This window comes from Streptomyces sp. 4N124, assembly GCF_052245395.1.
In the GTDB taxonomy this organism is placed as follows: domain Bacteria; phylum Actinomycetota; class Actinomycetes; order Streptomycetales; family Streptomycetaceae; genus Streptomyces.
Genome location: NZ_JBQQBS010000002.1, coordinates 55,246 through 110,921 on the forward strand (window position 1 = coordinate 55,246; position 55,676 = coordinate 110,921).

At 70.3% G+C, this 55,676-nt stretch carries 53 protein-coding genes, 1 tRNA gene, 1 pseudogene and 1 riboswitch (2 of these 56 only partly in view); of the genes and pseudogenes, 30 read left to right on the forward strand and 25 right to left on the reverse strand.

Annotated features, from left to right (window positions below):
- On the reverse strand, nt 1-445 hold the 5' end (the start) of the coding sequence (gene istB / locus ACTWQO_RS02205; RefSeq protein ID WP_443235474.1) for an IS21-like element helper ATPase IstB. The gene continues 785 nt to the left of window position 1, outside the view; only the first 445 of its 1,230 coding nucleotides appear in the window; the start codon lies at nt 443-445; the stop codon falls past the left edge of the window.
- 164 nt (nt 446-609) lie between these two features.
- Between istB and ACTWQO_RS02210 the strand changes: the two genes are divergently transcribed.
- On the forward strand, nt 610-2,253 hold the full coding sequence (locus ACTWQO_RS02210; RefSeq protein ID WP_443235475.1) for a DNA repair helicase XPB: 1,644 nt from the start codon (nt 610-612) through the stop codon (nt 2,251-2,253).
- 16 nt (nt 2,254-2,269) lie between these two features.
- Here ACTWQO_RS02210 and ACTWQO_RS02215 read toward each other — a convergent pair whose 3' ends face one another.
- Nucleotides 2,270-2,452 carry a hypothetical protein gene (locus tag ACTWQO_RS02215; RefSeq protein WP_443235476.1) on the reverse strand — a complete coding sequence of 61 codons (183 nt, stop codon included), beginning with the start codon at nt 2,450-2,452 and terminating at the stop codon, nt 2,270-2,272.
- A gap of 261 nt (nt 2,453-2,713) precedes the next feature.
- Here ACTWQO_RS02215 and ACTWQO_RS02220 point away from each other — a divergent pair, with 261 nt between their 5' ends.
- Complete coding sequence (locus tag ACTWQO_RS02220) at nt 2,714-4,753, forward strand: HelD family protein (protein ID WP_443235477.1); 2,040 nt, start codon at nt 2,714-2,716, stop codon at nt 4,751-4,753.
- Between the two features lie 79 nt (nt 4,754-4,832).
- Here the strand turns inward: ACTWQO_RS02220 and ACTWQO_RS02225 are convergent, their stop codons facing one another.
- Both ACTWQO_RS02225 and ACTWQO_RS02230 read right to left on the reverse strand, forming a co-directional pair.
- Nucleotides 4,833-5,525, reverse strand: a complete 693-nt coding sequence (locus ACTWQO_RS02225) for a copper homeostasis protein CutC (protein ID WP_443235478.1) — start codon at nt 5,523-5,525, stop codon at nt 4,833-4,835.
- Between the two features lie 91 nt (nt 5,526-5,616).
- Nucleotides 5,617-6,282 (reverse strand): maleylpyruvate isomerase family mycothiol-dependent enzyme, encoded by a 666-nt coding sequence (locus ACTWQO_RS02230; RefSeq protein WP_443235479.1) that lies wholly within the window; start codon nt 6,280-6,282, stop codon nt 5,617-5,619.
- Nucleotides 6,283-6,330: 48 nt separating this feature from the next.
- On the opposite strand from ACTWQO_RS02230, the gene ACTWQO_RS02235 reads away from it, so the two are divergent.
- Nucleotides 6,331-6,993, forward strand: coding sequence for an HD domain-containing protein (locus tag ACTWQO_RS02235; RefSeq protein WP_443235480.1), 663 nt, complete (start codon nt 6,331-6,333; stop codon nt 6,991-6,993).
- 10 nt (nt 6,994-7,003) lie between these two features.
- Nucleotides 7,004-8,071, forward strand: coding sequence for a GNAT family N-acetyltransferase (locus ACTWQO_RS02240; protein ID WP_443235481.1), 1,068 nt, complete (start codon nt 7,004-7,006; stop codon nt 8,069-8,071).
- On the opposite strand, the gene ACTWQO_RS02245 is transcribed toward ACTWQO_RS02240, so the two are convergent.
- Nucleotides 8,053-8,331 (reverse strand): DUF4031 domain-containing protein, encoded by a 279-nt coding sequence (locus ACTWQO_RS02245; RefSeq protein ID WP_443235743.1) that lies wholly within the window; start codon nt 8,329-8,331, stop codon nt 8,053-8,055. The genes ACTWQO_RS02240 and ACTWQO_RS02245 overlap by 19 nt on opposite strands.
- A complete protein-coding gene (locus ACTWQO_RS02250; protein WP_443235482.1) occupies nt 8,328-8,732 on the reverse strand; it encodes a hypothetical protein in 405 nt (134 codons plus the stop codon). Before ACTWQO_RS02250 ends, ACTWQO_RS02245 begins: the two co-directional genes overlap by 4 nt.
- Nucleotides 8,733-8,787: 55 nt before the next feature.
- Here ACTWQO_RS02250 and ACTWQO_RS02255 point away from each other — a divergent pair, with 55 nt between their 5' ends.
- Genes ACTWQO_RS02255 through ACTWQO_RS02270 form a run of 4 tightly spaced genes read left to right on the forward strand, consistent with a single transcriptional unit; the run spans nt 8,788 to nt 12,961 of the window.
- Complete coding sequence (locus tag ACTWQO_RS02255) at nt 8,788-9,720, forward strand: MurR/RpiR family transcriptional regulator (RefSeq protein WP_443235483.1); 933 nt, start codon at nt 8,788-8,790, stop codon at nt 9,718-9,720.
- A 54-nt stretch (nt 9,721-9,774) separates the two neighbouring features.
- A complete protein-coding gene (murQ, locus tag ACTWQO_RS02260) occupies nt 9,775-10,710 on the forward strand; it encodes an N-acetylmuramic acid 6-phosphate etherase (protein WP_443235484.1) in 936 nt (311 codons plus the stop codon).
- A 16-nt stretch (nt 10,711-10,726) separates the two neighbouring features.
- A complete protein-coding gene (locus ACTWQO_RS02265; protein WP_443235485.1) occupies nt 10,727-12,112 on the forward strand; it encodes a PTS transporter subunit EIIC in 1,386 nt (461 codons plus the stop codon).
- Nucleotides 12,113-12,121: 9 nt separating this feature from the next.
- Nucleotides 12,122-12,961 (forward strand): aldo/keto reductase, encoded by an 840-nt coding sequence (locus ACTWQO_RS02270; protein WP_443235486.1) that lies wholly within the window; start codon nt 12,122-12,124, stop codon nt 12,959-12,961.
- Between the two features lie 7 nt (nt 12,962-12,968).
- Here the strand turns inward: ACTWQO_RS02270 and ACTWQO_RS02275 are convergent, their stop codons facing one another.
- Both ACTWQO_RS02275 and ACTWQO_RS02280 read right to left on the reverse strand, forming a co-directional pair.
- On the reverse strand, nt 12,969-14,486 hold the full coding sequence (locus ACTWQO_RS02275; protein ID WP_443235487.1) for an FAD-dependent monooxygenase: 1,518 nt from the start codon (nt 14,484-14,486) through the stop codon (nt 12,969-12,971).
- A 50-nt stretch (nt 14,487-14,536) separates the two neighbouring features.
- Nucleotides 14,537-15,751, reverse strand: a complete 1,215-nt coding sequence (locus ACTWQO_RS02280; protein ID WP_443235488.1) for an SGNH/GDSL hydrolase family protein — start codon at nt 15,749-15,751, stop codon at nt 14,537-14,539.
- Between the two features lie 246 nt (nt 15,752-15,997).
- On the opposite strand from ACTWQO_RS02280, the gene ACTWQO_RS02285 reads away from it, so the two are divergent.
- From ACTWQO_RS02285 to ACTWQO_RS02300, 4 genes are all read left to right on the forward strand, one after another.
- Nucleotides 15,998-19,258 (forward strand): BTAD domain-containing putative transcriptional regulator, encoded by a 3,261-nt coding sequence (locus tag ACTWQO_RS02285; protein ID WP_443235489.1) that lies wholly within the window; start codon nt 15,998-16,000, stop codon nt 19,256-19,258.
- Nucleotides 19,259-19,441: 183 nt separating this feature from the next.
- The gene (locus tag ACTWQO_RS02290) at nt 19,442-19,717 is read left to right on the forward strand and encodes a type II toxin-antitoxin system Phd/YefM family antitoxin (RefSeq protein WP_328362377.1); all 276 of its coding nucleotides are present in this window, start codon (nt 19,442-19,444) and stop codon (nt 19,715-19,717) included.
- Nucleotides 19,714-19,965 carry a type II toxin-antitoxin system RelE family toxin gene (locus tag ACTWQO_RS02295; RefSeq protein WP_328362374.1) on the forward strand — a complete coding sequence of 84 codons (252 nt, stop codon included), beginning with the start codon at nt 19,714-19,716 and terminating at the stop codon, nt 19,963-19,965. Before ACTWQO_RS02290 ends, ACTWQO_RS02295 begins: the two co-directional genes overlap by 4 nt.
- Nucleotides 19,966-20,000: 35 nt before the next feature.
- Nucleotides 20,001-20,573, forward strand: coding sequence for a hypothetical protein (locus ACTWQO_RS02300; RefSeq protein ID WP_443235490.1), 573 nt, complete (start codon nt 20,001-20,003; stop codon nt 20,571-20,573).
- Nucleotides 20,574-20,585: 12 nt separating this feature from the next.
- Here ACTWQO_RS02300 and ACTWQO_RS02305 read toward each other — a convergent pair whose 3' ends face one another.
- From ACTWQO_RS02305 to thrC, 5 genes are all read right to left on the reverse strand, one after another.
- Nucleotides 20,586-22,067: an MFS transporter gene (locus ACTWQO_RS02305; protein ID WP_443235491.1), complete on the reverse strand. Its 1,482-nt coding sequence runs from the start codon at nt 22,065-22,067 to the stop codon at nt 20,586-20,588.
- A gap of 168 nt (nt 22,068-22,235) precedes the next feature.
- Entirely contained in the window at nt 22,236-23,864 is a 1,629-nt protein-coding gene (gene groL / locus ACTWQO_RS02310) for a chaperonin GroEL (RefSeq protein ID WP_443235492.1), read from the reverse strand.
- 320 nt (nt 23,865-24,184) lie between these two features.
- Complete coding sequence (locus ACTWQO_RS02315; RefSeq protein ID WP_019057200.1) at nt 24,185-24,391, reverse strand: cold-shock protein; 207 nt, start codon at nt 24,389-24,391, stop codon at nt 24,185-24,187.
- A gap of 408 nt (nt 24,392-24,799) precedes the next feature.
- Nucleotides 24,800-25,075 (reverse strand): MoaD/ThiS family protein, encoded by a 276-nt coding sequence (locus ACTWQO_RS02320; RefSeq protein WP_210577855.1) that lies wholly within the window; start codon nt 25,073-25,075, stop codon nt 24,800-24,802.
- 99 nt (nt 25,076-25,174) lie between these two features.
- Nucleotides 25,175-26,458, reverse strand: coding sequence for a threonine synthase (gene thrC, locus ACTWQO_RS02325; RefSeq protein WP_443235493.1), 1,284 nt, complete (start codon nt 26,456-26,458; stop codon nt 25,175-25,177).
- An 18-nt stretch (nt 26,459-26,476) separates the two neighbouring features.
- Nucleotides 26,477-26,634: riboswitch (SAM riboswitch) on the reverse strand.
- A gap of 169 nt (nt 26,635-26,803) precedes the next feature.
- Here thrC and ACTWQO_RS02330 point away from each other — a divergent pair.
- Together ACTWQO_RS02330 and ACTWQO_RS02335 are read left to right on the forward strand one after the other, a co-directional pair.
- A complete protein-coding gene (locus tag ACTWQO_RS02330; RefSeq protein WP_443235494.1) occupies nt 26,804-27,748 on the forward strand; it encodes a glucosyl-3-phosphoglycerate synthase in 945 nt (314 codons plus the stop codon).
- A gap of 87 nt (nt 27,749-27,835) precedes the next feature.
- Nucleotides 27,836-29,245 (forward strand): alpha,alpha-trehalose-phosphate synthase (UDP-forming), encoded by a 1,410-nt coding sequence (locus ACTWQO_RS02335; RefSeq protein ID WP_443235495.1) that lies wholly within the window; start codon nt 27,836-27,838, stop codon nt 29,243-29,245.
- Here ACTWQO_RS02335 and otsB read toward each other — a convergent pair.
- The 3 genes from otsB to ACTWQO_RS02350 form a co-directional block, all read right to left on the reverse strand.
- Nucleotides 29,213-30,061, reverse strand: a complete 849-nt coding sequence (gene otsB, locus ACTWQO_RS02340; RefSeq protein WP_443235496.1) for a trehalose-phosphatase — start codon at nt 30,059-30,061, stop codon at nt 29,213-29,215. The two genes, ACTWQO_RS02335 and otsB, sit on opposite strands and share 33 nt — an antisense overlap.
- 95 nt (nt 30,062-30,156) lie before the next feature.
- On the reverse strand, nt 30,157-30,384 hold the full coding sequence (locus ACTWQO_RS02345) for a DUF3263 domain-containing protein (RefSeq protein ID WP_362940499.1): 228 nt from the start codon (nt 30,382-30,384) through the stop codon (nt 30,157-30,159).
- A 41-nt stretch (nt 30,385-30,425) separates the two neighbouring features.
- A complete protein-coding gene (locus ACTWQO_RS02350) occupies nt 30,426-31,643 on the reverse strand; it encodes an extracellular solute-binding protein (RefSeq protein ID WP_443235497.1) in 1,218 nt (405 codons plus the stop codon).
- 175 nt (nt 31,644-31,818) lie between these two features.
- On the opposite strand from ACTWQO_RS02350, the gene ACTWQO_RS02355 reads away from it, so the two are divergent.
- The 3 genes from ACTWQO_RS02355 to ACTWQO_RS02365 all read left to right on the forward strand — a co-directional run bounded on the left by ACTWQO_RS02355 (nt 31,819) and on the right by ACTWQO_RS02365 (nt 35,035).
- Nucleotides 31,819-32,763, forward strand: a complete 945-nt coding sequence (locus tag ACTWQO_RS02355; protein WP_443235498.1) for an ROK family protein — start codon at nt 31,819-31,821, stop codon at nt 32,761-32,763.
- Nucleotides 32,763-33,974, forward strand: coding sequence for an N-acetylglucosamine-6-phosphate deacetylase (gene nagA / locus ACTWQO_RS02360; protein ID WP_443235499.1), 1,212 nt, complete (start codon nt 32,763-32,765; stop codon nt 33,972-33,974). The genes ACTWQO_RS02355 and nagA overlap by 1 nt, the downstream gene beginning before the upstream one ends.
- Nucleotides 33,975-34,105: 131 nt before the next feature.
- Nucleotides 34,106-35,035: a 1-phosphofructokinase family hexose kinase gene (locus tag ACTWQO_RS02365; RefSeq protein WP_443235500.1), complete on the forward strand. Its 930-nt coding sequence runs from the start codon at nt 34,106-34,108 to the stop codon at nt 35,033-35,035.
- On the opposite strand, the gene ACTWQO_RS02370 is transcribed toward ACTWQO_RS02365, so the two are convergent.
- Nucleotides 35,032-35,988, reverse strand: coding sequence for a carbohydrate-binding protein (locus ACTWQO_RS02370; RefSeq protein WP_443235501.1), 957 nt, complete (start codon nt 35,986-35,988; stop codon nt 35,032-35,034). The genes ACTWQO_RS02365 and ACTWQO_RS02370 overlap by 4 nt on opposite strands.
- A 120-nt stretch (nt 35,989-36,108) precedes the next feature.
- A complete protein-coding gene (gene cdgB / locus ACTWQO_RS02375) occupies nt 36,109-37,767 on the reverse strand; it encodes a diguanylate cyclase CdgB (protein WP_443235502.1) in 1,659 nt (552 codons plus the stop codon).
- A 313-nt stretch (nt 37,768-38,080) separates the two neighbouring features.
- Here cdgB and ACTWQO_RS02380 point away from each other — a divergent pair, with 313 nt between their 5' ends.
- Entirely contained in the window at nt 38,081-38,665 is a 585-nt protein-coding gene (locus ACTWQO_RS02380; protein WP_443235503.1) for a flavin reductase family protein, read from the forward strand.
- A 2-nt stretch (nt 38,666-38,667) separates the two neighbouring features.
- Here ACTWQO_RS02380 and ACTWQO_RS02385 read toward each other — a convergent pair whose 3' ends face one another.
- Nucleotides 38,668-39,543: a sigma-70 family RNA polymerase sigma factor gene (locus ACTWQO_RS02385; protein WP_443235504.1), complete on the reverse strand. Its 876-nt coding sequence runs from the start codon at nt 39,541-39,543 to the stop codon at nt 38,668-38,670.
- A gap of 127 nt (nt 39,544-39,670) precedes the next feature.
- A complete protein-coding gene (arfB, locus tag ACTWQO_RS02390; protein WP_301981966.1) occupies nt 39,671-40,099 on the reverse strand; it encodes an alternative ribosome rescue aminoacyl-tRNA hydrolase ArfB in 429 nt (142 codons plus the stop codon).
- 162 nt (nt 40,100-40,261) lie between these two features.
- Here arfB and ACTWQO_RS02395 point away from each other — a divergent pair, with 162 nt between their 5' ends.
- Nucleotides 40,262-40,837 (forward strand): TerD family protein, encoded by a 576-nt coding sequence (locus tag ACTWQO_RS02395; protein WP_443235505.1) that lies wholly within the window; start codon nt 40,262-40,264, stop codon nt 40,835-40,837.
- Between the two features lie 107 nt (nt 40,838-40,944).
- Here the strand turns inward: ACTWQO_RS02395 and ACTWQO_RS02400 are convergent, their stop codons facing one another.
- Nucleotides 40,945-41,817 (reverse strand): alpha/beta fold hydrolase, encoded by an 873-nt coding sequence (locus ACTWQO_RS02400; protein ID WP_443235506.1) that lies wholly within the window; start codon nt 41,815-41,817, stop codon nt 40,945-40,947.
- Between the two features lie 70 nt (nt 41,818-41,887).
- On the opposite strand from ACTWQO_RS02400, the gene ACTWQO_RS02405 reads away from it, so the two are divergent.
- Complete coding sequence (locus tag ACTWQO_RS02405; protein ID WP_443235507.1) at nt 41,888-42,454, forward strand: GNAT family N-acetyltransferase; 567 nt, start codon at nt 41,888-41,890, stop codon at nt 42,452-42,454.
- Between the two features lie 29 nt (nt 42,455-42,483).
- Here ACTWQO_RS02405 and ACTWQO_RS02410 read toward each other — a convergent pair whose 3' ends face one another.
- Complete coding sequence (locus ACTWQO_RS02410) at nt 42,484-42,984, reverse strand: hypothetical protein (protein ID WP_443235508.1); 501 nt, start codon at nt 42,982-42,984, stop codon at nt 42,484-42,486.
- 38 nt (nt 42,985-43,022) lie between these two features.
- Between ACTWQO_RS02410 and ACTWQO_RS02415 the strand changes: the two genes are divergently transcribed.
- Both ACTWQO_RS02415 and ku read left to right on the forward strand, forming a co-directional pair.
- A complete protein-coding gene (locus tag ACTWQO_RS02415) occupies nt 43,023-44,432 on the forward strand; it encodes a M1 family metallopeptidase (RefSeq protein ID WP_443235509.1) in 1,410 nt (469 codons plus the stop codon).
- Nucleotides 44,433-44,491: 59 nt separating this feature from the next.
- Entirely contained in the window at nt 44,492-45,511 is a 1,020-nt protein-coding gene (gene ku / locus ACTWQO_RS02420) for a non-homologous end joining protein Ku (protein WP_443235510.1), read from the forward strand.
- 67 nt (nt 45,512-45,578) lie between these two features.
- Here ku and ACTWQO_RS02425 read toward each other — a convergent pair whose 3' ends face one another.
- The gene (locus ACTWQO_RS02425) at nt 45,579-46,226 is read right to left on the reverse strand and encodes a pentapeptide repeat-containing protein (protein WP_443235744.1); all 648 of its coding nucleotides are present in this window, start codon (nt 46,224-46,226) and stop codon (nt 45,579-45,581) included.
- A 256-nt stretch (nt 46,227-46,482) separates the two neighbouring features.
- Here ACTWQO_RS02425 and ACTWQO_RS02430 point away from each other — a divergent pair, with 256 nt between their 5' ends.
- From ACTWQO_RS02430 to ACTWQO_RS02440, 3 genes are all read left to right on the forward strand, one after another.
- A complete protein-coding gene (locus ACTWQO_RS02430) occupies nt 46,483-47,646 on the forward strand; it encodes an NAD(P)-binding protein (protein WP_443235511.1) in 1,164 nt (387 codons plus the stop codon).
- A gap of 68 nt (nt 47,647-47,714) precedes the next feature.
- Nucleotides 47,715-48,695, forward strand: a complete 981-nt coding sequence (locus ACTWQO_RS02435) for a zinc-binding dehydrogenase (RefSeq protein WP_443235512.1) — start codon at nt 47,715-47,717, stop codon at nt 48,693-48,695.
- A gap of 77 nt (nt 48,696-48,772) precedes the next feature.
- The gene (locus tag ACTWQO_RS02440) at nt 48,773-50,269 is read left to right on the forward strand and encodes an MFS transporter (RefSeq protein WP_443235513.1); all 1,497 of its coding nucleotides are present in this window, start codon (nt 48,773-48,775) and stop codon (nt 50,267-50,269) included.
- 198 nt (nt 50,270-50,467) lie between these two features.
- Here the strand turns inward: ACTWQO_RS02440 and ACTWQO_RS02445 are convergent, their stop codons facing one another.
- Complete coding sequence (locus tag ACTWQO_RS02445; protein WP_443235514.1) at nt 50,468-51,871, reverse strand: NAD(P)/FAD-dependent oxidoreductase; 1,404 nt, start codon at nt 51,869-51,871, stop codon at nt 50,468-50,470.
- Between the two features lie 93 nt (nt 51,872-51,964).
- On the opposite strand from ACTWQO_RS02445, the gene ACTWQO_RS02450 reads away from it, so the two are divergent.
- The 4 genes and pseudogenes from ACTWQO_RS02450 (at nt 51,965) to ACTWQO_RS02465 (ending at nt 53,812) form a co-directional block, all read left to right on the forward strand.
- Nucleotides 51,965-52,813 carry an aminoglycoside phosphotransferase family protein gene (locus tag ACTWQO_RS02450; protein WP_443235745.1) on the forward strand — a complete coding sequence of 283 codons (849 nt, stop codon included), beginning with the start codon at nt 51,965-51,967 and terminating at the stop codon, nt 52,811-52,813.
- Nucleotides 52,814-52,822: 9 nt separating this feature from the next.
- Nucleotides 52,823-53,299: a GNAT family N-acetyltransferase gene (locus tag ACTWQO_RS02455; RefSeq protein WP_443235515.1), complete on the forward strand. Its 477-nt coding sequence runs from the start codon at nt 52,823-52,825 to the stop codon at nt 53,297-53,299.
- A 209-nt stretch (nt 53,300-53,508) separates the two neighbouring features.
- Nucleotides 53,509-53,622: pseudogene (locus tag ACTWQO_RS02460) on the forward strand (AhpC/TSA family protein); the annotation flags it as partial.
- A gap of 116 nt (nt 53,623-53,738) precedes the next feature.
- Nucleotides 53,739-53,812 (forward strand) — tRNA-Thr (locus ACTWQO_RS02465).
- A 249-nt stretch (nt 53,813-54,061) separates the two neighbouring features.
- On the opposite strand, the gene ACTWQO_RS02470 is transcribed toward ACTWQO_RS02465, so the two are convergent.
- Nucleotides 54,062-54,970, reverse strand: coding sequence for a LysR family transcriptional regulator (locus ACTWQO_RS02470; RefSeq protein ID WP_443235516.1), 909 nt, complete (start codon nt 54,968-54,970; stop codon nt 54,062-54,064).
- Between the two features lie 182 nt (nt 54,971-55,152).
- Here ACTWQO_RS02470 and ACTWQO_RS02475 point away from each other — a divergent pair, with 182 nt between their 5' ends.
- On the forward strand, nt 55,153-55,676 hold the 5' portion of the coding sequence (locus ACTWQO_RS02475; RefSeq protein WP_443235517.1) for an SDR family NAD(P)-dependent oxidoreductase. Its footprint extends 223 nt past the window's final position; the window shows 524 of its 747 coding nt (coding positions 1-524); the start codon lies at nt 55,153-55,155; the stop codon falls past the right edge of the window.

The window sequence follows — 55,676 nt, forward strand, 5'->3', positions numbered from 1 at the left end:
GCAGCGAGTGCCGTGCGGTGTGGTGCACATCCACGAACATCTGCAGCAGATGGACGGAGGAGATGCCGACGATGGCGGTCGCCAGCTTGACCTTCAGCACGTTGGAGTTGACGTGCGAGAGCCATTCCGGCTGGTCGCGGTGGCCCTGGAGGCCGATGCGCGAGACGAAGGTCTCGTAGCCGCCGACGATCACCATGATCAGCAGGTTGGCGATCATGACGACGTCGACCAGCTTGAGCACGGCGAGCATGACGTACGTCTCGTTGGCCTGGCCGGTGACGCACCGGAGGATTAAGGTCCACAACTCGTTGAAGAACTTGTAGACATAGACGCCCTGGGCGGCCACAAGGCCGAAGTAGAGCGGTGCCTGAAGCCAGCGCGTGGCGAACAGGGCGTAGCCCAGGGTGGTGGGCGGCGCGGACGGATCACGAGTGATGAGCTGCACGGTCGGCCATTCTTCGCATCCGCCGCCGTACAGGTGAAACCACACCACTCACAGGAATGAATAGACATCCTGTACGACGGGACACCCGCCCCGGCCCCGACCGGGAAACGATCAGGCACACTGGACGTTTGGCCGACCTCTGGCCTTAGGGAAGGAAGCCGCGCGTGAACGGTCCCCTCATCGTCCAGTCCGACAAGACGCTGCTCCTGGAAGTCGACCACGAGCTGGCCGACGAGTGCCGTCGGGCCATCGCGCCGTTCGCCGAGCTGGAGCGGGCGCCGGAGCACATCCACACCTACCGGGTGACCCCGCTCGGGCTGTGGAACGCGCGGGCGGCCGGGCATGACGCCGAGCAGGTCGTGGACGCGCTGGTGCAGTACAGCCGCTACCCCGTGCCGCACGCGCTGCTGGTCGACGTCGCCGAGACGATGGACCGCTACGGGCGGCTGACCCTGTCCAAGCACCCGGCGCACGGGCTGGTCCTCACGACCACCGACCGTCCGGTGCTGGAGGAGATCCTGCGCTCCAAGCGGGTCGCTCCGCTCGTCGGCAACCGGATCGACCCGGACACCGTGGCCGTGCATCCCTCCGAGCGCGGGCAGATCAAGCAGACGCTGCTGAAGCTGGGCTGGCCGGCCGAGGATCTCGCCGGGTACGTCGACGGTGAGGCCCACGCGATCGAGCTGGTCGAGGACGGGTGGGCGCTGCGCCCGTACCAGAAGCAGGCCGTGGAGAACTTCTGGCACGGCGGGTCCGGGGTCGTCGTACTCCCCTGTGGTGCCGGGAAGACGCTGGTCGGCGCCGGGTCCATGGCCCAGGCGAAGTCCACGACGCTGATCCTCGTCACGAACACGGTCTCGGCCCGGCAGTGGAAGCACGAGCTGGTGAAGCGGACCTCGCTGACCGAGGACGAGATCGGCGAGTACAGCGGTACGAAGAAGGAGATCCGGCCGGTCACCATCGCGACGTACCAGGTGCTGACGACCAGGCGGAAGGGCGTCTACCCGCATCTGGAGCTGTTCGACTCCCGCGACTGGGGGCTGATCCTCTATGACGAGGTGCATCTGCTGCCCGCGCCGGTCTTCAAGTTCACGGCGGATCTGCAGGCGCGGCGGCGGCTCGGGCTGACGGCGACGCTGGTGCGGGAGGACGGCCGTGAGTCGGACGTGTTCTCGCTGATCGGACCCAAGCGGTTCGACGCGCCCTGGAAGGAGATCGAGGCGCAGGGCTATATCGCGCCCGCCGACTGCGTCGAGGTCCGGGTCAATCTCACCGACGCCGAGCGGCTGGCGTACGCGACCGCCGAGCAGGAGGAGAAGTACCGCTACTGCGCGACGACCGACACCAAGCGGAAGGTGACGGAGGCGCTGGTACGGCGGTTCGCCGGGCAGCAGATCCTGGTCATCGGCCAGTACATCGACCAGCTCGACGAACTGGGCGAGCACCTGAACGCCCCTGTCATCAAGGGCGAGACCTCCAACGCCCAGCGCGAGAAGCTCTTCGGCGCCTTCCGGGAGGGCGAGATCAGCGTGCTGGTCGTGTCGAAGGTCGCGAACTTCTCGATCGACCTGCCGGAGGCGACGGTCGCCATCCAGGTGTCGGGGACCTTCGGGTCGCGGCAGGAGGAGGCGCAGCGGCTGGGGCGGGTGCTGCGGCCGAAGGCTGACGGGCACCAGGCCCACTTCTACTCGGTGGTGGCGCGGGACACGATCGACCAGGACTTCGCCGCGCATCGGCAGCGGTTCCTGGCCGAGCAGGGGTACGCGTACCGGATCGTGGACGCGGACGAGTTGCTCGCGGGGAGCTGAGCCGGGCGGGGCAGGGTCACTTGCGGCGGACGCCGGCTTCCTCGCCGTACTCGCCGAGGACGATCACGTCGAAGGCGGCGCCCGCGTACACCTTGAGGGCACGCAGGGCCTCGCCGAGGCGGTGACGGTGATGGGTCTGGGTGATGGCGGTCGCGCCTGAGGCGCGGCCAGGGGCTGGGGTGAAGGTTGCTGCGCTCATGTATCCATGGTGGCTCTCCGGCCATGGGGAGGGCATCGGTCTGCGGGGCGAACCCGTGTCGTCCGTTGGTACGCCTGTGGGGCTAGCCATGCCCCTTAGGACGGAGAGGGCCGTCCCCTAGGGGATGACGCAAGGCACGGGAAACGCGACCGACGCAACGCACGGGAACCCGACGGCTCGTGGCCCGGAAAAACCGTTGGCATCCATCTCCCACGGCGACCTAGAATCTCCGCTCTTGTCTGGATCCAACGGAGGCACCCCTTGTCCACGCCGTCGTCCGCCGATCCCCTCTCCCGAGAGCGCTCCCATCTCGCCTCCTCCCGTGCCGCCCTGCGCGCCATGCGCGAGGACGTCGAGTCCCTCGACATCAGCGACGTCACCGCGAACTGGGTCAACGCCGAAGTCCTCGCCCACCAGATCGACGAGCGGATCAAGGCCCTCGCCGACCTCAGCGACACCCCGCTGTTCTTCGGCCGGCTCGACTACCTGCACGCACCGGGCGCGGACCAGGCCGAAGGGGCGGAAGGCGAGCGCTTCTACATCGGGCGGCGGCATGTGCACGACCACGACGGCGACCCGATGGTGATCGACTGGCGTGCGCCGGTGTCCCAGCCCTTCTACCGGGCCTCGAAGAAGGCCCCGATGGACGTCGCGCTGCGCCGCCGCTTCGGGTACACGGGCGGCGACCTGACCGCGTACGAGGACGAGCACCTCTCCGACCCGTCGGAGGCCGCGCGGACGAGCAAGCTGCTCCAGCAGGAGATCGAGCGCCCGCGCGTCGGGCCGATGCGGGACATCGTGGCGACGATCCAGCCGGAGCAGGACGAGATCGTGCGCAGCGGGCTGGGCGGGACCGTGTGTGTGCAGGGAGGTCCCGGGACCGGGAAGACGGCCGTGGGCCTGCACCGGGTCGCGTATCTGCTGTACGCCCACCGTGAGCGACTCGCCCGCACCGGCACGCTCGTCATCGGGCCGAACAAGTCCTTCCTGCACTACATCGAGCAAGTACTCCCCGCGCTGGGCGAGTTGACGGTCCGGCAGGCGACGGTCGACGACCTCGTGGCGCACGTGGAGGTGCGGGGCACGGACGACGCGGCAGCAGCGGTGATCAAGGGGGACGCGAGGATGGCGGAGGTGCTGCGGCGCGCCGTCCGCTCCCATGTGACCATGCCCACCGAGCCGGTCGTCGTCGTGCGCGGCTCGCGTCGCTGGCGGGTCCCGGCGTACGAACTCGAAGGCATCGTCCAGGAGTTGCTCGACCGCGACATCCGGTACGGCGCCGCCCGCGAGGCCCTGCCGCAGCGGATCGCGCACGCGGTGCTGGTGCAGATGGAACGCTCCGGAGAGGCGCCGGACGACCGGGTGCAGGACGCCGTCGCCCGCAACGCCGCGGTGAAGGCGGCGGTGAAGGCGATCTGGCCGCCGGTCGACCCGGCGAAGCTCGTGCTGCGGCTGCTGACGGACGCGGACTTTCTCGCTGTGCACGCGGGAGGGGTCCTCAGCGAGGACGAGCAGAAGAGGATCCTGTGGGCGAAGCCGGTGCGGTCGGTGAAGGCCGCCAAGTGGGCTGCCGCGGACGCCGTGTTGATCGACGAGGCGACGGATCTGGTGCAGCGTACGCATTCGCTGGGGCATGTGGTTCTCGACGAGGCGCAGGATCTCTCGCCCATGCAGTACCGCGCGGTCGGGCGGCGGTGCACCACCGGTTCGGCGACGGTCCTCGGGGATCTGGCGCAGGGTACGACGCCCTGGGCTACGCGGAGTTGGGACGAGGCGCTGGCCCACCTGGGGAAGACGGACGCGGTTGTCGAGGAGCTGACGGCCGGTTTCCGTGTGCCGACGGATGTGATCACGTACGCGTCCCGGCTGCTGCCGCATATTGCGCCAGGGCTGACGCCGGTGGCATCGGTGCGGGAGAATCCGGGGTTCTTCGAGGTCCGTGCGGTGGCCGAGGCGGGGGAAGTGGTGGCCGCGTGTGAGGAGTTGCTGCGGAATGAGGGGTCTACGGGGCTGATCACCGCCGATGCGCGGATCGCTGCGCTGGCGGAGGCGTTGGTGGCGGCGGGGATCGGTTTTCTGGCCCCCGGTGAGGAGACGACGCAGGAGACCCGGCTTACCCTCGTTCCTGCCTCGCTCGCGAAGGGGCTTGAGTACGACTACGTGGTCCTCGACGAGCCGCAGGCGGTGGTTGATGGGGAGCCGGATGAGCGGACGGGGTTGCGGCGGCTGTACGTGGCCCTCACTCGGGCCGTCTCGGGGTTGATCGTGACGCATGCGGCGGGGTTGCCGGCGCAACTGTGATTGCCACATGAGGTTGTGTGGCGAGTGCGGGTGAGTGGGGGCTGGTCGCGCAGTTCCCCGCGCCCCTAGGGAGTTCGAGTCAGCCTTGGTCCAAGACCCGACGCCACTCCAGTACCGCGTCCGCCGACACTGGGGACGTCCAGCCCTCCGGCCTCGCTGCCCCTCCGATGTGGAAGGCATCGATACCTGCGGCTCGCAACCGCGGTACGTGATCCAGCCGTAGGCCCCCGCCCACCAGGATCTGCTGCTCGTACCCCGGCTCCCCTCGCCGCCCCGCCTCCGCGAGCAGCGTCGAGAGGCCGTCGTCCACGCCGTCCGCTGATCCGGCTGTCAGGTAGGTGTCGAGTCCGGGCAGGTCGGCGGCCTGTTTGCGGAGGGCGTCGCGGTCGGCCGCGTGGTCGATGGCGCGGTGGAAGGTCCATCGGCAGCCGTTCAGTTCGGCCACCACTCGCTCCACCGCGTCCAGGTCGACGCCTCCGTGGGTGTCCAGGAATCCGAGCACGAACTGGTCGGCCCCCGCGCCGCGCAGGTCCCGCGCCACCTCCGCCAAGCGTCCGACGTCCTCCGCCGCGAATCCGTCCGCGAGCCGCAGCATCACGCGCAGGTCGATGTCGACGGCGGCGCGGATCGCGGTGAAGGTCTTGGTCGGCGGGGTGAGGCCGTCCGCTGCCATGTCGGTGACCAGTTCGAGGCGATCCGCGCCTCCGGCCTGGGCGGCGAGGGCGTCCTCGGCGTCGAGGGCGATCACCTCCAGGACTGCACGCTTGCTCATGGGACCCCATTCCTCGGCGGCTCGGGACGGCTAGGAGGTCTAGTCCAATGCCAGCCTACCCGGGAAGGCCGAGGTCGCGGGAAGATCGCCGTCAGCCGAAGATGTTGAGCTCGGCCTCCTTCACGCCCGCCAGCTCGTACGACGCCCCTGCCGTCGTACGCCCCGAGTACAGCCGTACGAGCGTGGCGGCGTCCCCGATGAACCGTGCGGGTGTCCGCGTCCCCGACACATCGCCCAGCCGCACCGGCTCGTCGACGTCGTCGAGGTCGGCGTGCAACGGCACCTGGCCCCGATCCCGGGTCACCGCGGCCAGCAGCGTGAGTGCGTACGGCAGTCCGGCTCCGGCGTAGGCTCCGGGCTCGCCCCACGCCTCGCGTACGTCCCCGGCGTGCACCCACTCGCCGAGTGCGATCCCGTCGAAGACGCCGCCCGCCGCGGCGATCACGGGCCCCGCGTCGGTCATCCCGCGCTCCAGCTCGTCGACGACACGCGCGTTCGTCCAGTCGGCGCGCTCGGCGATGTCCCGGTCGTTGGCCTCGGGCGAGAACACGTCCTTCTCGAACCGGCTCTCCACGACCCGCAGCAAGGCGGCCGAACAGTGGGCCAGCACATCCCGCACGCTCCAGCCGGGGCAGGCGCCGACAGGCGTGGCGAAATCCGTGTCCGGTCGCTCGCGCAACAGCGGAATCAGCGCGTCGCGCTCGGTGATCAGCAGCCGTCCGGGCAGTTCGGGGTCACGTACCTCAGCAGAAGTCATGCCTCACACGCTAGGGCGCGTGGCCCACGTCACGGGAGAATGGCGCACATGCCCGACCTCGAAGCCCTCGCCGCCCGCTTCACCGACGCCCTGCGGGCGGCCCGCGCCCCGGTGGACTCGCCCGACCCGGCGCCGTACGCCGACGATCTGCTCACCCGCTGGCAGGAACCCCAGCGCCGTTATCACACGCTCACGCACCTCACCGCGGTCCTCGACCACATCGACGTGCTGGAGAAGCACGCGGAGGACCCGGACGTCGTACGCCTGGCCGCGTGGTTCCACGACGCGGTGTACCTGCCCGACCGGTCCGAGAACGAGGAGCGGTCGGCCCGGCTCGCCGAGCGGGCGCTGCCCGAGGCCGGTCTGTCCGCCGCGAAGACCGCGGAGGTCGCCCGGCTGGTCCGGCTCACCGTCACCCACGCCCCGGCCGGTGACGACCGCGACGGGCAGGTGCTGTGCGACGCCGACCTGGCGATCCTCGCGTCGCCGCCGTCGGCGTACGCCGCCTACACCGCGTCCGTCCGCGAGGAGTACCACTTCGTCCCCAACGACGCCTTCCGCGAAGGCCGTTCAGCAATCCTGCGCCAGCTCCTCGACCTGCCCCGTCTGTTCCACACACCGCATGGGGAGAGGGAGTGGGAGGCGACGGCGCGCTACAACCTGCGGTCGGAGCTGGAAATGCTGTCGCTCGGCCGACCGCCGTCGGCCTAGTCTGCGCGGCATGCGGAACACGGGTGGGGATCAGGTACAGGAAGCCGTTGCGGGCTGCGTCGCTCTCCTGCGGACGGCCACGGACCGGGACTGGGAAGGGGCGAAGGCGGGTCGGCTGAGCTGGAGTTGCCGCGACACCGCGTTCCATGTCGCCGAGGATCTGATCGCGTACGCGGGCCAGCTCGCCGGACGCGCGCAGGACCGGTACGTCCCGTTCGAGATCGTGCCCGAGGAGGGCATCGACAACGAGGGCGTCCTGGACGTGATCGAGGCGACCGGCGCGCTGTTCACGGCCACCCTGCGCAGCACCCCCCGCGAGGTGCGCGCGTTCCACCCGTACCCCTTCCGCAGCGCCAACCGCGACGGCTTCGCGGCGATGGGGATCGCGGAGGTGCTCCTGCACACGCATGACATCGCCGAGGGACTCGGCCTGTCGTACGAACCACCCGCCGGGCTCTGTGAGTCCGTCCTCACCACGATCTTCCCGGACGTCCGCCCCGGCCCCGCCCCCTGGCCCACCCTGCTGTGGGCCACCGGCCGCGGCGACCTGCCCGGCCGCGCACCCGTCACCCAGTGGCGCTGGCACAACAACCTGGTCCTCCCCACCGACCGCCTCACCCTTGAGGGCGTCACCCCGGCGGCAGCCGCCGACCTGCACACGGGCGGCGACGGCGGGTTCGAGTGGGTCGACGGCGAGCCGTTCGAGGGCACCCGCGTGGCCTCCGGGCTGCTGATGAAGGCGTACGAAGAGGGAGCGCTGCGGCCGGAGTTCGGGGTGTTCGTGCTGGTGCGACGGGAGGACGGGGGTGCTGTCGGTGCCATGGGGTTTCATGCGGCGCCGGACGGCGAGGGACTGGTGGAGATCGGCTACGACCTGGTCGAGGGCGGCCGCGGTCATGGCTACGCCACGGAGGCGCTGCGCGCCCTGTCGGCGTGGGCCCTGGCCCGGGACGACGTCCGGCGGATCCTCGCGAAGGTCGAGCCCGACAACCGGCCGTCGCAGGGTGTCGTGACCCGCGCCGGATTCAAAAGGGTCGGTGAGGACGAGGAGTTGTTCGTCTACGAGCTGCGCGGCTGATCCCGGCCCTTCGCCCGCCGCAACCCCGCCCCCGTCAGCAGCCGCACCACCTCCCGGCTGCTGACCTCCACCGCCCCGGCGGCCACCACGTCCGCGTAACGATGCGACGGGATGTCGTAGTGATCCCGCTCGAAGGCACGCCGGGGCACGCCCAAGCCCTCGGCGAACGTGTGGAGTTCGTCGTACGAGACGTCGCTGACGAGGTGGGACCACATCCGGCCGTGGCCGGGCCAGGTGGGCGGGTCGATGTAGAGCGTCACGACGAGGCGGTCCCGCCGGTGCACGAACCGAGCGTGCCGACGGAGGCGACTTTCACGCCCGCCTTGTGGCACACCCAGTGCGGGTCGGGCCCGAGTTCCGGTTCGACGTCGAGGGCGTGCGGGTCGCCGGAGCCGCAGACGGGGCACAGGGGCCAGCGGCCGTACCGCTCCAGCAGCGCGTCCTGGACGTCCTGGGCGATCAGCCCGGCCACGAACGCGGCTCCCTCCGGCCACTGCTCCACCCACCAGCGCCGCTGTACGACGGACTCCTCGACCAGCGACACCACGTCCGCCTCGGCGACATCGCCCGCGACCAGGTCGGCGAGCACGAGGGCGCGTGCCGCGTGCAACGCCTGCTCCAGGGGGCTGACAGGGGAGTCGGGGGAGTCGGTGGGGTCCATGTCTCCATTGTGCGCACTCTTGACCACCGCACCGAGCCGAAAATATCTTTCAAGAGTGACCCAGGAAGTGAAGGAAATTTTCGGCACCGGCACCGGACCTGGCGGTGCGCCACCCGCGCCCGCCGCTCTCGCGGCCAAGGTGCGCACCCTCGCCCCCTCGATGACCCGTTCCATGCAGCGCGTCGCCGAAGCCGTCGCCCACGACCCGGCCGGCTGCGCCGCCCTCACGGTCACCGGACTCGCCGAACTCACCGGCACCAGCGAGGCGACCGTCGTCCGCACCGCCCGTCTCCTCGGCTACCCCGGCTACCGGGATCTGCGCCTCGCCCTCGCCGGCCTCGCCGCACAGCAGCAGTCCGGGCGCGCCCCCGCGCTCACCACCGACATCGCCGTCGACGACCCGATCGCCGACGTGGTCGCCAAGCTCGCCTACGACGAGCAGCAGACCCTCGCGGACACGGCGGCCGGGCTGGACACGGTGCAGTTGGGGGCGGCCGTATCCGCGCTGGCCTCCGCGCGCCGGGCCGATGTGTACGGGGTCGGGGCGTCCGGGCTGGTGGCGCAGGACCTCACCCAGAAGCTGCTGCGGATAGGGCTGATAGCCCACGCGCACAGCGATCCGCACCTCGCCGTGACGAACGCGGTGCAGCTCCGCGGGGGTGATGTGGCGATCGCGATCACGCACTCCGGGTCCACGGGGGACGTCATCGAGCCGCTCAGGGTCGCGTTCGAGCACGGGGCCACGACGATCGCGATCACGGGGCGGCCGGACGGGCCGGTGTCGCAGTACGCGGATCATGTGCTGACGACGTCCACGGCCCGGGAGAGTGAATTGCGGCCCGCCGCGATGTCGTCCCGCACGAGTCAGCTCCTCGTCGTGGACTGCCTGTTCATCGGGGTCGCGCAGCGGACGTACGAAACGGCCGCGCCCGCGTTGTCGGCGTCTTATGAGGCGCTGGCGCACCGGCATCGGAACGGTTCGCGGTAGACGTAAGTCCGCCCCTGATCCTTGAGTGACCCTGAGTGAAAGAGCCGCCGCCTCATGACCTCCGCCTCTCCTCAGCGCGACGTCCGTGCCGAGTTGGAATCGCTGACCACGGAAGCCTTCCGGCCCGAACTCTCCGAGATCGATCAGCTGCCGACCCTTGAGATCGCCCGGCTGATGAACGGCGAGGACGCGACCGTCCCGACCGCCGTCGCCGCGAAACTCCCGCAGATCGCCGCCGCCATCGATGCCGTGGCCGAGCGGATGGCCCGCGGCGGCCGGCTCCTTAACGCCGGCGCAGGCACCGCCGGCCGCCTCGGTGTCCTGGACGCCTCCGAGTGCCCGCCCACCTTCAACACCGATCCCTCCCAGGTCGTGGGCCTGATCGCGGGCGGCCCCGAGGCCATGGCCACCTCCGTCGAGGGTGCCGAGGACTCCGCCGAGCTGGCGAGACGGGACCTCGACGGACTCGGCCTGACCGCCCTCGACACGGTCGTCGGCGTCTCCGCCTCGGGCCGCACGCCGTACGCCGTCGGCGCCGTGGAGCACGCCCGGCAGCTGGGTGCGCTGACCGTCGGCCTGGCGTGCAACGCGGACAGCGCGCTCGCGGCGGCTGCCGATCACGGCATCGAGATCGTCGTGGGGCCGGAGTTGGTGACCGGATCCACCCGCCTCAAGGCGGGCACGGCGCAGAAGCTCGTGCTCAACATGCTGTCGACGATCACGATGATCCGGCTGGGCAAGACGTACGGGAACCTGATGGTCGACGTACGCGCCTCCAACGAGAAGCTGCGCGCCCGCTCCCGCCGTATCGTCGCCCTCGCCACCGGCGCCTCGGACGAGGAGATCGAGGCCGCGCTCGCGGGCACGGACGGCGAGGTGAAGAACGCGATCCTGACCATCCTCACCGGCGTCGACGGCCCGACGGCCGCCCGCCTTCTGGAGGAGTCCGGCGGCCATCTGCGTGCCGCGCTGGCGGCGGCGAGGGGCTAGCCCGCACGCTCACCGCATGCACACCCCGCACACCCCCGCGACCACGGCCGCCGCCCTCCTCCCCCTGGTCGGCGGCCCCGCGAACATCACCTCCGTCGCCCACTGCATGACCCGCCTCCGCCTGGGCCTCGCCGACCGCACCCTGGTCGACGACGAAGCCGTACGGGCCGTGCCCGGCGTCCTGGGCGTGGTCGCCGACGACGACACGTACCAGATCGTGCTGGGGCCGGGGGTGGTGGCGAGGGTGACGCCGGAGTTCGAGGCGCTGGTGACGCCGGCCGCTCAACTGGCCTCGCACGGAGTGCAGTTGCGAGAGGATCAACGTCAGCGCAACGCGACCCCGCTCAAACAGACCCTCCGTCGCATCGCGAACATCTTCGTCCCCCTCATCCCCGCCCTCATCGGCTGCGGCATCCTCGCGGGCGTCAACGGCCTGCTGCTGAACGCCGGTTGGCTGCCCGGCCTCACCCCCGCCCTCGCCGCCATCGCCTCCGCGTTCATGGCCCTGATCGCGGTCTTCGTCGGCTACAACACGGCGAAGGAGTTCGGCGGCACTCCGGTGCTGGGCGGGGCGGTGGCGGCGATCGTCGTGTATCCCGGGGTGGCGAAGGTGACGGCGTTCGGGGTCACCCTCGCTCCCGGCCAGGGCGGGGTGCTGGGCGCGCTGGCGGCGGCGCTGCTGGGGACGTACATCGAGAAGTGGTGCCGCACCCGCATCCCCGAGACCCTCGACGTCCTCCTCACCCCGACCCTGACCGTCCTCGTCTCCGGCCTGGCCACGCTCTACGGCCTCATGTACGCGGCCGGCGAGATCTCCACCGCCGTCGGCACCGCCGCGAACTGGCTCCTCACGACGACCGGCGCGCTCGCCGGCCTGATCCTGGGCGGCCTCTTCCTCCCCCTGGTCATGCTGGGCCTCCACCAGGCCCTGATCCCCGTCCACATGACGCTGATCGACCAGCAGGGCCACACCACCCTGCTCCCCATCCTCGCCATGGCCGGCGCGGGCCAGGTCGGCGCGGCACTCGCGGTGTACGTCCGGCTGCGCCACGACACCTCCATCCGTACGACGATCAAGTCGGCCCTCCCGGCAGGGCTGTTGGGCGTCGGGGAACCACTGATCTACGGCGTCTCCCTCCCCCTGGGCCGCCCCTTCCTGACCGCCTGCGCGGGCGGAGCGGCGGGCGGCGGCTTCGTGGGCCTGTTCGCGATGCTCGGGGAGCGGGTGGGGGCGACGGCGATCGGCCCGTCGGGCTGGGCACTGTTTCCGCTGCTGGCGGGGGACGGGGGGTGGGCGGTGCCGGTGGCGGTGTATGCGGGTGGGCTGGTGACGGGGTATGGGGTGGGGTTCGCGGCGACGTATCTCTTCGGGGGCCTGACGCGCATCGCCGAGCCCGGATAGCGTGGGCGCATGGCAGCCGCAGCGATGACCACATTTCAGATCGGCGGCGACCTGGAGGTGGGGCGCCTCGGATTCGGGGCGATGCACCTGCCCACCGAACCCGCGGATGCGCGCACCGCCGCCATCGCGGTCGCGCGACGAGCCGTCGAACTCGGCGTCACCCTGATCGACACGGCGCACATGTACGGCTGGGGCGCGAACGAGGAGCTGCTGGCCGAGGCCCTGCACCCGTACCCCGATGACCTCCTCGTCGCCACGAAGGTCGGCATCTCCCGGGTCGACGGCGAGTGGCGGCAGGACGCCAGCCCCGCCGGGCTGCGGGCGGGCGTCGACGCGGCCCTGCGCCGCCTCCGCCTCGACCGCATCGATCTCCTCCAACTGCACCGCATCGACCCGGAGATCCCGGTGGCCGACCAGGTCGGCACGCTCGGCGAGCTGGTGACGGAGGGCAAGGTCGGCCGGATCGGCCTGTCCGAAGTCACCGTCGCCGAACTCACCGAAGCACGCACCGTCGCCGACATCGCCGGCGTCCAGAACCGCTACAACCTGCTCGACCGCGAGTACGAGCCCGTCCTCGAAGCCTGCGAGGCAGCGGGCATCGCCTTCCTGCCCTGGCGCCCGGTCGCCCACGGCACATCGGGCACGACCGCCGAGATCGCCGCCGTAGCGTCCGAGACCGGCGGCACGGCAACACAGGTGATGCTGGCCTGGCTCCTCGCGCACTCGCCGGTGATGTTGCCGATTCCGGGGACGGCGAACGTGGCTCACCTGGAGGAGAACGTGGCGGCGGCGGGTCTGGAGCTCACGGCGGAGCAGGTGGCGCGCTTGGACAAGCTCTGCCCCTTGTGAACGGCGGTCAGAGGGTGGTGGCGCCGAGCCAGCGTTCGGCGGCGCGTTCGAAGGCTGTGAGGTCGGGGTCGTGGTCGTCGGCCCAGGCGATGACGCCGTCAGGGCGGATGAGCAGGGCGCCGCACCCGAGGTCGTTGACGACGGGGGCCGCGACGTACCGGATCAGGTCGGCGTGGCCGACGTGCCCGCCATGGAGCCGTTGGTCGGCGGTGAAGTCGAGGACGAGGCTGCCGCCTTCCTTCATGAAGTCGCTGAGGTGCTTGCCGTCGGTGAAGCGGAAGTCGGGGGCGTTGCGTCCGACCAAGGGATGCGTGCTGCCGAGGTCGTAGCGGGTGGAAGCCCCTGACGTCCGGTTGTAGACGTAGGTCACTCCGTCCGGGGTGTTCAGCAGATCGCGGACCAGGGTCTGGATGGCCTGGGCATGCGGGTCGGGCTGCATGACCGCACTCTGCGCGCGCGTCCACTCCAGGGTGTGGGCACCGACCGGGTGGCGCTCCTGGGTGTAGGTGTCGAGCAGTTCGTCGGGGGCGTACCCGTATACGGTCGCGGCGAGCTTCCAGCCCAGGTTGATGGCGTCGCCGATGCCGGTGTTGAGTCCCTGGGCGCCCAGCGGCGAGTGGATGTGGGCGGCGTCTCCCGCGAGCAGGACGCGGCCCTGGCGGTAGGAGTCGGTCTGCATCGCCCGGTCGGTGAACGTCGACGCGAGGTGGATGTCGTCGAGGGTGACGTCGGTGCCCGACACGCGGCGCAGCACGGACTGCAGGTGCTGGAGGGTCGGCTGCCGGGTGCGGTCGTAGGCGCCGCCGTCGCAGTCGAGCATGCCGATGTGGCCGGGGGTGGGCATCCGCAGGTACATGCCGGTCGGGGTGAGGTTGAATCCGGGCCGCAGGGGGTTGGGCTCGGCGACGGTGGCGAGCATGGTGTAGCCGGTGAACAGGGGTTCGGTGCCGGTGAACGCGAAGCCTGCCAGGCCGCGTACGGTGCTGCGGCCGCCGTCGCAGCCGACGAGCCAGCGCGCCTGGTACTCCTGGTCGCCGGCCTGCACGGTGACACTGTCGGCGTCTTGGCGCAGGGCCGAGACCCGGGCGCCGCGCAGGATCTTCACGCCGAGCTTGGCGGCCTGCTCGGCGAGCACGCTCTCGACTGCTTCGAGACTGGTCATGATGCCTTCCAGCACCGGGCTGGGCAGCCTGTAGGCGAGGGCGTCGGCGTCGATGTCGGCCGGGTCGAGCATCATGCCGGCGAAGTGCGCCACGCTGCGCGGCGCGGGGGCCACCTCCAGGTCGGCGTCCGCGCCGGCGTACTGGTCGGCGCCGGAGGCGCGCAGCAGCCCCGGCAGCATGCCACGACGGTGGAACACCTCGACCGAGGTCGGGGAGAGGCCGCGCATGCCCAGCGGCATGGCCTTCCACTCGGTGGGCTCCGCTTCCTGCTCGAGGACCAGGACATCGCAGCCGGCGAGGCCGAGCTCGCAGGCCAGCAGCAGTCCGACGGGGCCCGCGCCCGCTATCACGACGTCATGCATGAGACGTTCCCTTCGCTGTTTCGGTCGTTCTCGATCAGTGGTGGGTGGGCTCACCGGAACAGCGTCAGGTCGATGGAGTCGCCCAGCGCCCGGCAGCCCGCGTCGCTGCCGTGCAGGTGGTCACCGGCGTGGAAGCCGTCCCTGATCCGGCTCGGGTGGGCGGGGTCGCTCCAGACGGCGTCGAAGTCCATGACCGCGTCGAAAGCGCCGCTGGTGCGGATCCACTCATTGACCTGCCGGCGCACTCGCTCGCCCTCCGGCGTGAAGATCTCGTCGCCCTCGTAGGGGGTGAGCGTGGCGGCCAGGACGTGCACGCCGCGGGCGTGGGCCCGGGCGATGAGCTGTCGGTAGCCCGCGATGAGGTCTTCCGCTGTCACCGGGGCGCCGGGGAACATGGCGAGGAAGTCCGGCGAGGGGCCGGTGCCGTCCTTCGGGGCGTAGGAGACGCCGATGTCGCCGAGGCCGATGGCCAGGACGACGTGGCCCAGCCCCGGCGTGGCCAGTACGTCGCGGTCGAAGCGGGCCAGGACCGCGTCGCCCAGACCGTCGTTCAGCATCCGGTTGCCGCTGATGCCCTGGTTGGACACACACACGGTGCGCCCGTCGTCCGTTTCGGCCAGGCGCTCGGCCAGGCGGTCGGTCCAGCGCCGGTTGGTGTCCGGGGTGGTGCCGGAGCAGTCGGTGTTGGAGTCGCCGATGATCGCGATGGTCGTGGCCGGGCCGTCGGCGAGCACGTCGATCGCCGAGATGAGGGCCTGCAGGGGCAGTGACTCGGCGTCGGCGGGCAGGGTGAGCGCGTCGACACGGTTGCCCGGCATGGTCCATGCGGTCTGCACGCCCATGGCGTGGCAGGTGGCGCTCTTGACCGCCTCGGGCAGGTACAGGCTGACGGACAGCTCCGACAGGACGGGCAGGGGCAGGTCGATCGGGTCGCTGAGCATCGGGGCGCCGGTCGGGATGGTCACGGCCGGCCGGCCGTCGAAGGTGAGCACGCGCTCACTTCCCGGGCGGATCCCGCCGTCGGGGGTGGCGAGGGCGACCTGGGCCGCGCCGATGGACAGGGGGGCGGTGCCGTACTCGTTGGTGAGGCGCAGGCGGATCTGCCGGCCGCCACCGCTGATGCGCACCACCTGGCGCAGGGTCGTGTCGGCGAACGAGGGCAGGGGGCCGAATGCCCCGATCGGCGCGTGGGGCGAGGTGCCCCAGGTCCGGACCCAGCCGCAGTCCGCCGTGCTGCTGGTCGTGGTGCCGGTGGTCCCGGTCATCGGGAGCCTCCTCTTTCCGGGTACGCGAGTCTTCCGTGTACGCGAGTCGCGATGTCGCCGGCGGCGCTCGTCGTGTCCGCCGCGGTGCTCGAAGACTGGCGCGATCCGCTCACAGGAGGCGCACACCGTGCTGACACGGGACCGGGCGGATCGGCCACCAGGACGATCAGGGCTGTCAGCGGCATGGTGCGGCATGGTGTGGTGTTCGAATTTGGCATCGGCGTGCGCTCGCGCAAGGATCAGCCCATGGATGGGGATGCGCGGCTTCGCATCACGTTGCTCGGCGCATTCCAGGCGTCGCGTGGTGACCGTGTGCTGCCCGTTCCCGGGGCTCGGCTCCGGCAACTAGTCGTGCGCCTGGCGCTCACCGGGGGCCGCCCGGTCGGGCAGCAGACCCTCATCGACGCGATCTGGCCCGAGGACCCTCCGTCCGGACCCGCCCACGCCTTGCAGGCGCTCGTGTCGCGGCTGCGCAAGGCGCTCGGCGCCGCCGACTCGGTCACGCAGGCCGCAGGCGGATACCGGCTGGACGTGGCCGCCACCGACGTGGACGTGCTGCGCTTCGAGCAGCTCACCGCGGCCGGCCGGGAACGCCTGCGCGCGGGCGACCCGCACGGTGCGACAGCCTGCCTCGGTGCAGCCGTGGCCCTGTGGGACGGGCATCCGGGCTCCGAGCCCCTCACCGTCGCCGCCGTGGAGCCCTCCGCGGCGGCCCGGCTGGCCCAGGCGTCCCTCGACGCCGTCGCCGACCTCGCCGAAGCCGAGCTGGCGGTGGGAAACGCCGCTCACGCCGCCACGCTCCTGACCGGCCTCCTGTCCGCACAGCCCCTGCACGAGCGGGCCCTCGCCACCCTCATGGACGCTCTCGCGGCCCAGGGACGCCAGGCCGAGGCCCTGGCCCGGTACGAACAGTTCCGCGCGGCCCTGGCCGACGCGCTCGGCGTCGACCCCGGCCAAGCCCTGCGCGAGCGCCACCTCGACCTGCTACGCACCCAGCAGCCGCCCTCCCCCGCCACCAAGCAGCCCGCACCGACACCGAAGAACCCCGGTAATCTCCCCGCGCCGCTGACCAGCTTCATCGGCCGCGACGAGGACCTGGCCCGGATCGACGCCCTGCTCGCAGCCGGCCGGCTGGTCACCGTCCTCGGCCCCGGCGGCGCGGGCAAGACCCGCCTGGCCATCGAAGCCGCCCGCCGCCGGCGCCACACCTACCGCGACGGGGCCTGGCTCATCGACCTCGCCTCAGTCACCGAACCGGACAAGGCCGGCGGAGCCCTGCTCATCGCCCTCGGCCTGCGCGGCTCCGCACTGTTCGACGCGACGGCCCGGCTGCGCGGCGACCTCGTGGACGAAATCGACGTACTGGCCGACCAGCTCGACGGCCGCGAAAGCCTCCTCGTCATCGACAACTGCGAACATGTCATCGACGCCGTGGCGCATCTGATCTCCGCGCTGCTGTCCCGGTGCCCCGGCCTCCAGGTGCTGGCCACCAGCCGCGAACCCCTCGCCATCGACGGGGAGGCACTGGTACCCATCGGCTCCCTGGACCAGCCCGCGCCCGACGCCGACGCCCCCGAGGCACGCCGAACGCCCTCGGTACGCCTGTTCACCGAACGGGCCGCCGCCGTGCGCCCCGGCTTCCACGTCGACGCACACAACCTCGCCGACGTGCTGCGCATCGTGCGCAGCCTCGACGGCCTGCCCCTCGCTCTCGAACTGGCGGCGGCACGCCTGCGCACCCTCTCCCTGACCGACCTGGCCGGCGGCCTGTCCGACCGGTTCAGGCTGCTCAACAGCGGCAGCCGCACCGCGTCCGCCCGCCACCGCACCCTGCGCGGCGTCATCGCCTGGAGCTGGGACCTCCTCTCCGCCGACGCACGCACCGTCGCCGAACGCATCGCCGTCCTGCCCGGCGGCGTCACCCCCGCATCGGCCGCCGCCGTCTGCACCGGGACCAGCGTTCCCGTGCGCACCGTCCCCGACCTGCTCGCCGACCTGGTCGCCCGCTCCCTGCTGCAGCTCGACCCCGACACCGGCCGGTACCGCATGCTGGAGACGATCCGCGAGTACGGCCTGGAAAACCTGGCCGCGCAGTCCACCCTGACCAGCGCACGGGACCTGGCCGCCCACTACAGCGCCGACCTGGTGGTCCACTACGACCCGCTGACCCGCGGCCCCCAGCAGCTCCACGCCCTGCACACCCTGCGCGCCGAGCACGACAACGTGATCGCCGCCCTGCGCCACCTCTGCGACACCCAGCGCGCCGACGCCGCGATCGCTCTCGCCGTCGACCTGACCTGGTACTGGCAGATCCGCGGCCGCCACGACGAGGCCACCTTCTGGCTGGAGCGGACTGCCGCCCTGCCGGCGCGGCATCCGGACGCCCGGCGCGACATCGTCCAGGCGATGCTCCAGCTCAACTCCCACACCAGCCGAAGCGCCTTGTTCAACGACCTCGCCACCGGCGAAAGCCAGGAACTGCGGCCCCTCACCCGCCGCCTGCTCTCCCACCCGAAGCTCCCCGGATTCGCAGGCGAGCTGACCACCGTAAAACTCGCCCTCCTGCACCGAACCGGCGACAGCGCCGCCCTCCTCGATCGCCTCATCGACGGGCCGGACCTCTGGCTGGCCGGCTACACCCGCATCTCGCGCGCCCACGTCGCCGAGAACCAGGGCGACCTCGACCAGGCACGCAGCGACGTCTCAGCAGCCCTGGACTGCTTCACCCGCGTCGGCGACCACTGGGCGCAGGCCACCGCACTTCCCCTGCGCTCGCTGCTGCGCCAGTACGACGGCGAACTCGACGCCGCCCTCGACGACTTGAAAGAAGCCGAACGGCTGGCAGGAGAGTTCGGGGCGCTCAGCCTCAGCGACGAAATCTTCCTCGGCCTGCGTCAGTTCGATCTCCTGGTCCGCCTCGGCCGAACCGCACAGGCCACCGAGATCCTCACCGCCACCCGGCACCGCGCACTGCGCTCAGCCTCCCCCGACCTGGCCCGCCTGCTCGATGCCCGCGAAGCCCTCCTGCACCTACAGGCCGGAGACCTGGACCGCGCGGGCCGGCTCATCGACGCCGCCGAATCCGGCCTTCCCGATCAGGCACCGCACGGAGGCGAACACGGTCAGGCACTGATGGCGACGGTACGGGCCGAACTCTGCCTCAAGCGCGCCGACGGGTCCGCGGCCGCCCGCGCTCTGCGCCGGGCATACACAGCGGCAGTCCACAGCCACGACCTCCCGGTCGTGGCGATGGTGGCAGTGACCGTGGCCGGCCTCGCCGAACTGCGAGGGCAGCACCGTGATGCGGCCGTCGTCCTCGGCGCAGCCGCACGCCTGCGCGGCGCACACGACCCCACCGATCCCCACATCCGGGCAGTGCGCACGCGCACCCGGTCCGTGCTCGGCGACGCCGCCTTCACCACGGCCTATACGGCGGGATGGCAACTGGACGCACCGACGGCCCTGAAGCGCGTCGATCCAGCGACGGCCTCCCGGGCCAGGGCGTGATCGCTCCGCGCGCCTCTGCCCGCCTCCGCAGTCCGTGCCCACGCGGCCGGGATCCGCGCCGCGATCTCCCGATGCTCTGCACCGAAATATTGAAGGACTATGCCCAGTGACATCCGCGCGGATCAGCGCAGAAGCAGTCTCATGGACACACCGCACACACTCGCAGGTGTGTACAGTTTCAGTATGGACACGTACGCGCTTGTGGAAGCCCGCAACCAGCTCGGCCAGCTGGTCGGCCGGGTCCGGCACGGCCAGGAGCACATCCTGATCACCGAGTACGGCAAGCCTGCCGCCGCTCTCATCCCGATAAGCGAACTGGAAGAGCTCCAGCGCCTGCGCGACGAGGCAGACATCGCCGAAGCACGAGCCCGTGAAGCGGCTCCATCCGGTCCATCGATGCTCCACGACGAGTTCATGGCGCAACTGGAGACCGAGGACCGCCAAGAGGCCGCTTCATGACGTATGCCGTGGTGTGGGAGAACCACGCCATGAACGAGTTCCGGCGGCTCCGCACCGCCGACCCCGTGGGCGCCAAGGCGACTGCCGCAGCGGTACGCGCACTCGCCGACGACCCTCGCCCGGAGGCGGCCCGCGCCCTGGGCGGCTCCGGCTACTACCGGCTGCACGTTGGACAGTGGCGTGTGCTGTACCGACCGGACGACGACACCGTCACCGTCCACGTACTGAAGGTGGGCCGCAGCACCTGACCGCGGCCACCCGAAGCGACCGGAGCCACCCCTGTATGAACCACGCCCAGCGAACCGCCCTAGGCCGCGCCCTCCGTCTCCTCGGCGAGCACGGTGAGGCGCTCACCAGCGACACCCCCGACGCGCGCCTCCACGAGGTGAAGGCCGACCTCCGCCGTGCCCTGGACCTCCTCGAAGAGGGCGTCACCGGCGCCGCCCCCACCACCCGCTGCGCCGAGCACCCCACGGGGCCGGTCGACGAGAGCGCGCCCGACCTGTGCCTGCTCTGCGAGACCAGGCGCCGCGCCGCCCGCCGTTCCGAGATCAACGGGCCGGCGCCCCAGTTCTCCCAGCCCGGCTCCCCCGCCCCCTCCCGGTACGGCGTCCGCGACGACCGTCCGCAGCCGCAGCAGCGCTGGCTCCCGGAGATGTGGAACGGCCAGGTCTGGCAGCTGTGCGGCACCCCGCGCCGCGACCGGCGCGAGGCCGAGCTGTATCTCGCCGCCCAGCGACGCGGACCGCGCCCGGCCATGGCGTACCGGCTGGTGCACGAGTTCACCGACTACGAGGTGCTGCGCGTGTGGGGCACGCCGGTGCACGTCGACATCGAGCCGCTCGGGAACCTCTGAACACCGGCGGCCCTACGACTTCACCGCCGTCTCCGCTCCCGCCGGCTCCGACGCCGCCCGCGCCGCCCCCACCCCCGCCGGCTGCTGACGCGGGATCAGCGAGGCCACCGCGAAGGCCAGCAGCGCCGCCCCGGCGCCCACTGCCAGGACGACCTTGAAGCCGTTCTGGGACGGGAGGGCGTAGCCGCCGAAGTCCGTCGTCATCTGGGCCAGGATCACCCCGGCGATGGCGCTCGCCGTCGACGTACCGATGGACCGCATCAGGGTGTTGAGGCTGTTCGCGGCGGCCGTCTCCGACGCCGGCACGGCGGCCATGATGAGCGCGGGCATCGAGCCGTAGGTGAAGCCGATACCGGCGCCGATGACGCAGGACACCAGGACGAAGTGCCAGACCTCCGTCATCAGGGCGATGTTGAGGAGGTAGCCGGCGGCCACGATCAGGGCACCGATCATCAGCGTGACCTTCGGGCCACGGGCCTTGGACACCGCGGCGGAGACCGGCGCCGTCGCCATCATGACCAGGCCGGACGGCGCCATGACCAGACCGGCGATCAGCATGGACTTGCCCAGGCCGTACCCGGTCTGCGCGGGCAGCTGGAGCAGCTGCGGCAGGACCAGGGACATCGCGAACATCGCGAAGCCGACGGCGATCGAGGCGAGATTGGTGACGAGGACCTGACGGCGGGCGGTGGTGCGCAGGTCGACCAGCGGCTGCTCGGTACGCAGCTCCCACCAGCCCCACAGCAGCAGGATGACGACGGACGCGACGAGCAGACCGATCGTGGTGGCGCTGCCCCAGCCCCAGTCCGCGCCCTTGGAGATCGCCAGCAGCAGACAGACCAGGCCCGCCGCCATGCCGAGACCGCCCACCAGATCGAAGCGTCCGCCGGTGCGCACCTTCGACTCCGGTACGAGCGCCAGCATCAGGCCGAGTGCTACGACGCCCAGTGCGGCCGACGTCCAGAACAGGACGTGCCAGTCGAAGTTGTCGGCGATGAGCGCGGCGGTGGGCAGTCCGAGGGCGCCGCCGACGCCGAGGGAGGCGCTCATCATGGCGGTGGCGGAGCCGAGCCGCTCGGCGGGGAGTTCGTCCCGCATGATGCTGATGCCGAGCGGGATCACACCGGAGGCCAGGCCCTGGAGGACCCGGCCGATGATCATCGGGACCAGGGACTCACTCAGCGCGCAGACCACCGAACCGGCTATCAGCATCACGACACTGATCAGCAGCATCCGCCGCTTGCCGAACATGTCACCGAGCCGGCCGACGACCGGCGTCGCCACGGCCGCGGCGAGCAGCGTCGCCGTCACCGCCCACGCGGTGTCCGACGCGGGGGCGTCGAGCAGCTTGGGCAGCTCCGGGACGATCGGGATGACCAGGGTCTGCATCAGCGATACGACGATTCCGGCGAAGGCCAGCACCGCCACCACGGCGTTCGGCCTCGGCGGGGCGGAGCCTGCCGCCTCGGCGGGACGGGCAAGGGCGTCGGACATGACGGGGCCTCCGTAAGAGCGCTTGTAAGCTTGACCTAGGCAACCTTAAGTCAGTTGCTTGACTTAATCAAGCGCCGGAGGGATGCCGGAAACGCCCGAGGGCGGCACCCCCTGCGTGAACAGGGAGTGCCGCCCTCGGTCGAAGGACAGACGATCAACCGGAGTCGATCAGAAGTCCATGTCACCGCCCGGCATGCCGCCGCCGGCGCCGGCACCGGCCGCGGCCTTCTCCGGCTTGTCGGCGATGACGGCCTCGGTGGTGAGGAACAGCGCGGCGATGGAGGCGGCGTTCTGCAGAGCGGAACGGGTCACCTTCGCCGGGTCGATGATGCCTTCGGCGATCATGTCGACGTACTCACCGGTCGCGGCGTTCAGGCCGTGGCCGACGGGCAGGTTGCGCACCTTCTCGACGATGACACCACCCTCAAGACCACCGTTGACGGCGATCTGCTTGAGCGGGGCCTCCAGGGCGAGCTTCACGGCGTTGGCGCCGGTCAGCTCGTCACCCTCCAGGTCCAGCTTCTCGAAGACCGTGGAGGCCTGGAGCAGGGCCACGCCACCACCGGCGACGATGCCCTCCTCGACGGCCGCCTTCGCGTTGCGAACGGCGTCCTCGATGCGGTGCTTGCGCTCCTTGAGCTCGACCTCGGTGGCGGCACCGGCCTTGATGACGGCCACGCCGCCGGCCAGCTTCGCCAGACGCTCCTGGAGCTTCTCGCGGTCGTAGTCCGAGTCGCTGTTCTCGATCTCGGCGCGGATCTGGTTGACCCGGCCGGCGACCTGGTCGGCGGAGCCGGAGCCGTCGACGATGGTGGTCTCGTCCTTGGTGATGACGACCTTGCGGGCGCGGCCCAGGAGATCCAGGGTCGCGTTCTCCAGCTTGAGGCCGACCTCCTCGGAGATGACCTCGCCGCCCGTGAGGATGGCGATGTCGCCGAGCATGGCCTTACGACGGTCACCGAAGCCCGGAGCCTTGACGGCGACGGACTTGAAGGTGCCGCGGATCTTGTTGACGACCAGGGTCGACAGGGCCTCGCCCTCGACGTCCTCGGCGATGATCAGCAGCGGCTTGCCCGACTGCATGACCTTCTCCAGGAGCGGGAGCAGGTCCTTGACCGAGGAGATCTTGGAGTTGGCGATCAGGATGTACGGGTCGTCGAGGACGGCCTCCATACGCTCCATGTCGGTGGCGAAGTACGCCGAGATGTAGCCCTTGTCGAAGCGCATACCCTCGGTGAGCTCCAGCTCCAGACCGAAGGTCTGGGACTCCTCGACGGTGATGACGCCTTCCTTGCCGACCTTGTCCATCGCCTCGGCGATGAGCTCGCCGATCTGGGTGTCGGCTGCGGAGATGGAGGCCGTGGAGGCGATCTGCTCCTTGGTCTCCACGTCCTTGGCCTGCTCAAGGAGGGCACCGGAGACGGCCTCGACGGCCTTCTCGATACCGCGCTTGAGGGCCATCGGGTTGGCGCCGGCGGCTACGTTGCGCAGGCCCTCCTTGACCAGGGCCTGGGCGAGAACGGTCGCCGTGGTCGTACCGTCACCGGCGACGTCGTCCGTCTTCTTGGCGACTTCCTTGACCAGCTCGGCGCCGATCTTCTCGTACGGGTCCTCGAGCTCGATCTCCTTGGCGATGGAAACACCATCGTTGGTGATCGTGGGGGCGCCCCACTTCTTCTCGAGGACGACGTTCCGGCCCTTGGGGCCAAGGGTGACCTTGACGGCGTCGGCGAGCTGGTTCATCCCGCGCTCGAGACCGCGCCGTGCCTCCTCGTCGAACGCGATGATCTTGGCCATGTGAAGTGGTCCTCCCGGACTGGGGTGGATTGCTCCGGACCGCGCTGGCGCCCGCGACGGACGGCTCGCCTGCCTGTGGTTCCTTGCCCCACCCGGCCTGCGGGCCTCACCGACCCGGTCCTGGTTGTCACTCTCACCTTCAGAGTGCTAACGCCAATGATTAGCACTCGCCCATGCCGAGTGCAAGCGCTCCTCAGTGATCCTCAGGCGTGACAAGGGGTCCGGACATGCCGGAGGGCTCGCAACCCATGACTCCCCATGGGAAACGAGCCCTCCGAAGATGAACAGAAGAACGTCGCTGCAGTCAGTCGGCGCGTGCTTCAGCTGGTCGCGAGACGGACCATGTCCGCCTGCGGCCCCTTCTGGCCCTGCGAGATCTCGAAATCGACCCGCTGACCTTCTTCCAGGGTGCGGTAGCCGTCCATCTGAATCGCGCTGTAGTGGACGAATACATCCGCACCACCGTCGACCGCGATGAAGCCGTACCCCTTCTCCGCGTTGAACCACTTGACGGTGCCCTGAGCCATGCCTAACTCCCCTATTACTGGCCCTTGCACAGATCCACACTTCGCGGATCCGGGTCAGACCTCACCCCCCACGGTTGGGGGCGTGCGCCGGAACGCGTCGACCGCGGCTGAATGTATCTGTCCAACTGCCGTCTGCAACAGGTCAATCGGACGAGAAATCTGGGCGCGACCGGTCGGTGAAATGCGGAGAATTTGTGGAAATCCAGGGCAAGTCGGACCCAATAAAAGGAGCGAATGACGCAAAAAGCCCGCGTACTTTGGCTACTTCTTGTCGGCCGTGCGGGCGGAACTCATATGCGCCCGGCATGAAAGCCCGAGCAGGTTCCCCAACTGTACCGCGCTCAACCATAGAGAATGGCCCCCTCCGCTTCTCTCACGGAGGGGGCCATTCGATGAACAATGCGTGATTCAGCCGCCCGCGACCGCCGGAATGATCGAGACACCGGCCCCGTCCGGCGTCGCCGTCTCCAGCCCCTGCTCAAAACGGACGTCGTCGTCATTGACGTACACGTTGACGAACCGCCGCAGCTTGCCCTGGTCGTCGAGGATGCGGGCGGCGATGCCGGTGTGGTTCTTCTCCAGGTCGGAGATGACGTCGGCGAGGGTCGCACCCTCGGCGGAGACCTCAGCCGCACCGCCGGTGTAGGTGCGCAGGATGGTAGGGATGCGGACGCTTACGCTCATGACTTGAACCTCCGGTCAGTACAGCGCCCCTTCAGGGGCGCGGGGAACTGCGCGACCGGCCCCCACCGGCCCGCAGACGAAATCAATGGGGACGGGCCCCTAGCCGAGACCCGCTTCCCGGAACGAGTCCAGGCTGGGCCGAATCGTCGCAGTCAGCCCCGTGCCGGCAACCGCGTCAAGCGTCTTGAGACCATCACCGGTGTTGAGCACGACCGTGGTCTTGCTGGGGTCGAGGACGCCGTTCTCGATCAGCTTGCGCGCCACACCCACCGTGACACCGCCCGCGGTCTCCGCGAAGATGCCCTCGGTCCGCGCCAGCAACTTGATCGCGTCCACGACCTGCTCATCGTTCACATCCTCCACCGCACCGCCGGTACGGCGAGCAATGTCCAGGACATAAGGACCATCCGCCGGGTTGCCGATCGCCAGCGACTTGGCGATCGTGTTCGGCTTCTGGGGCCGGACGACGTCGTGGCCGCCCTTGAAGGCGACGGACACCGGGGAGCATCCCTCGGCCTGCGCGCCGAAGATCTTGTACGGCTTGTCCTCGACGAGACCGAGCTTGATCAGCTCCTGCAGACCCTTGTCGATCTTCGTGAGCTGCGAGCCGGAGGCGATCGGCACCACGAGCTGGTCGGGCAGCTGCCAGCCGAGCTGCTCGCAGATCTCGTACGCGAGGGTCTTGGAGCCCTCGGCGTAGTACGGCCGCAGGTTGACGTTGACGAAGCCCCAGCCCTCGCCGGCCGGGTCGCCGATCAGCTCGGAGCAGAAGCGGTTCACGTCGTCGTAGTTGCCCTCGATACCGACGAGCTCACCGCCGTAGACCGCGGCCATGACGACCTTGCCCTGCTCCAGGTCGTGCGGGATGAACACGCAGGAACGGAAGCCGGCGCGGGCTGCGGCGGCACCGACAGCACCGGCCAGGTTGCCCGTCGACGAGCAGGACAGCGTGGTGAAGCCGAAGGCGCGCGCCGCCTCCAGCGCCTGCGCCACCACCCGGTCCTTGAAGGAGTGCGTCGGGTTGCCGGAGTCGTCCTTGACGAAGAGCTTGCCGGCGTCGACACCCAGCTCGCGCGCGAGGTTGTCGGCCTTGACGAGCTTGGTCCAGCCCGGGTTGATGTTGGGCTTGTCTGCCACGTCCGCGGGGACGGGCAGCAGCGGTGCGTACCGCCAGATGTTCGCGGGTCCCGCCTCGATCTGCTTGCGGAGCTCTTCGGCGTCGTAGGCCGAGAAGTCGTAGGCGATCTCGAGCGGGCCGAAACACTCCTCGCACGCGAAGACCGGGCCGAGGGGTACTCGGTGACCGCATTCACGGCACGAGAGGGCCGCGGCGGGGCCGAGGTTCACGGTGTCGGTGGTGCTTGCAACTGTCTGCGCAGCCATGTGAGGCGAGGCCCTTTCTCCTCATCTTCCTCACGACGCATCTCGCCGTGAGACGGATTTGGCACCTTCCCTAGCCGGGAGCCTCGCGGAGAACGATCAACACTGATCTACGAGTACCGACTGGAGGGTTGCCGGGGCTTCAACGGGCCGTATCCCTCTGCCCCTCTGGATGAGCGGTATTCAGTTGTCATGCGGTTGTGGTCGCCAACGACCCCCGACATGCGATGGTCATCAGCGTTGTTCAAGACTGTAACCGAAGGCCAGGACAGTTGAGATAGTCGTCCGAACCGCGAGATGGATCACACACCTCTAGTCGTGATCCGCGACAGTGAGGAGCCGCTTACTGTGCTGGAAGAAGTCGAGCGCTGGTTGAGCGCACGCTCCTGGTCCCTGACCGATCGCCCGCTCCACAAGATCCTGGCCGCGAAACGCGCCACGGGACAGACCGTCAGTGTCGTGCTGCCCGCGCTCAACGAGGAGGAGACGGTCGGCGAGATCGTCGCCGTGATCCGTCACGACCTCATGCAGCAGGTCCCGCTCGTCGACGAGATCGTCGTCGTCGACTCGGGATCGACCGACCGCACCTCCGAGGTGGCCGCCGCCGCGGGCGCCCGGGTCGTCCACCGCGACGACATCCTGCCGCGCATCCCGGCCGTCCCCGGCAAGGGCGAGGTCCTGTGGCGCTCGCTCCTCGTCACCAGCGGCGACATCGTCTGCTTCATCGACGCGGACCTGAAGGAGTTCAAGTCGGACTTCGTCTCCGGCATCGTCGGCCCGCTGCTCACCGACCCGGAGGTCGACCTCGTCAAGGGGATGTACGACCGTCCGCTCGGCGGCGCCGCAGGCCAGGGCGGCCGGGTGACGGAGCTGATGGCCCGCCCGCTGCTCAACATGCACTGGCCGCAGCTGGCCGGATTCGTCCAGCCGCTGGGCGGCGAGTACGCGGCCCGCCGCTCCCTGCTGGAACAGCTCCCGTTCCCCGTCGGATACGGCGTGGAGCTGGGCATGCTGGTCGACGCCCTGCATCTGGTGGGCCTGGACGCCCTCGCCCAGGTCGACGTCGGCGTGCGCAAGCACCGGCACCAGGACGGCCAGGCCCTGGGCCGGATGTCGGCCGCGATCTACCGCACGGCCCAGCTGAGGCTGGCCCGCGGCCATCTGATCCGCCCCTCCCTCACCCAGTTCGAGCGGAGCGAGGACGGATTCGAACCCCGCACCTACTCCGTGGATACGGAAGAACGGCCTCCGATGGCCGACATCGCCGAGTACCAGTCCCGCAAAGCGGCATAAACGTGCGCGTGGCGTAACGAAACGCGCCGGTTGTATACGCGTGGGCCGTACGTTTGAGCGGTTCTGGCCTGGGCTAGGTTGAGGCGTATGGCTGCAACCTTCGGTGCTGCGCAGGTACTGGTCGCGTCCAACCGCGGCCCCGTCTCGTACGGGGTCCGCGAGGACGGCTCGCTGCACGCCAAACGCGGCGGCGGCGGGCTGGTGTCCGGTCTCTCCGCGATCGGGCCGGACGCGGACGCCCTGTGGGTCTGCTCGGCCCTCGGCGACGGCGACCGCGAGGCGGTACGGCGCGGAGTCGGTGAGTCCGGTGTACGGATGCTGGACATTCCGGCCGATGTGCACGCGGACGCGTACAACGGCATCGCGAACTCGGTCCTCTGGTTCGTCCACCACCTGCTGTACCAGACGCCGCTGGAGCCGGTCTTCGACGCGGAGTTCCGGCGGCAGTGGGAGTCGTACGTCCGCTACAACCGCGCGTTCGCCGAGGCGCTGGCCGAGGAGGCGGGGGCCGGAGCGGCGGTGCTGGTGCAGGACTACCACCTGACGCTGGTGCCGGGCATGCTCCGCGAACTCCGCCCCGACCTGCGGATCGGCCACTTCTCGCACACGCCGTGGGCGCCGGTCGAGTACTTCCGCATGCTGCCGGACGACATCTCCGAGCAGGTGCTGCGCGGGATGCTCGGCGCCGACCGGCTGGGCTTCCTCACCCACCGCTGGGCCGACGCGTTCACCGCGTGCGCCGAAGCCCTCGTCGGCGGGCTCGGCGACACCCGGGTCGGCGTGCACGGGCTGGGCGCCGACGCCGACTTCCTGCGCCGGCGCTCGCACGAGACCGACGTCGAGGAACGGATGGCCGCGCTGCGGGCCGAGATCGGGCCGGGCCGCCAGACCATCGTCCGGGTCGACCGCACCGAGCTGTCCAAGAACATCGTGCGCGGCCTGCTGGCGTACCGGCAGCTCCTCGACGACCACCCCGAGCTGCGCGGGAGGGTCGTGCATGTCGCGTTCGCGTATCCGTCGCGGCAGGATCTCGCCGTCTACCGGGAGTACACGGCCGAGGTGCAGCGGCTCGCGGAGGAGATCAACTCCGGGTACGGCACGGCGGATTGGACGCCGGTCGTACTCCACGTGAAGGACGACTTCGCCCGCTCACTGGCGGCATACCGGCTCGCGGACGTGGCCCTGGTCAACCCGATCCGCGACGGCATGAACCTGGTCGCCAAGGAGATGCCGGTCGTCTCCGACGAGGGGTGCGTGCTGGTGCTTTCGCGGGAGGCGGGGGCGTACGAGGAGCTGGGCGAGGACGCGATCACCGTGAACCCGTACGACGTGACGGGCACGGCCGAGGCGTTGTACGAGGCGTTGACGATGCCGGTCGGGGAGCGGGGGGAGCGGACGAAGCGGCTGGCGGCGGCAGCGACGGCGCTGCCGCCGGCGCAGTGGTTCCTGGACCAGCTGCACGCCCTACCCGATACGGGCCGCCAACTCCGCCAGTAGCCGCACGACCCCCGCCGGACCGTCCACCACCACATCCGCCCGTTCCCTCAGCTCGGTCACCTCGTCGCTGCCGCTGCACACCAGCAGACCGGGGGTGCCGTCGGAGCGGAGCTTGTCGACGGCCGAGTAGGCGGGAAGGTCGCCGAGGTCGTCGCCGGCGTAGAGGACGGATTCGGCGCCGATGTTGCGCGCGTGGTCGGTGAGGGCCACACCCTTGTCCATGCCCGGTGGCCGGAGTTCGAGGACCAGGCGACCCGGCTCGACGATCAGGCCATGGCGGGTGGCAAGGTCGGCAAGGGGCTCGCGGAGGGCCTCGAAGGTGGCCTGGGGATCGTCGGCACGGCGCGTGTGCACGGCGACGGCCCGGCCGCCCTTCTCCTCGATCCAGGCGTTGGTCCCGTCCAGGAGCGCCGGCAGCTCCGCGCGGACGGCGGCGACTCCGGGGTGCGGCGGTGGGGCCGTGACGGTGTCGGTGACGGCGTCCCAGCGCTCGGCGCCGTAATGGCCGAGGACCACGAGATGCTCCAGACCGGAAACACCGGAGAAGCCGCCATGCCGGACGGCGACCTCCGCCGGACGCCCGGTGATCACCGCGACGCCGGCCACCTTCGGCGCCAGCGCGGCCAACGCCGGCACCGCCCCCGGATGCGCCCGCGCCCGCTCCGGATCCGCCACGATCGGCGCGAGCGTCCCATCGAAGTCAAGGGCGATCATCGCCCTACCGGGCCGCTCAAGAAGAGCAGCAAGCCCGGCCCGACCGAGCGGGGTGACGGGGTTCGGCAAGGCTTCATTTGTCGAGTCCACAAGCCTGACCATATCCACGCAGGCCGGCTCAACGCCCCTTCAGGGGCGCGGGGAACTGCGCGACCAGCCCCTACCACCCCGCAGACGAACGCATGCCGACGGACCCCTCACCTCTCCGCACGCCGAGCGTCCCGCACACGCCGCAGCCGATTCACCGTCACCGGATCATGAGCCAACGCCCGAGGATCATCAAGCAACGCATTCAGCAGCTGGAAATACCGCACCGGCGCCAACCCCAGCTCCTCCCGTATCGCCCGCTCCTTCGCGCCCGGCCCCGGAAAGCCCCGGCGTTCGAGCGCGAGGATGTCCTGCTCCCTGCGGCCCAGCTGCTCCATGCCCCGCACGCTATCCCCCACCACTGACAGCGCGCCCGGAGTCACTCGGTGCTCGCGGCCGAAACCGCCGCCGCCTGCAGCTGCTTCAACACCGCCGACGGATTGCCGCCGGAGGCCACGGCCTGCCCGATCCGCTTCTTGACGGCCACGCTGACCTCGGCCCAGGAGGTCTTGCCGACCGGATACAGCTCGGAGAGCGGCAACTCGTCCAGGAACGGCTTGAGATCGGCGTCCTGCTTGGCCTCCGACATCGTCGCGGACGCGTTCGACGTGACCGGCAGCAGGTCGTACTCACGCGAGAAGTCCAGCACGTTCTTCTCGTCGTACACGAAGTCGAGGAAGTCGCCGACCTCCTCGGCGTGCCCGTTCTTCTTGAACGCCGTCATCCAGTCGGCGACCCCCATCGTGGCGTCGCTCTCACCGTCGACGCCGGGCATCGGCACCATGCCGAACTTCACGCCCTTCTTCCCGGCGATGTTCATCAGCGAGGGGTGCCCGTTGAGCATGCCGACGTCCCCCTTGGCGAACGCGGCGAACGCGTCGGCGCGGTTCAGCTTGCCCGGCGCTATGGGCCCGGTCAGGCCCTTGCCGACGAGTTCGTCCTTGAGCCAGGTGAAGGTGTCGAGGTTCTGCGCGGAGTCGATGCCGTAGGTGCCGTAGCCGTCGGTGTAGCCGCCCCCGCCGCTGAGCAGCCACTGCATGGTCTCGGCCTGCGCCTCCTCCGGCCCCAGCGGCAGGGCGTACGGGTACTTCACCCCGTCCGCCTTCAGCGCGGCGGCGTCGGTGGCGAGCTCGTCCCAGGTGGTCGGCGGCGTGAGGCCGGCCTGCTTGAAGAGGTCCTTGTTGTAGAACAGCAGCCGGGTGGAGGCGGCGAAGGGCATGCCGTACTGCACCCCGTTCACCTGCCCCGCCTTGGCGAGCTGGGAGGCGAAGCCGGCCTGGGTGGTGATGGAGAGCAGGTCGTCGGCGCGGTAGAGCAGGCCCTTGTCCGCGTAGTCGGCGTACGCGCCGATCTGCGCCATGTCCGGGGCCTTGCCGGCGTCGACCAGCTCCTTGACCTTGCGGTCGACGTCGTTCCAGGAGTAGACGCTGACCTCGATCTTCACCCCGGGGTGGTCGGCCTCGTACGCGTCGACCAGCTTGCCCCAGTACTTCTGGGAGCTGTTGGCCGCGCTGTCGCCGTAGTCGGCCGCGACCAGCTTCAGGGTCACCTCGTCCGCGTCACCGCCGAGGCCGCAGCCGCCGAGCACCGCCGTCATGCCCAGAGCGGACACCACCGCGATCGCCCCTGTCCTCTTCCGCCCCTGCACAGCTCTCCTGCCCCACCATCGCGATCGCGCATCACCATCGCGAAAACTTTCGATACGTCGCCATAAGGTCTACACCACGCAAGTGGACTAGACCTCTTCCGGGTCCACGGGCCACACTGTCCCCGTGAGACATGTCATCGCCCTCGACGTGGGCGGCACCGGGATGAAGGCCGCCCTGGTAGGGGCGAAGGGCGAGCTGCTGCACCGGGCCCGCCGCGCCACCGGCCGCGAGCGCGGCCCCGGGGCCGTCGTCGAGAGCATCCTCGACTTCGCCGCGGAACTACGCGCCTACGGCGACCAGACCTTCGGCGAGCCCGCGGCCGCCGCCGGAGTCGCCGTCCCCGGCATCGTCGACGAGGAGCACGGCATCGCCGCCTACTCGGCCAACCTCGGCTGGCGCGACGTACCCCTGCGCGACCTGCTCACCGCCCGCATCGGCAACGTCCCCGTCGCCCTCGGCCACGACGTCCGCACCGGCGGCCTCGCCGAGGGCCGCATCGGCGCGGGCCAGGGCACCGACCGCTTCCTCTTCGTCGCCCTCGGCACCGGCATAGCGGGCGCGATCGGCATCGAGGGCCGCGTGGAGTCGGGCGCCCACGGCTTCGCGGGCGAGATCGGCCACATCGTCGTACGACCGGCAGGGGCCCCCTGTCCATGCGGTCAGGCCGGCTGCCTGGAGCGGTACGCGTCGGCGGCGGCGGTGAGCGAGGCCTGGGCGAAGGCTTCCGGCAACCCGGACGCGGACGCGGCGGACTGCGCAAAGGCCATGACCTCCGGCGACCCGAAGGCCATCGCCATCTGGCACGAGGCCATCTCCGCCCTGGCCGACGGCCTGACCACCGCCCTCACCCTGCTGGACCCGCGCACCCTCATCATCGGTGGCGGCCTGGCCGAAGCAGGAGAAACGTTGTTCACACCGCTGCGGGACGCGGTGAAGAACCGCGTGACCTTCCAGAAGCTGCCGACGATAGTCCCGGCGGCCCTCGGGGACACAGCCGGCTGCCTCGGCGCCGGTTTGCTGGCCTGGGATCTCCTCGACACAACTGACCGCACGGAGGTAACGACCTAATGGCCACCCCCCCAGGGGCGCGGGGAACTGCGCGACCAGCCACAGTCAACCCGCACCCCGCGACGGCGAAGGCACCCCTCGTCCTGTCCGGTGCCAACGTGGTCATGCCGACGGGAACCGTCAAAGACGGCTCAGTAACCGTCAACGGCACCCGAATCGCCGCAACCGCCCCGGAGCACGCCCAGGTCATCGACGTGACCGACCACTGGCTACTCCCCGGCTTCGTCGACATCCACAACCACGGCGGCGGCGGCGCCTCGTTCACTTCAGGCACCCCAGACGACGTAGTCACCGGCATCCACACGCACCGCCTGCACGGCACCACCACCCTCGTCGCCTCCACCGTCACCGGCGACATGGACTTCCTGGCCCAGCGCGCGGGCCTGCTCAGCGAACTCGCCGAGCAGGGCGACATCGCCGGCATCCACTTCGAGGGCCCGTTCATCTCGCCGTGCCGCAAGGGCGCGCACTCCGAGGAACTGCTGCGGGACCCGGACCCCGCGGAGGTCCGCAAGCTGATCGACGCGGCGCGCGGCAAGGCGAAGATGGTCACGCTCGCGACCGAACTCCCGGGCGGCATCGACTCCGTGAGACTCCTCGCCGAGCACGGCGTCATCGCGGCGATCGGCCACACGGACGCGACGTACGAGCAGACGGTGGAGGCGATCGAGGCGGGCGCGACGGTCGCGACGCACCTCTTCAACGCGATGCCGACGCTGGGACACAGGTCGCCGGGCCCGATCGCCGCCCTCCTTGAGGACGACCGCATCACCGTCGAGCTGATCAACGACGGCACACATCTCCACCCCGCCTCCCTCCAACTCGCCTTCCACCACGCGGGAGCGAGCCGTGTGGCGTTCATCACCGACGCGATGGACGCGGCCGGCTTCGGCGACGGCCGCTACATGCTCGGCCCGCTGGAGGTCGAGGTCAGCGAGGGCGTGGCCCGTCTGGTGGAGGGCGGCTCGATCGCCGGCTCCACCCTCACCCTGGACCGCGCCTTCAAGCGCGCGGTGACGATCGACCGCCTCCCGGTCGAGGACACGGTCGCAGCCCTGTCCGCCAACCCGGCCAAGCTGCTGGGGATGTACGACACGATCGGCTCCCTGGAGCCGGGCAAGTACGCGGACCTGGTGATCCTCGACACGGACTTCAACCTGAAGGGCGTCATGCGCAGGGGTGAATGGGTGGTGAATCCCCAACTGGGCTGATCCGTCCGGCAGTCAGCGAGACGGTGGCCGACCCAGGACTGGGCTCGGCGGCCGTCTCTTTGGCATGATCTGACATCCGGACAGACAGACGGCAAGCGCATTCCGCATTTCATCGGGGGAGGTCGGCCCAGGTGATCCTCACGGTCACACTGAACACCGCTCTCGACATCACCTATCGCGTACGGGCGCTCCGGCCGCACACCACGCACCGGGTGACCGAGGTGACCGAACGCCCGGGCGGCAAAGGCCTGAACGTGGCCCGCGTACTCGCCGCCCTCGGCCACGAGGTGACGGTCACCGGCTTCACGGGCGGCGCGACGGGCCGCGTCATCCAGGACCAACTCACCACCACACCGGGCCTGGTGGACGCCCTCGTCCCGATCTCCGGCCCGACCCGCCGCACGATAGCCGTCGTGGACGAACAGACCGGCGACACGACCCAGCTCAACGAACCCGGCCCGGTCATCACCCCCGCCGAGTGGTCCGCCTTCCAGGAGGCATACGAGGATCTGCTCCCGTCGGCGTCGGCGGTGGCCCTGTGCGGCAGTCTGCCGCCGGGCGTGCCGGTGGGCGCGTATGCCGGGCTGATCCGGGACGCAAGGGCGGCAGGCACCCCGGTGTTGCTCGACACGAGCGGCGAACCACTCCGCCGCGGTGTGGCGGCCCGCCCGGACATCATCAAGCCCAACACCGAAGAACTCGCCGAACTCACCGGCTCCCACGAGCCCTTCCGAGCCACCCAGGACGCCCGCCGCCGCGGCGCACACGCCGTCGTCGCGTCGCTGGGCCCCGAGGGACTGCTCGCGGTGACCCCAGAGGGCCGCTGGCGCGCAGCCCCACCCACCCCGGTACACGGCAACCCGACCGGCGCGGGCGACTCCGCGGTCGCGGGCCTCCTGTCGGCCCTCGTCGAGCACTTGCCGTGGCCGGACCGACTGGCCCGAGCGATCGCCCTGTCGGCGGCGACCGTACTGGCGCCGACGGCGGGCGAGTTCGACCGCAGGGCGTACGAGGAGCTGGTGGGGCGGGTGGCGGTGACCGGGGAGGTCAGCGCGGCCTAGCTCTCGACCTGGCCCTTCTTCAGCGACAGCTGGTCCAGCAGGACGTTGCACTTGTCGCCGTTCTCGCAGGAGACCGAGATCGTGTTGGTGCCCTTGGTGAGGGAGGGCCACGCATACGTCGTGGTCCAGCCCTTTGCGAAGTCGCCGTCGGCGGCCTTTGCGTAGTTCTTCATGCTCAGCTTGCTGCCGAACGGCTTGCCGTTGACGGTGAGCGTCATCGACTGGTCCTCACCGGCCGCGCTGTAGCGGGCGAAGAGCGTATAGACGCCTTCTTCAGGGATGCCATTGACGGTCCAGGTCACCGAGTTGCCGACCTGGTTGAGGTTGCCGACGTAGATGCCACCGTCCGACTGAGCACCCTCGACGTCCGAGGCCAACGCGGCGGTTCCGCCCAGTCGCAGCGCCTTGGCGTCGCTCTTCGGGAGTTCCACCTCGCTGCCGGCGTCGCCGCTCGCCGACTGACTCGGCTCCGCGCTCTGCCCGGTGGACGGCGAGCTTGACGCCCCGCCGCCGTCGGCCTTGTCGTCGTCGTTGCCGTTCATCATCGCCAGGCTGATCCCGATCACGACCGCGGCGACCACCGCGACCGCGCCGATCAGCAGCCCCTTGGTGTTCGGGCCGCGCCCGCGCCCACCGCCGCTGTACGACGGCTGCGGCGGAGCGGTGGGACCGCCGCTGCCGGGGAACGCGTAGTGGGCGCTCGGCTGGCCGTACGCGCCCTGCTGCTGCGGCACGGTCTGGCCGTACTGCGCGGTGGGTGCCGTGGGGGCAGGTGCCTGCTGGCCGTACTGGCGCTGGCCGACCGAGCGCGCTCTGTTGACGGAGCCGACGGAGCCGGGGTAGCCGTAACCGCCGGAGGGCGGCTGGGCGCCGTTGGCCTGACCGTCGGCGTAGAGGTAGCCGAACGGGTCGTCGTCCTCGGGCGTGCTCGCGCCGTTGTTGCCGGGCGTCATCCCTAGGTCTCCTCAACAGGTGCGGTGCGGATGCAGTGCATGGGGTCAGAATGGCGAGCCTACCCGCTCCGCGAGGCCCAAACGGGTGACTCCGGTCGCATCAGCTCACTGACCTGCGCGTCATCCCGCACGTCTGTGCTGTTTGGGACGCGATCGTTTCTCGACGTACATCCGCTCGTCAGCGGACTTCAGCACTTCGTCCGCCGTCATCCCGCAGTGTGCCCACCCGATACCGAAGCTTGCCCCGACCCGCATGGCACGCCCGTCGACCCGGATCGGCTGGATGATCTCGGCGCGCAGCCGGGCCGCGAGGTCCGCCGCGTCGGCGCGCCCGAGCCCGTCGGCGAGGACGACGAACTCGTCACCGCCGAGCCGGGCCACCGTGTCGCCGTCGCGGACCCCGCGGGACAGTCGCCTGGCCACCTCGATGAGCACCGCGTCGCCCGCGTTGTGCCCGAACCGGTCGTTGATGGACTTGAAGCCGTCGAGGTCGCAGAAGAGGACCGCGAGCCCCTTGGTGCCGTCGTCGTGCTCGCCCTCGGGGGCGACGGTGTGGACATGGTGGTCGTAGGCGTCGTAGACATCGATGCCACCGCCCGGGCGGTAGTCGAAGCCGTGGCCGTTGGCGTCGTAGGCGGGATGGCCGTAGGCCGCGTCGACGGGTTCGAGGGCGCCGGGGTGGGTGGGGCGCTGGCAGAGGCGGGAGGAGAGCCGTGCGCGCAGCTCGGCGGAGTTCGGCAGGCCGGTGAGGGAGTCGTGGGAGGCACGGTGGGCGAGCTGGAGCTCGCGGCGCTTGCGTTCCTCGATGTCCTCGACGTGGGTGAGCAGGAAGCGGGGGCCGTCGGCGGCGTCGGCGACGACGGAGTTGCGGAGGGAGACCCAGACGTACGTCCCGTCGCGGCGGCCCAGGCGAAGTTCGGCCCGGCCGCCCTCCGCCGAGGTCCGCAGCAGCGTGCCTATGTCCTCGGGGTGGACCAGGTCGGAGAAGGAGTAGCGGCGCATCGCGGAGGCGGGGCGGCCCAGCAGACGGCACAGGGCGTCGTTGGTCCTGAGGATCCGGCCGTGCTGGTCGCCGCCCATCTCGGCTATGGCCATGCCGGAGGGGGCGTACTCGAAGGCCTGCCGGAAGCTTTCCTCGCTCGCTCGCAGGGCCTGCTGCTCACGTTCGAGCCTGACCAATGCCCGCTGCATATTCGCGCGTAGACGTGCGTTGCTGATGGCGATGGCGGCCTGGAAGGCGTACATCTGCAGGGCCTCGCGGCCCCAGGCGCCGGGCCGGCGGCCGTTGCGCGGCCGGTCCACGGAGAGCACGCCGATCAGCTCGCCGCACGAGCCGCCCTGAATACCGGGCGTGTGCATGGGCGCGAAGAGCCGGTCCGACGGGTGCCACTCGTCCTCGAAGCGGGGCGCGGGCCCGTCGGTGTACCACTGCGGTACGTCGTCGTCATCGAGGACCCAGCCCTCGGTGTGCGGGATGAAGACCAGGTCGCCCCACTGCTCGCCCATGCTGAGGCGGCGCTCCCAGGACTCGCGCGAGCCGACACGGCCGGTGATGAGCGCCTCGGCGGCGGGGTTGCCGGCGAACGCGGCGACGACTAGATCGCCGTCCGGCCGGACCAGGTTGACGCATGCCAGCTCATAGTTGAGGCCGGTCACGACGCCGTCGGCGACGGTCTGCAGTGTGTCCGCAAGGCTGCGTGCCGTGTTCATGTCCGCCATGACCTGGTGCAGCTGTCGCAGGGACGCAAGACGGACGTACGGCTCCGACTCGGTCTCCATGCTCGCCCTCCCCCCGAGACCTCGCAGCGAATCAAGGGTTCTCTTCGGCGGTTCTTGATCAGTGGTGCCCTTGCAGCTTCCCGCCACTGAATCACAGCGCGCTGCTCACTCGGTACACAGGGTCAACAATTAATGGCTCTTGTGACTCAAGTCACAGCGAAACATGAACAATTGAGCGGTGTTTCTGCGATTTTCCTGTGCGTTTACCGACCGCAAATTTCGCACCTCTGTGGAGATTGCGTCTCTGGTCCTAGGACCCGGTTCGGACTGACGCCCGATGTGCCCCGCACCGGCCGGAGACTAGCGTTTTGGCGTGCTGAACACTCCCCGTGCCACCACCCCGCCCGTCCCCGTGCCCCGCGCCGGGCATGCTGAGGGGGTGAGCAACGACGAGTTCCGCGCAGCCATGTCCCGGCTGGCCGCGGGCGTGGTCCTGGTGACCGCACAGGAACCCCCGCTCGACCCGGACGACCCCATGTCACCGAAGGTCGAGGACGTCGGCATGACCGCGACGGCCTTCATGTCGGTGTCCCTCGACCCGCCCCTGGTCCTGGTCAGCCTGCGCGACGGTTCCCGCATGGACGACCTGCTCGCCGAGCAACCCCTGTGGGGGGTCTCGGTCCTCTCCGAGAGCCAGCGCCACATCGCCGGCCGCTTCGCCATGAAGGGCCGCATCAGCGACCGTCTGCTGTTCGAGGACATCCCCTACGTCCGCGGTGAGGCGACCGGCGCTCCCCTCGTGGGCGGCGCCCTCGCGACCCTGGAGTGCCGTACCGAACAGCGGGTGCCCGCGGGCGACCACACGCTGGTGATCGGCCGGGTGCTGACGGCCGCCGTACCGAGCGCGGACGGCGGCCCGCTCGCGTATTTCCGGGGGCGGTACCGGCAGTTGGGGTGACGTCACACATCCAGGAGCGTGATGTCCTGGTCGGCGGCGCGGGCGGCGTCGGTCGTGATGTCGATCGCCGTGATCCGGTCGTGTGCGACCGTGAAGCTGAGCGTCCGCACGGGGCGGCCGTCCACGAGGACGACGAAGCCGACGTTGCCGCCGATCAGGGCGGGGCGGGTGATCAGGGCGGGCTGTGCCAGGGCGGCCTGCGAGTAGCGGGACGCCGAGGAAGCGACCGCCACGGCGCCCGAGGTCACGCCGGCCTCGGACCGCGCCACGACATCCGGGTCCAGAACTTCCACCAGCGCGTCGAGGTCGCCCTCCCGCGCGGCGGCCAGGAAGGCGTCGACGACCCGCCGCTGCCGCACGAGATCGGTGTCCGGGGCCTCGGCGCCCTGCACCCGCCGCCGGGCGCGGCTGGCCAACTGCCGGGCCGCGGTCGGCGTACGCCCCACGATCGTGGCGACCTCGTCGAACGGCACCGCGAACAGATCGTGCAGCACGAACGCCAGCCGCTCGGCGGGTGACAGCGTCTCCAGTACGACCAGCAGCGCGACGCCCACCGAGTCCGCGAGCAGCGCGTCCTGCTCCGGGTCCGGCGCCGTGTCCGTCGGCACGGGCGCGCCGGAGTCGAGGGGCTGTTCCGCGCGGGACTTCCGCGTGCGGAGCATGTCGAGGCAGACCCGGCCCACCACCGTCGTGAGCCAGCCCCCGAGATTGTCGACCTCACTGGTGTCCGACCGGCTCAGCCGCAGCCACGCCTCCTGCACCGCGTCCTCGGCCTCGGCCTGCGAGCCGAGCATGCGGTAGGCGACGGCACGGAGGTGGCTTCGGTGCGACTCGAAGCGCTCGGCGAGGAACTCGGTGCTGTGCGGCGCGTCGGTCATGGTCGGGTCCCCTCGTACGGCTCGCGGTCGGTCGACACGAACATGACGGATGGGGTGGGGGAAACGTGACAGGCGGAGCCGGTGTCTCACGCCGGCCAGCTCAGGACCGGTTGAGCGGCCGACCGGCTCAGGACCAGTCCCGCCCCGACCGCCCCCGCTTCGTGTCCGACCGCGCCTTCTTCTCCCGCAGCCGCCGCTCGTTGATCCCGCGTGGGATGCGCGTCGGCCGCCGCGGCTTGGGCGGCGGCGCGGTGGCTTCGGCGAGCAGGGCGGCGAGGCGTACGGCGGCGGTCTCGCGGTTGCGCCACTGGGACCGGTGCTCGGAGGACCGTACGGTGATGACCCCGTCGACGAGCCGGGCGGCCAGCCGCTCAAGGGCCCGCCGCTTCCACACCTCGGGCAGCGCCTCGGTCTTCGCCAGGTCGAAGCGCAACTCCACCTGCGAGTCACTGGTGTTGACGTGCTGCCCGCCCGGCCCCGACGACCGCGAGAAACGCCACATGAGCTCGGCCTCGGGAAGCGAGACGGAGCCGCGAATGGGATAGGGACCGGACATGGCTCCATGGTCCCCGCTCTGTCCGGTCCACGTCACCCGAATATCCCGGCCGGCCCGGGTAAAGAAAGTAAAGCCACCTGGAACCTCGCGTACGCTCCCGGCGTTCATAGGGGTAGCTGTAGCGTTCTTGCCGTACGTAAACGAGGGAAGGGACTCCCAACAATGGCTGTAAGCCTGTCCAAGGGTGGCAACGTCTCGCTCACCAAGGAGGCTCCGGGCCTGACCGCCGTCACCGTGGGCCTCGGCTGGGACGTCCGCACCACCACCGGCACGGACTTCGACCTCGACGCCTCGGCGATCGCGGTCAACCCGCAGGGCAAGGTGTACTCCGACGCCCACTTCATCTTCTTCAACAACAAGCAGACGCCGGACAACACCATCGTCCACACCGGCGACAACCGCACGGGCGAGGGCGCGGGCGACGACGAGGCGATCAACGTCAACCTGGCGGCCCTCCCGGCCGACATCGAGAAGATCGTCTTCCCGGTCTCGATCTACGACGCCGAGAACCGCACGCAGAACTTCGGCCAGGTCCGCAACGCCTACATCCGCATCCTCAACCAGGCGGGCGGCGCCGAGATCGCCCGCTACGACCTCTCGGAGGACGCGGCCACCGAGACGGCCATGGTCTTCGGCGAGCTCTACCGCAACGGCGCGGAGTGGAAGTTCCGCGCCGTCGGCCAGGGCTACGCCTCGGGCCTGGTCGGCATCGCCCAGGACTTCGGCGTGAACGTCTGACGGACGCGCCGTCTTACGGAGCCCCCGGCCTTCGAGGCCGGGGGCTCCGTCGTCATGCCTCGGCCCTGTGGACTCCTCAGCCCAGTTCTCGGCGCGTGCAGCGACCCTCAGCCGACCTCGTCGAGGACCTCGCGCAGCTTGCGCGCGAAGGCGTCGGGCTGCCCGGAGTAGCCGCCGAACTCGCCGTCGAGGAAGCCGCCGTGGTGGCTCGGGAACACCGTCGCCTGCTGACCGAGCAGCTTGGCCGTCGCCACCGAGGTGCGTCCGGTGAAGGTGTCCTCGGACTCCTCGCCCACGGCGATCACGATCCGCGTCGGCGCCGCGGTGAGCACGTCGACGTCGGGCTGGTAACTGCTGACCGCCCAGGACCGGTCGGACAGCAGCGGATCGTCACGAGTGCCGTCATCCTCGGCCGGCATCCCGAAGGCGGCGGGATCCGGCGCGGGCTGGGCGAAGTAGTCGTCGGTGAACTCGCCCTGCCATGACGTCATCACGATGAAGGCCGCCATGCCGGCACCCCAGCCCTTCTCCTGGTACACATCCCGGAAGCCGGCCCGGGCGCGCTCGGCCGCCTTGGCGTCGGGGAGCACCGGGATGAGCGGCGGCTCGTGCGCCACCAGGGTGGTCACATCCTCGGGGTAGGCCGCCACGAGGGCGAGCGCGGTCACCGCACCGCCGCTGCTCGCGAACATCTCGACCGGGCCGACGCCGAGCGCCTCGATGACGGCGTGCACGTCGGCAGCCTGGATCTGGGGTGCGTGGTCGACGCGGCCGTCCTTTCGGGTACTACGGCCGAGGCCGCGCGGGTCATAGGTGATCACGGTGCGGTCGGGGAAGCGCGAGGCCAACCCGCGGAAGCCGCTGGCGTCCATGGGCTGGCCGATCATGAACAGCGGTGGACGTCCGTCGGCGGTCGGCAGCGGGCCGTGGACGTCGTACGCGAGGTCGACCTCGGGGGTCTTGAGCATGTGTGTAGCCATAACCGTGTAGACCCGGTCCGCGCCGAGAACTCATCGCCTCCCAGGCCCGCGGCGCTCATACGATGGTCCGGTGCCTGAAACGGTCGTACTCACCGCTGAAGCGACACCGTCGCTGCCCGCCCTCATGCTGCGCCCGTGGTGCGTCGATGACGTCCCCGCCCTGGTCGAGGCGTGCCGGGATCCCGCTTTGCGGCGCTGGACGAGTCTCGTCGTGGAGAACGAGGCCGACGCGCTGAGGTGGGTGCAGGGTCAGGAGCGGGGATGGGCGGCCGGTGACCGGTTCGGCTTCGCGGTCCTGGAGACGCAACCCGGAGCAGATCAGCGGCAGTTGGTCGGGTATGTGGTGCTCAAGGACGTGGCTCCGGGGAAGCCGTCGGCCGAGGTGGGCTACTGGACCGCGGCGCGCGCTCGTGGGCGCGGAGTGGCGCCGCGGGCGCTGGAAGCCGTCACCGGGTGGGCCTTCGGGCACCTGGGTGCCGACCACCTCGTACGTCTGGAGCTCCTGCACCAGGCGGACAACCTGGCCTCGTGCCGGGTGGCGCACAAGAGCGGCTACGACTTCGACAGGCTGCTGCCCGCAGCGCCGCCGTCCTTCCCGCTCGACGGTCATCTGCACTCACGGCGCAGGGGCGACTGAGAGCCACTGCCGGCAATCGCCGCCGCAGCTCACTCCACCCGCGGGAACTTCGCCTGCAAGGTCCAGATCGCCGGGTTCTCCGCCAGGTCGTCGTGCAGATCGCACAGGTCGGCGATCAGGTCCTGGAGGAAGTCCCGTGCCTCGCGCCGCAGCTCGGCGTGGGAGAAGCTCAGGGGCGGCTCCTCCGCCGGCGTCCAGTCGGCCTCGATGTCCACCCACCCGAACCGGCGCTCGAAGAGCAGGCGGTCGGTGGACTCGGTGAAGTCGAGTTCCGCCCGCTGCGGGCGGGAGGCCCGGGAGCCGGCCGGATCCCGGTCGATCCGCTCGACGATGTCGCACAGCGCCCACGCGAAGTCCAGCACCGGCACCCATCCCCAGGCTGTGGACAACTCCCGGTCCGCCTTGGTGTCGGCGAGATAGACGTCCCCGCAGAACAGATCGTGCCGCAGCGCCCGGACGTCCGCGCGCCGGTAGTCGGTCTGGGGCGGATCGGGGAAACGGGTGGAAAGGGCGTAGCCGATGTCGAGCACGTACGCGATGGTGTCACGGCCCGCCTAGGATCATTGACGTGTCCCGATCCGTACCCGTTGTCCCGACCTGCGTACTTGCCCTGCTCGCCCTCGCATTGACCGCGTGCGGCGGCGGAGTCGTCGGCACCCCCGGCGGCTCGGGCCTCGGCGACCCGTACTTCCCGAAGGCGGGCAACGACGGCTACGACGTCACGCACTACGGCCTGACCCTCGACTACGCCCCCGAGACGGAGCACCTCACCGGCACCGCCGAGATCACGGCGACGGCCACCCAGGACCTCTCCGCGTTCAACCTCGATTTCGAGGGCCTGGACATCGAATCCGTCACCGTGGACACCGAGCGCGCCCGCTGGAACCGCACCGGCCAGGAACTGACCGTCCGTCCGCGCCACGACCTGGACGACCAGGACACCTTCCGCGTCACCGTCCGCTACTCCGGCACCCCCGAGACGATCACCGACCCGGACGGCTCGGAGGAGGGCTGGCTGCCGACCGAGGACGGCGCCCTGGCCCTCGGCGAACCGACGGGCTCCATGGCCTGGTTCCCCGGCAATCACCACCCGTCCGACAAGGCGGCGTACGACATCGAAGCGACCGTGCCGAAGGGGCTGCACGCCGTCTCCAACGGGGAGCTGACCCACGAGACGACCAGGGACGGCCGTACGACCTTCACCTGGCACTCCGCCGAGCCCATGCCGAGCCACGCCGCCACGCTCGCCGTCGGCCGATACGACATCAGCCGCACCACCGTCGCGGACGACCTGCCGGCGTACACGGCCGTGGACCCCCGCCAGACCAAGGCCAGCCGGGAGGTGCTGGCGCAGCTCCCCGAGATCATGGAGTGGGCCGAGGACAACTTCGGCCCGTACCCGTTCTCCTCCACCGGGGCGATCATCGAGCGCGAGGACGACATCGACTACGCCCTGGAGACCCAGAACCGTCCCGTCTTCCCCGGCGCCCCCGACACGGAACTCCTCGTCCACGAACTCGCCCACCAGTGGTACGGCGACTCTGTCTCCCCGAAGACCTGGCGGGACATGTGGCTCAACGAGGGCTTCGCGACCTACGCGGAGTGGCTGTGGCAGGAGGACCACGACGGCGAGACCGCCCAGGAGATCTTCGACCAGCTCTACGCCGGCGACTACTACGACGACCCCGAGGACAACGAGGCGATCTGGGCCTTCCCGCCCGGCAAGCCGACCGACGCCGCGCACATCTCCGACCCCCCTGTCTACGTACGCGGCGCGATGGTCCTCCACAAGATCCGGGAGACGGTCGGCGACGACACGTTCTACGAGATCATCCAGGGTTGGGCCGCCACCCACCGCCACGGCAACGCGGACACCGACGACTTCACGGCATACGTCGAGCGGCAGGCCCCGGATCAGGACTTCACGCCGGTCTGGGAGGAGTGGCTGTACGGCGAGGGCAGGCCGGACCAGTCCTGACGTCATACGATGGGAATCTCCCGTAAACGGTGACAAAAGGGTGCGGAGGGGTGCTGCACGTGCGATCCATCTGGAACGGCGCCATCTCGTTCGGCCTGGTCAGCATCCCGATCAAGCTGGTGAACGCCACCGAGAGCCACTCGATCTCCTTCCGCCAGATCCATACGGAGGACGGCGGCCGTATCCGCTACCGCAAGGTCTGCGAACTGGAGGACCGCGAGGTCACGCAGGGGGAGATCGGCAAGGCGTACGAGGACGCGGACGGCTCGCTCATCCCGATCACCGACGAGGACCTGTCCCACCTTCCGCTCCCCACCGCCAAGACGATCGAGATCGTGGCGTTCGTGCCGAACGACCGGATCGACCCGCTCCAGATGGACGCCGCGTACTACCTCGCGGCGAGCGGCGCCCCGGCCGCCAAGCCGTACACACTGCTGCGCGAGGCACTCAAACGGAGCAACAAGGTCGCCATCGCGAAATTCGCCCTGCGCGGGCGGGAGCGGCTGGGCATGCTGCGGGTGGTCGACGACGCGATCGCCATGCACGGGTTGCTGTGGCCGGACGAGGTCCGCGCCCCCGAGGGCGTCGCCCCGGACACGGGAGTCACGGTCCGCGACAAGGAGCTGGACCTCGCGGACGCCCTGATGGACACCCTCGGCGAGGTCGAGCTCGATGATCTGCACGACGAGTACCGCGAGGCCGTCGAGGAGGTCATCGCCGCGAAGGCCGCCGGCGAGGCGCCGCCCGAGGCGCCCGAACCCGAGAAGGGCGGCAAGGTCCTGGACCTGATGGCCGCCCTGGAGAAGAGCGTCCGGGAGGCGAAGGAGTCCCGCGGCGAGGCGGCGGAAGAGGAACCCGCCCAGGTCAAACGCCTCCCGTCCCGCAAGACCGCCCGCGCCGCACCCAAACAGCCGGCCGGCAAGAAGTCGACGACCGCCAAGAAGACGACCGCGAAGAAGACAGCATCCGCGAAGAAGACGGCCAAGTCGGCGCAGGGCGCGAAGAAGTCGACGGCCGCGAAGAGCACGGCGAAGAAGACGCAGGCCAAGAAGACGACGAGCCGTAAGCGGACGGCTTGAGCGGATGGCCTGAGCGGATGGCTTGAGGGACTACAACTCCTTGCGCGGCACCGCGCACGGGCGGGCGTCACCCCTCCACCCGAATCCCCAATTCTCCCGCCAACACCCCCGCCAGATCCAGCAGTTGACCCGTGCTGATCACCGCCCCCGACAGCCGGCCGATCCCCCGTGCGATGCCCAGTTCCGCCGCCTCCCTCAGGTCGACATCCGTCATCGTCACTGACGTGAAGTCGGCCTCCTTGAGGACGCAGCCGGGGAACTCCACGCGCTCCAGGCGGGCGCCGCCGAAGTCCGGTTCGACCAGGACGCAGTTCTCGAAGACGACGTCTCTGAGGCGGGCGGCGCGCAGGTTCAGGTAGTCGATCTTGCCGCCGCGGATGACGACGCGTTCCAGGACGGCGCCGTGCAGTTGGGTACCGCCGAGCCGGGCGTCCACTACTTCGACATCGCGCAGGGTCGCCTCCGCGAGGTTCGTGCCGACGCCGCGCGGGGCGGTGAGGACCGAGTCGAGGAAGCGGGCGTGGTGCAGCCGCGTCTCGTCCAGCGCGCAGCCCGTCAGCGCGCAGTCCATGAAACGGGCGCCCCCGCCGTCCTGCCCGGCGAGGTCGGCCTCCCGGAACTCCAGCCCGTCGTAATCCCCGTCCGGCTCCAACTCCCCGTCCTCGAACGGCTCCAGCGCCGGCAACCGCACCTCCGGCCGCCGCGCCCCCTTCACCACCCCAGCCTTCTTCGCCACGCCCTGCCTCCCGTCACTCCCGCACCAGACCGCCCGTACCACGCCCGTATCGCCCCCATGCTGCACCCCGCCACTGACAATCCACCTGACCTGCGAAAACCCCGCCCCAAGCAGAGTGCTATGTCACATTCCAGTCCCCTCCGACCAGTGCCATGTCACATTCCGGCCCCCTCCGACCGTCGTACTCCCAGAAAGGCGACCCAACCAGAGCCCAACCAGAGGGAGACCCCCAGCCATGCACCGCATCACCGTCATCGGCGGCGGCTTCGCCGGACTCACCGCGGCCATCACCGCCGCGGAGGCGGGCGCCAAGGTCACCGTGCACGAAGCGCATCACACCCTCGGCGGGCGGGCGCGGACCGCTGAGGGGCCGTACCGGACGAACGAAGGCCCGCACGCCCTCTACAGCGGCGGCCCGCACTGGGCCTGGCTCCGGCAGCGCGACCTGATCGGGCCGCTCGCCCCGATCCCACCCCTGGAGGCGGCCCGGCTGCGGCTGAAGCACCACGGCGCACTGCGCCGTACCCCACCCTTCGCCATGCTCAAGCTGCTCAGCCGCAGCGCCCAACAGGCGCCCGTCGACGTCGACTTCATGACATGGGCCGAGCGGGAGGCGGGCGAGGAGGGGGCCCGCGCCGCAGCGCACCACTCCGCCGTCGCGCTCTTCCATCACGACCCCGGCGGCCTGTCCGCGGCCTTCGTGCAGGAGCGGTTGCGACGTGCCACGAAGCTGCCTCCGGAGGCGCACTATCCGCGTGGCGGCTGGGCCACCCTCATCGACCGGATGGCCGCCCGCGCCTGGAACCTCGGTGTCCGGATGGAGACCCTGTCCCGGGTCGACACCCTGCCCACCGACACGCCCGTCGTCGTCGCCACCTCCCTCGACTCCGCTCGCAGCCTGCTGAAGGACGACTCCCTGACGTGGACGAGCGGGCGTACCGCGCTCATCGACCTCGCGGTGCGGACCCGGCGCGGGGACGCCTTCATCGTGTCCGACCTCGACTCCCCCGGCTGGCTGGAGCGGTTCACCGCGCAGGACCGTTCGCTGGCGCCGGCCGGTGAGCAGCTCATCCAGGGCCAGATCCCGATCGCCCCGCACGAGTCCCGGGCCGACGGCATCGCCCGTGCCGAGCGGCTGCTCGACATGGCATTCGAGGGCTGGCGCGAGCGCGTCACGTGGCGCCGGGAAGCCGTGGCGAACGGCCGTACGGGCGCCGTCGACCTGCCCGGCACCAGCTGGCGCGACCGGCCGGCCGTCGACCGCGGGGCCGGCGTCTATCTCGCGGGCGACGAGGTCGCCGCGCCGGGCGTGCTGTCCGAGGTCTCCTTCAACAGCGCGCTCACGGCGGTGTCGCTGGCCCTCGGCCGCCGCAACGCCCTTGACCTCAAGCAAGCTTGAGGTTGAAGAGTGGGCGCCATACCGAGCGATCGAATCGCCGTACCGAGCGATCACACGAGGAGCGCGCCATGCACGCCATCCGCCTGCACACCTTCGGCCCGGCCGAGAACCTCACCTACGAGGAGGTCACGGACCCGCTGCCGGGCCCGGGCCAGGTCCGTATCGCCGTGGAAGCGGCCGGAGTCCACCTCCTCGACACCGCTCTGCGCGAGGGCATGCAGGGCCCGCTGCCCGAGCCCCCGGCCCTCCCCACCATCCCCGGCCGCGAGGTCGCCGGAGTCGTCGAGTCCCTCGGCGAGGGTGTCGCGGCGCTGTGGCTCGGCAAGCGCGTGGTCGCCCACCTCGGATTCGCGCCCGGCGGCTACGCCGAGCTGGCCGTCACCGACGTCGACCGCGTCCACGAGATCCCCGAGCGCCTGGACTTCGCGCAGGCCGTCGCCATGATCGGCACGGGCCGTACGACGATGGGGATCCTGCAGTTCACCGAGCTGGGCCCCGACTCGGTGGCCGTGATCCCGGCGGCGGCCGGCGGCATCGGCACCCTGCTCGTGCAGTACGCCCGGAATGCCGGCGCCACCGTGATCGGCCTCGCGGGCGGCCCGGAGAAGGTCGCCCGCGTGCAGGCGAACGGCGCCGACCTCGCCGCCGACTACAAGGACCCCGCCTGGCCGGACAAGGTCCGCGCCTTCCTGGGCGGACGGGGAGCCACCGTCGTCTTCGACGGAGTCGGGGGCGACGTCGCCCGCGCGGCCGTCGATCTGCTCGGGCCCGGCGGGCAGCACATCGTCTTCGGCTGGTCCGGCAAGGGAATCCACGACGGCAGCCCGTACGTCGTCGAAGGCGTGACCGAGCAGGTCCTCGGGCCCGTGATGATGCGGAAGGCGGGCGGCCCCAACCCCGTACACACCCTCGAACTGCGCGCCCTCGCCGAGGCCGCCGAAGGCCGCCTCGTCCCGGCCGTACAGCGCTTCCCGCTCGCCGAGGCCGCCGCCGCGCACCGCGCGCTGGAGAACCGCGGAACCACCGGAAAGGTCGTACTGGAGCCATGAACAGGAAGGCCCGCCACAAAGATCCTCAAGAAGATCCTCAAGATGCGACACGAACCGATTCATGGTCTTCTGGCCCGGTGAGTGTCACCCGGACAGGTGAACCCACGGGCACCGACCCCCGCCGCTGGTGGGGCCTGGTGGTGATCGCCCTCGCTCAGCTGATGGTCGTCCTGGACGCGACCATCGTGAACATCGCGCTCCCTTCCGCGCAGAGCGACCTCGGCATGACGGACGGCAACCGGCAGTGGGTGATCACCGCCTACACGCTGGCCTTCGGCGGTCTGCTGCTGCTCGGCGGCCGGATCGCCGACCTGGTGGGCCGCAAGCGCACCTTCGTGATCGGGCTCGTCGGCTTCGCCGCCGCCTCCGCGATCGGCGGGGCCGCCACCACCGCGGGCATGCTGTTCGGCGCCCGTGCGCTGCAGGGCGCCTTCGCCGCCGTACTCGCCCCGTCCGCGCTCTCCCTGCTCACCACCACCTTCACCGACCCGAAGGAGCGGTCGAAGGCCTTCGGGATCTACGGCGCTCTCGCGGGCAGCGGCTCGGCGATCGGCTTCATCGTCGGCGGGCTGCTGACCGAGTACCTGGACTGGCGCTGGTGCCTGTACGTCAACGTGCCCATCGCCGTCGCCGCCGTCTTCGGCGCGCTCGCACTGCTGCACGACCGGCCCGGCCACGCGGGCGCCCGCCTCGACGTGCCCGGTGTCCTGCTGGGCTGCGGCGGCCTGGTCGCGATCGTCTACGGCTTCAGCGAGGCCCAGCCGCGCGGCTGGACGGACGCTCTGGTGCTGACGCTGTTCGCGGCAGGTGTCGTACTCCTGGCCGCCTTCGTGTGGTGGCAGAACCGGGCGCCCATGCCGCTGCTGCCGCTGCACATCATCAAGGACCGCAACCGCGCGGGCTGCTTCCTGACCATGGCGCTCGCCGTCATCGGCATGTTCGGCCTGTTCCTGTTCATGACGTACTACCTCCAAGCCATCCTCGGCTACTCGCCCGTCAAGACCGGCCTGGCCTTCCTGCCGCTGACCGCCGCGATCATCGTCGGCTCCACCCAGATCTCGGCCCGGCTGCTGGACCACGTACCGCCACGCATGCTGATGGCCCCCGGCATGGTGCTGGCGGCGGGCGGCATGGTGATCCTCACGCAGATGACGGTGAATTCCTCCTACACCACCGAGATCCTGCCCGCACTGCTCCTGATGGGCCTCGGCATGGGCCTGACCTTCATGCCGGTGTTCGCCACGGCGACCGCGGGCGTCGCCCCGCAGGACTCCGGGGTGACCTCGGCGACCGTCAACACCTCGCAGCAGGTGGTGGGCGGTTCGATCGGTACGGCGCTGCTGAACACGATCGCGACGACGAGCGGCGCGGCCTATGTCACCGCCCACCTCACCGACCCCTCCCAGCGGGACCTGGTGGTACGGGAGGGCGTCGTCCACGGCTACACAGTCGCCATCTGGTGGGCCGCCGGCATCATGCTGCTGGCAGGCCTGGTCGCGGCCTTGATGGTGACGGCGAAGGCCCCGAAACACGGCGCCCCGACGCAGGCGCCGGTACCGGAATCGGTGGCCTGAGGACGCGGGGAGGGGCTCCCTCGGACCGCGGAGCCCTTCCCCGCCCCGCTCGCCCCTCTGCCAAGCTGCGGGCATGCGTGCCGCCCCACTCCCGCCAAGCTGCGGGCATTCGTGCCGCCTAGGGCGGCACGGGTGGGCGCAGGCGGCACCCCGTCAGCGCCGGACCGCGCGACCCACCCGCCCCAGCCCTCCGCACGCTCACCGCCCCGCAACCCGATCCGCCCACCGCGCCAGCCGCGACGTCTCCCCACTCCGCATCGCCGCCTCCCGCCGATCCGCCGCCCGATACGTCGCGTACATCCCCTGCACCCCCAGCCAACGCAACGGCTCCGGCTCCCACTTGCGCACCTTGTGCCCCACCCACGGCAGATCGGTGAGCTCGGTCCGCCCACCCTGCCCGGAGTCCTGCTGCACCAGGTCCCGCAACGTCCGCGCAGCGAGATTCGCGGTGGCGACGCCCGAGCCGACGTAACCGCCCGCCCAGCCGATCCCCGTCGACCGGTCGAGCGTGACGCCGGCGCACCAGTCACGCGGCACCCCCAGCACCCCCGACCAGGCATGCTCGATCCGCACTCCGGCCAGCGACGGAAAGAACCGCACGAGGACGTCCCGCAGCGCCTCGATCGTCGCCTCCTGCGTTCGCCCGTCGTTGTCGGTCCGCGACCCGAACCGGTACGGCACTCCACGCCCGCCCAGCGCGATCCGCCCGTCGGCGGTGCGCTGCGCGTACATATAGGCGTGCGCCATGTCGCCCAGCGTCTCGCGCCCGTCCCAGCCGACCGACTCCCACTGCTCGTCGGTGAGCGGCGCGGTCGCGATCATCGACGAATTCATCGGCAGCCAGGTCCGCTTCTGACCCTTGAGCCCGGCCGTGAACCCCTCGGTGCAGCGCAGCACATACGGCGCCCGGACTGTCCCGTACGGCGTCACCGCGTGCTTCGGCCGGATCTCCGTCACCGGCGTCCGCTCGTACACGCTCACCCCGAGCGCCTCGACGGCCGCCGCCAGCCCCTTCACCAGCTTCACCGGATGCACCCGCGCCCCATGAGGCGTCCAGCTCGACCCGACGGCATCCATCACCCGGATCCGCTCGGCGGTCTCGCGGGCGCCGTACAGCTCGCGGTCCTTCTCGCCGTACGACAGCTCGCGCTCATGGAAGACCTTCAGCCGCGCCAACTGGGCGGGCCCGAGGGCGACTTCGAGGACCCCGCCGCGATGAACGTCCGCGTCGATCCCTTCCGCCGCGGCGACCTCGACGACCTCGCTCACGGTGTCGTTCATGGCCCGCTGCAGTCGTACGGCGGCTTCGTGCCCGTGCAGTTTCGCGTACCGGTCGCGCCCAGCGAGCCCGTTGTACAACCACCCGCCGTTCCGCCCCGAGGCCCCGTACCCGCAGAACTTCTGCTCCAGGACGGTGATACGGAGGAACGGCGCCGCCTTCTTCAAGTAGTACGCCGTCCACAGTCCCGTATAACCGCCGCCGACGATCACGACATCCGCCGACGCGTCACCGGCGAGCGGCTCCCGCACCGCCGGGAGTCCGTCGTCCGCGTACCAGAAGGAGATACCGCCGTTTGTGGCACCGCTTGCCGAGCTGCTCATGGCGAGGACATTAATTCGCGTGAGCCGATTCCCCCACGCCAGTACGGTCACAAGGTGATCGACATTCCGCAGGAGCTCGCCGCGTCACAGCAGATGTACAACGGGGAAGCGGGCCGCGCCTTCATCGCCGGACTCCCGGACCTGACGGCCGACTTCCTGGACCGCTGGCAGCTGACGGTCGACGGACGGCCGATGCACGGAGTCGCGGCCCTGGTCGTGCCCGTGGTCCGCGCGGACGGCACGGCGGCCGTCCTGAAGCTGCAACTCCTCGACGAGGAGAGCGAGGGCGAGCCGGTCGCGCTGCGCATATGGGACGGCGACGGGGCGGTCCGGCTCCTCGACCACGCCCCGGCCACCGGCACGATGCTCCTCGAACGCCTCGACGAGAACCGCATGCTGTCGCACCTCGGCGACACCCGCGAGGCCGTGCTGATCATCGCCCGTCTGCTGGCCCACCTGACGTCCGTCCCGGCACCGCACGGCATGCGCCGGCTCGGCGACATCGCCGAGGCCATGCTGCACCAGACTCCCTGGGCGCTCCAGCAGATCCCCGACCCGGAGGCCCGCCACCTGGTCGCCGACTGCGCTTCCGCCGTACGCGAGGTCGTGAACGAGCCCGGCGACCGCCTCCTCCACTGGGACCTCCACGACGAGAACGTCCTCGCCTCCGACCGCGCCCCCTGGCTCGCCATCGACCCCAAACCGCTCTCCGGCGACCCCGGCTTCGAACTGTGGCCCGCCCTCGACAACCGCTTCGACGCCACCGACATCGTCTGGCGCTTCGACGCGATGACGGACGTACTCGGCCTGGACCGGTCACGCGCGCGTGCCTGGACGCTGGGCAGGCTCCTCCAGAACGCCCTCTGGGACATCGAGGACGAACGCCCGCTGGAGGAACGCCAGTTGGAAATCGCCAGGCGCCTGCGGAACCACCCTGGCTAACCTCGCCCCATGATTCGCCCCGCAACCCCCGCCGACATCCCCGTCATCCACACCCTGATCCGCGAACTCGCCGAGTACGAGAAGGCCCCGCACGAGGCCAAGGCCACCGAGGAGCAGCTGCACGGCGCCCTGTTCGGCGACCGCCCGGCCTCTTACGCCCACATCGCCACCGACGACACGACCGGCGACCCGGTGGGCTTCGCGCTCTGGTTCCTCAACTTCTCCACCTGGCGCGGCGTCCACGGCATCTACCTGGAAGACCTCTACGTCCGCCCCACCGCCCGCGGCGCCGGCCACGGCAAGGCCCTGCTCACCGAACTGGCCCGCCTGTGCGTGACCCGCGGCTACGGCCGCCTGGAGTGGTCCGTCCTCAACTGGAACCGCCCCGCGATCGACTTCTACGAGTCCCTGGGCGCCCGCCCCCAGGACGAGTGGACGGTGTACAGGCTGACGGACGAGGCCTTGACGAGGCTGGGCACGGTCTGAGCTCCGCTGGAAGTGCAGCGATAGGCCGTCGATCGTCCGCAGGCCCGTTGTGGCTGGTCGCGCAGTTCCCCGCGCCCCTTCGGGGCGCTGCCGAACTGCAGCCAGCTTCACCAGGGCCGCTCAGTCGTCACCGGTCGTCGAGCGGCCCCCGATCGCGGCGATCCCCGCCCCGACCGTACGCCTCAGCTCCCGCGGATCCGCCCCGGCCCGTGAACGCGGGCCACGCCCGCACCCTTCCGCTCCCCGCGACGTACGTCATCGACCGGGACAGCACGATCCGCTGGGCGTTCGTGAACACGGACTACGAGAAGCGGGCGGAGCCGCGCTTTCTTGTCACGCAGCGTCCTGACCCGGCTACACGTCACGAACCTCGTGGCTCGGAGAAACGCGCTCTGTGTACAGTGGTGCCGCCTTCGCGTGCGGCATCGTTGCACGCGCTGCCTCCTTAGCTCAGATGGCCAGAGCGGGTCACTTGTAATGATCAGGTCGTCGGTTCGAGTCCGACAGGGGGCTCGACGAAAGTAGAGGACCAGCCCGCAGGGCCCGTGAGTCCGTAGTTTCGGCTACGGTCCAGGTCCCGCGGGCTGGTCGCCGCACGGGCGGTGAGCCTCGCCGAGGGCCGCCGAGGAGCCCCGCAAGGCCGGTTCTCGCGCGATTGACCTTGAGACGTGGATGCGGCGCGGTTGTGACCGTCACGTGCTCCGGGTGGCCAAGTCTTTTGAGCCGTCCAGCGGCGACAAGCTCACTGCCATAAGTGAACGCTCAATCAGCTGTGGGCTGGAAGAGGAGGTTTGTACCGCACCAGTTCTGCTGGCTGAGATGGTCGAGCATGGCCGCCTCCGCCGAACCCGGATTGCGCCGCACGCCGACGAGGACGGGCTCGGTCAGGGAGGGCAGTAGCGGGCAGGCCAGTTCTTCGAAGCCTTCGGGGATGGCCGAGGCCGGGACCACGGTGACACCCAAGCCCTGCGCCACGAGCCGCACCGCGGTGGAGATCTGTGACGCTCGGGCCACCGTGTGCGGGCTGAGGCTCGCGTCGGCGAGCAGGCGGGCGAGGTGGTCGTCGAGCAGGCTGGCGTGCCGGAACCGGATCCATCCCTCTGACGCCAGGTCCTCCAGGCGCAGGGCGGCGCCGTCCGAGAGAAGCGGGTGCCCCTTCGGCAGGACGGCGACGTAGGCTTCCTCGCCCAGATGGTGAGTGTCGAAGGTGCACCCGGCGGGGAAGCGGTGCACGAGGATCATGTCGAGGGTTCCCTGGCGGACCAGTCGTTCCATGTCCGCGGGATCGGGCTCCTCATGGAGAGTCACCTGCAGCTTCGGGTGGCGATTGCGCAGCTGCCCCAATACCTGGGGCAACTGGCGTGCTCCCAGGCCCATGTGGACAGCCATGATGAGTTCGCCTGCCAGTTCCCCGTCGGCGGCGCGGGCGGCCATGATGGCACGCCGGGACGCGGTCGTCGCGATCTCCGCCTCCGCGAGGAAAGCCCGCCCTGCCACCGTCACCGTCACCCCGCTCGGGGTACGGGTGAACAACTGCACCCCGAGGTGCTTCTCCAAGGCGCCGATCTGCTGCGACAGAGAGGGCTGAGTGACCCCCAGACGTTCTGCTGCCGCTGTCATGGAGCCCTCCTCGGCAACGGCCAGGGCGTATTCGTATTGGCGCAGGTTCATTCGAAATCCAACCTTCGACATGACATAGGAGATGTCAATGCAGAGTATATGTTGCCACTATTTGCCTCTATGGCTGGCGCCTCCTACCGTGGTGCACGCCCGGCGCAGCCACCAGGGCCGGAAAGCTGCCGCCCGCTCTCGGCGCGCGCCGTCAGACATCTTTTCTTTTCGAGGAGCACACAATGGATTTCGAGGGCAAGAGCGTTCTGATTACGGGTGCGGGGTCGCGAGGAGGTATCGGCGCCGCGACGGCGTACGCGTTCGCACGCGACGGAGCGTCGGTGGTGATCACCGGCCGCAACGTTGAGCGCGGGGCCGAGGTGGTGGACGACATCACCGCCGGCGGAGGAAAGGCCCGGTTCATCCTCGCTGATCTGAGTGATCTCGCCGACGTCGAGCGGTTGGCCAAGGAGGCGGGTGAAATCGACGTGCTGGTCAACAACGCGGCAAGCTACAGGGCCAGCATCAAGCCGACCCTCGACCAGGACAGCGAAGCGAACGCGGAGTCGTGGGACACCAACGTGCGCGCCACCTTCGTCCTCAGCACACGACTCGTCCGGGGGATGATCGAGCGGGGCGGCGGCAACATCGTCAACATCAGCAGTATCGCCGCCGTCATCGCCATGCCGCACATGGCGACGTATGGAGCGCAGAAGGCGGCCGTCGAATCCTTCACCCGCAGTTGGGCTGCGGAGTGGGGCCGGTA

Bases quoted from the DNA above. Each gene is read 5' to 3' on its own strand.
- ACTWQO_RS02350 (WP_443235497.1), bottom strand. From the start codon at position 31,643: ATGACGGCGGTGCTCGGCGGCTGCGGCCTCGGCGGTGACGCGGACGAG.
- ACTWQO_RS02290 (WP_328362377.1), top strand. From the start codon at position 19,442: ATGGACACGTACGCGCTTGTGGAAGCCCGCAACCAGCTCGGCCAGCTG.
- ACTWQO_RS02345 (WP_362940499.1), bottom strand. From the start codon at position 30,384: ATGGAGCAGCTGGGCCGCAGGGAGCAGGACATCCTCGCGCTCGAACGC.
- otsB (WP_443235496.1), bottom strand. From the start codon at position 30,061: ATGGTCAGGCTTGTGGACTCGACAAATGAAGCCTTGCCGAACCCCGTC.
- ACTWQO_RS02445 (WP_443235514.1), bottom strand. From the start codon at position 51,871: ATGAGCAGCTCGGCAAGCGGTGCCACAAACGGCGGTATCTCCTTCTGG.
- ACTWQO_RS02270 (WP_443235486.1), top strand. From the start codon at position 12,122: ATGGCAGCCGCAGCGATGACCACATTTCAGATCGGCGGCGACCTGGAG.
- cdgB (WP_443235502.1), bottom strand. From the start codon at position 37,767: ATGGAGACCGAGTCGGAGCCGTACGTCCGTCTTGCGTCCCTGCGACAG.
- ACTWQO_RS02295 (WP_328362374.1), top strand. From the start codon at position 19,714: ATGACGTATGCCGTGGTGTGGGAGAACCACGCCATGAACGAGTTCCGG.
- ACTWQO_RS02215 (WP_443235476.1), bottom strand. From the start codon at position 2,452: ATGAGCGCAGCAACCTTCACCCCAGCCCCTGGCCGCGCCTCAGGCGCG.
- ACTWQO_RS02335 (WP_443235495.1), top strand. From the start codon at position 27,836: ATGGCTGCAACCTTCGGTGCTGCGCAGGTACTGGTCGCGTCCAACCGC.
- ACTWQO_RS02395 (WP_443235505.1), top strand. From the start codon at position 40,262: ATGGCTGTAAGCCTGTCCAAGGGTGGCAACGTCTCGCTCACCAAGGAG.
- groL (WP_443235492.1), bottom strand. From the start codon at position 23,864: ATGGCCAAGATCATCGCGTTCGACGAGGAGGCACGGCGCGGTCTCGAG.
- ACTWQO_RS02320 (WP_210577855.1), bottom strand. From the start codon at position 25,075: ATGAGCGTAAGCGTCCGCATCCCTACCATCCTGCGCACCTACACCGGC.
- nagA (WP_443235499.1), top strand. From the start codon at position 32,763: ATGGCCACCCCCCCAGGGGCGCGGGGAACTGCGCGACCAGCCACAGTC.
- ACTWQO_RS02300 (WP_443235490.1), top strand. From the start codon at position 20,001: ATGAACCACGCCCAGCGAACCGCCCTAGGCCGCGCCCTCCGTCTCCTC.
- ACTWQO_RS02250 (WP_443235482.1), bottom strand. From the start codon at position 8,732: ATGGACCCCACCGACTCCCCCGACTCCCCTGTCAGCCCCCTGGAGCAG.
- murQ (WP_443235484.1), top strand. From the start codon at position 9,775: ATGACCTCCGCCTCTCCTCAGCGCGACGTCCGTGCCGAGTTGGAATCG.
- ACTWQO_RS02385 (WP_443235504.1), bottom strand. From the start codon at position 39,543: ATGACCGACGCGCCGCACAGCACCGAGTTCCTCGCCGAGCGCTTCGAG.
- arfB (WP_301981966.1), bottom strand. From the start codon at position 40,099: ATGTCCGGTCCCTATCCCATTCGCGGCTCCGTCTCGCTTCCCGAGGCC.
- ACTWQO_RS02235 (WP_443235480.1), top strand. From the start codon at position 6,331: ATGCCCGACCTCGAAGCCCTCGCCGCCCGCTTCACCGACGCCCTGCGG.
- ACTWQO_RS02315 (WP_019057200.1), bottom strand. From the start codon at position 24,391: ATGGCTCAGGGCACCGTCAAGTGGTTCAACGCGGAGAAGGGGTACGGC.
- ACTWQO_RS02470 (WP_443235516.1), bottom strand. From the start codon at position 54,970: ATGAACCTGCGCCAATACGAATACGCCCTGGCCGTTGCCGAGGAGGGC.
- ACTWQO_RS02280 (WP_443235488.1), bottom strand. From the start codon at position 15,751: ATGACCGGGACCACCGGCACCACGACCAGCAGCACGGCGGACTGCGGC.
- ACTWQO_RS02370 (WP_443235501.1), bottom strand. From the start codon at position 35,988: ATGACGCCCGGCAACAACGGCGCGAGCACGCCCGAGGACGACGACCCG.
- thrC (WP_443235493.1), bottom strand. From the start codon at position 26,458: ATGGCTGCGCAGACAGTTGCAAGCACCACCGACACCGTGAACCTCGGC.
- ACTWQO_RS02225 (WP_443235478.1), bottom strand. From the start codon at position 5,525: ATGAGCAAGCGTGCAGTCCTGGAGGTGATCGCCCTCGACGCCGAGGAC.
- ACTWQO_RS02430 (WP_443235511.1), top strand. From the start codon at position 46,483: ATGCACCGCATCACCGTCATCGGCGGCGGCTTCGCCGGACTCACCGCG.
- ACTWQO_RS02275 (WP_443235487.1), bottom strand. From the start codon at position 14,486: ATGCATGACGTCGTGATAGCGGGCGCGGGCCCCGTCGGACTGCTGCTG.
- ACTWQO_RS02265 (WP_443235485.1), top strand. From the start codon at position 10,727: ATGCACACCCCGCACACCCCCGCGACCACGGCCGCCGCCCTCCTCCCC.
- ACTWQO_RS02240 (WP_443235481.1), top strand. From the start codon at position 7,004: ATGCGGAACACGGGTGGGGATCAGGTACAGGAAGCCGTTGCGGGCTGC.
- ACTWQO_RS02435 (WP_443235512.1), top strand. From the start codon at position 47,715: ATGCACGCCATCCGCCTGCACACCTTCGGCCCGGCCGAGAACCTCACC.
- ACTWQO_RS02285 (WP_443235489.1), top strand. From the start codon at position 15,998: ATGGATGGGGATGCGCGGCTTCGCATCACGTTGCTCGGCGCATTCCAG.
- ACTWQO_RS02305 (WP_443235491.1), bottom strand. From the start codon at position 22,067: ATGTCCGACGCCCTTGCCCGTCCCGCCGAGGCGGCAGGCTCCGCCCCG.
- ACTWQO_RS02230 (WP_443235479.1), bottom strand. From the start codon at position 6,282: ATGACTTCTGCTGAGGTACGTGACCCCGAACTGCCCGGACGGCTGCTG.
- ACTWQO_RS02450 (WP_443235745.1), top strand. From the start codon at position 51,965: ATGTACAACGGGGAAGCGGGCCGCGCCTTCATCGCCGGACTCCCGGAC.
- ACTWQO_RS02400 (WP_443235506.1), bottom strand. From the start codon at position 41,817: ATGGCTACACACATGCTCAAGACCCCCGAGGTCGACCTCGCGTACGAC.
- ACTWQO_RS02455 (WP_443235515.1), top strand. From the start codon at position 52,823: ATGATTCGCCCCGCAACCCCCGCCGACATCCCCGTCATCCACACCCTG.